Origin of the sequence: Mucilaginibacter roseus, from assembly GCF_021215455.1 — a bacterium.
Taxonomy (GTDB): Bacteria; Bacteroidota; Bacteroidia; order Sphingobacteriales; family Sphingobacteriaceae; genus Mucilaginibacter; species Mucilaginibacter roseus.
In genome coordinates this window covers 403700-445229 of record NZ_JAJPWV010000004.1, presented here as the reverse complement: position 1 = coordinate 445229, position 41530 = coordinate 403700, and the positions used below count along the sequence as shown (strand labels likewise).

Here is a 41530-nt window from a genome sequence, read left to right as displayed (position 1 = left end):
TTCGGAATCATCTAAATAAGGAGTAATTCTTTCGACCTTTTTACCATCTAGAATGATGTCTCTATTCCAAGAACCTTTGTGTATGGTAACGAGGGAAACTTCCACTGCGGCTTGTCCTGGCCAGCGCATTGAACGTACTGCATGGTTGATAACACCTTCGTTCGAACAGATAACATCAAGGCCCCCTTCACGAGCAGAACCTTGAGCTATGGTGTTCGTCGATATGAGCGACTGAAAGCCTCCTAGCTTTATTAAAGAAAAAATACGCCTAAAAAAGTAAGTAACTATATCAACTGCACCTATGGGGCGGTAAGCGTATTTTAAATACTCAAGGAAGTTTAATCCAAAAGTTCCACTCAACTTTTGTCCTCCCAAAAACGGCGGATTTCCTAACACACAATCAAATCCACCATTCTGAAAAACCTCTGGAAATTCTAAAAACCAATGAAAAAAACGCTTTCCCGCACCTATAGCCATGCTTTTACCCATATCTTGTATTTGCATTCCAGTATGGAGGTAAGTTTTGAACTTACTTTGCGTTGTAAGAATTTCTTTATTTGCGGTAATTTTTGGGATAAAAAATTGTGCTACTTGCAGATCTGCTAGCTGATTCAGTCTAAACCATTTTTTGCCGTTGGTAAGTTCGCTATAAGCTTTTGCCTTGGCAGATATTTCTTCCGGGGTTTGCTCCGGTAATTTGTTAAACTGCATAAAAGTACGTTGCACATCGACTAAATCGTCATCTGTTCCTTTAAGATCATATAGCTCACTGACTTGTAACATTCGTTCTGCTTCATTACGCTTTTTAAAAGCTAATGCAATGCTTTTGTCATCATCCGGCAAGGCTTTGAAAGCTTCGGAGGCAATGCCGCTTTGTAGCTCTTCATAATGCGCAATTCCAACTATTGCATTTCCGTTTTTTATATGATGGTCTAAGAAATTAAGTGGTTCTCCTGGGTCATGTGCTTCAAGCCATAGCGCTACTTTACAAAGTTCCACAGCTAACGGATTGAAGTCGACTCCGTAGATACACCTTCTAATCACATCTCTTACTGCCAATCTTAATACAGGTGGGGTTGGCTGATCTTCATTGCTGCGGACTTTAGCTAATTCGAAACCTATACGTCGAGCAGCAGATAATAAAATATGTCCGCTTCCACATGCTACATCACATACTGTAATACTCAACAGCGCAGCCTCTTGATTCACCTCTTTTAGCTTGTCGGCGATTATGTAATCTAATGAATGATTTATCAATGGTTTTACTAATTCTTCTGGTGTATAATGTGAACCAGAAGAAGAGCGATCACTACCCTGTTTAAAACGAAAATATCCGTTCTCCACAATGGGTTCAAATTCTAACAAACCCTCATATATGGAGCCAAATTCTTCAACATCTAGGTCGGCATAATTAACACGGACAATCTGCTTATTGTTATTTTCAAAGGTGACCAAGTATTTAAAAACCTCAAGCACGATTTTGTTATTCAATTGTGTAGTATCGATACTGCCAATTGCACCAGGATTGAATATCCCAGAACCTAAAGCATGAATGCCTAGTTTCCTGCCATATTTATCATCTTCAAAAAGCCGAAAGGTGGTTAATAATGATTGCCATAAATCGATTTTTTTAGGATCGACATAGACTACCTTATTTACCAAATGTGTGAGACGTTGGATGCTGTAAAAACGATAATATATATATTTTAACCTCTTGTCATTATCATCCAAATCTTGTTTATAAATAAGATTTCGTTCTTCAATAACTAACAGGAAAAGTATGCGATATACACAACGCAGTATATGTAAGTAATATTCTTTTGCAGATAAACTGCCATTGGATAGCCTTTCCTCAAGATCTTTATTTTCGTTTTGCTGTAAAATACCGTTAGCCAAGCATAAAATAGAATGTTCTACCGCAAAACTTAATCGCTCCCTGATCCGCGATCCCGAAGCAAGGGCTTCATTATGGTAAAATTCAAGGACCGAGTCTTTGCCGTCTTCCTTTTTATCATTTATGCGTGTAGCATGTAGCAAACGATAAAATAGAGCAAACTCTGCGTAATGGCCTTCTTCCATCATTTGCTCCAGGTTAAACTCCAGGTAGCTTAGCCTAGAAAGCCTGGTAGCATCTCGTAAAATTCTGATATGCAATCCGTTAGTCAGAAAGCCATATATATGATCGGTACTATTAATATACTCTTGAACTAAAGCATGTGGTGAAAGGCGTACTCCAAAATCTGCTTTTTTATCTAAAGATAATTCACTTCCGATAATGTGTATGGGAAATCCGTCTTTGTTATTTGCACGATGTGAAATAGCATAGGACTTATTATTGATTATCTCAGCAGTTGATGATTGTAGTTCATAGCCCAGTAATCCTAACAAGGGCAGCATCCAGTATTTTCTGGTTTCCGAAGTTCCTGTATCTGTGGTTGAAAAACCAGAACGTTTTTGCTTGAAAATTTGCCAATGAGTATTTAGCAAACTCCAGGCATTGTTTATTTCGTCCCTTACTAATTCGTTGGGTTTAAGATTAAAATCTCTTGATGCTTGGTAACGAATATCGTCTTGACGAATTCTCTCTAAAATTTCGCTTGTAAATATATTACCATGTATATTAACAGTAGTTAGCTTCATGAGGTCAAAATAAGTCTTGAGGTTTAGGCAATAAAATATACACTCCCATTACGTCTGGGGGAAGTACCGGCACCGATTTTTCATAGCTTCTACCCCCTATAAGTTCTTTAAACCGTCCGTGTGCTTCAACTAGTTTGTCAGCTCGTTCTGTGGCCAGTTTAATAAATATATCTTTCTTATCAGCAAAGGACTTCAGTTCTTCGCCGATTTGTGTTTGTTGCATTTCTAACGACAAGTTACTCATAGGTACAGCATTCATTAGAAGATTTTTGGCGTCTGTAAAGGAGATTGTTTTTAATGAATTTTCATCTTTTGTATAACCCCATAAATACATCTCTTCAGCCACAGATTCATTACTAGAACGTACTTCTCTTACGACGTTTCGAACTCGAAACATTACCAATACAGTACGTTGCGTAACATTTGCCGTACGAATTAAACTTGTTCTCGCTAAATGATAGCTGTTACCATCATGTTCAAAAGCGTTGCTTATGATATAATGACAAAGTAACTCTACGAAATGATGATTACGGCCAACATATTTAAACCCCTTTGGTGTTGGAGACTCGAATGAAATCCGGGCCTCTAATTTATTCTTTTTTTCTTCCTCACTACTTAGCAGTGAGACCTGTAAATGTTTGGGTAAATTGGTGATTTGTATCCTAAAGCCGTTATTTTCTTTCGTAATATTAGCACCTAAAAGTTTTAAGGCATATAATACAAAGCTCTCTACAGTTTGTATGTCTCCGATAGCTTCATCTACTTCTTCAAGGTCTTTACGAATTGTCTCGGCATCAACTGTCTCATGAGCGAAAATTGAGCGTATATTTTCTCCCTTCCGGCGAGCTTGTTCCAACTCACTTTCAATTTTAATTTTATCTTCTTTAAATAACGTTAATTGCTCTGCAGAAGGCTCGGAATGCAAAATCTTGTTAGTCAAATCTGCCATTAAGGACTTGTTATTCTCCCCAATCGGTATAGTCACGCCAGTGCTCTTTTTTATCTCTCGAACTTTTCGAATTAACACTTCGAGAATAAAATTGTCCATCGGATTATTGTCTCCATAGAGCATATATGTTTTAATAATCGGCGAAGTTTGACCATAACGATCAACACGTCCTTCCCGTTGCTCAATCCTGTTGGGATTCCATGGTAAATCATAATGAAGAACAGCATTGAAATAATCTTGCAAGTTAATACCCTCACTAAGGCAATCCGTTGCTACCAAAACCCTTTTTTCAAACTCTGCCATTCTTTCTATTTCTTCTTTTCGCTGTTCATCGGCGAGTTCTGAAGTTATTGCCTGAATCAGAATGCTTTTACCTAATGCAGCTTTGAGTTTTTCCTCCACATATTTTGCTGAAGCTATGTAATGGCAGAAAATTATAGGTTGAAATCCTTCTTTTAGCCATTTTCTGATTAACTCGATTGTATGTTTAATCTTAAAATCAGTCTCTGAGTTTTCCAGTAAAACTCGCGCGTGGACAAGTAGTTGACTTATCCCTGTTAACTCAGATTGTTTGTAATCAATAGCATTCAGAAGATCAGATCTGGAATAATCGACTCCAAAGTCGTTTTCTTCAAACAATGTATTTTCGACCGCATCATTACTTATTTGTACATCATCTTGATCTCCAGTTAGCTTGATCTGGCGTTTCAGAAGCATTTCTACTGCCATAGCAGGGCTTGACATTGCACCTTTAATCAAGGCAATTGCCGCCCAGGAACGAAGCAACCGTGTTGTTTCGCTGTCGGTTTCTACATCTGAAATACCACGAGCAAATGCTACTAGTTTATTATAGAATTCCTTTGCTTGTTCAGACAACGTAAATCCTATTTCTTTAGAATCTCTTTCTGGAAAAATAGTAGTTTCATTAAGCCACCTTTTAATGTTCTCTCGCTTTCGTTGAATAAAGTACTTTGCAATTGTCGCACGGTCACTTGGCTGTAACTTATCAAAATTTAAGTTTTCAAATTGAGACTTTAGTAAACCCAACAACGACGCAAACTCTTCATCCTTTCCACTGTGGGGAGTAGCAGTAAGTAAGACTATATGACGTTTATCGTTTTTTGCAATATCGCTAATAAGATTATAACGCTGTTGTTGATTTTTAGATGACGAACCTTTCGGTAAGGTACACGTATGCGCTTCGTCAACTATCACCATCTCTGGACAATCATTCAAAAATATTCCTCGTCTTTTATCGGTTTTGATATAATCAACGGAAATTACCTGATATGGGATGTGATAAAACACTGAACGATCATCAGCGACCATCCTGTCAAGTCGGGCGGCTGTACTAGATCGAATGATTTCTGCATCAATATCCAATTTATCTTTTAGTTCCTGCTGCCACTGTTCACATAAATGAGGTGGGCAAATGACCGCGAAACGCTTGATTTCACCTCGCTCGATTAATTCTTTTATTATAATTAACGCTTCGACAGTTTTACCAATTCCGACATCATCTGCAACCAATAGGCGAGTAATTTCCTGTTTTAAAGCCATTACTAATGGCACGATCTGATATGATCTAGGTCTAAATGATAATCTTGCCATGCAACGAAAAGGCCCTGCTGCATTTCTCAACGATAGTCGGGAAGCGTCATATAATAATTTCGCAGTTTCAAAATTTCCAATATTCTTAGTGGTAGGATCTTCAAAAGATGCTTTTGCTACCTTTTCCTCTTGCGTTGCTAATGGAAGAAAGATTCCCGTAGTTTCTTCATCAGAACCTCCTAAAGGTTTTATTAATAGAATATCTTCTTCCGTTGAAGGTAATACCATCCAGTCACGATTTCGGTATTTTACTAAATTACCAGGGGTAAACTGACTCATGCTCTTATTTTACTTTTCTAAAAATATCTTTTCTTCTCTGCACCAACTCCTCAATGGATTCGCTATAATGCCATACAATGCAGTCATGACCAGCATCAGTTAAAATTTGCCTTTTAAGCTTATCTGTATTTTGTTGTTCAATAGAATCGTGTACACTTCCATCGCAAAAAATCAAAGAATAATGGTCACCACGTTTATATACAAAGTCAGCGCTGATGTAATAATCTTTTAAATTCACTTGCGCTCGATCTGGTAAGGCGTAGCCATTATCATATAAGTATTTAATCAGTGAATATTCCGTACTACTGCTTTTGTCATAAGCATTTAGTAAATATTGGTATTGCTCTTCTCTGTCTCGGTCGCTTCCTTGTACTAGTTCAATATCGCATTTTATAAGATATTCCAATATTTCCTTGATGCCATAACGATCTAATTGGTTGTGATAAATCTGATTGTAATAGCTTAGTAGATCTTGATAACTCGCGTGAGGCAACGTTCTGCCTAATTCTGTTTCCTCAAACGTCTCAGGGTTAAAGTGAATAGCTTCATACGACGCTTTAAACCATTCCTTCATTTTGATAGGATCCGAAATGAGTTGTGATAAAATTCCTAAAGAGCCTTCGGAAGCTTCATGTATTAAAATATTAGGTTTTTCCGGATTACCCATTAAGCTAACCGCTATTTCGCTTTCTTCAACAAGGAACAATCTTTCAATCCCTCTTTTTAAAGCGTAACTTAAAGAAATGATTTCGTTAGGCTTTGTACCTACGTTGCTCAAAGGCTGTATGTATAGAGCATCGGCAGTGTCTTTTGTGTATAAAACTACCTCCTTGGTATTGTTTGCCAAGTCTTTATTATTTAACAGTTGATTATCTCTAATCCAAACACCGTTCGTTCTATTAATTTTAAAACAATTATTTATGGATCTACGCGCTTTGGTATTTATCTTAATTAGATTAGTTGTGCTATTGAAGTATAATTGTAATAGCTTAGTACCATCACGTTTTAATACAACTGATCGAGCATTTTCAATTCCCTCTGGAAAATTAAAGAAGGAAGCAATCTCGTAACCAGAACGTGTTCTTTCTTCCTCTATGCACGTAATTTTTTCAATCGGGGTGCCTTCACATTCAGAAAATTCTAACGCGTTATTCCAAAGCAAAAGATTATCGCCAGAAATTTGGGATTGTGTTATAGGATCAACGTTTGCGATTTTTGTTTGACTAGAAAGAAAGGCATATCCTGTATTTTTCGAAATGATAATTTTTTCTAGGGAATTATCTAGATCAGTAACCATTGTCCTACTGATGCGATATTTATTTCCTGAATGATAAATAGTATTGTTAGGACCGAATTCTGACAACGCGAGTGCTCTTGGACGTGATATTACTTCAACGTCGTCACGGTAGCTTTTACCCAACATTGCTCTTACAGGAAGTCTTGTAAAATTATATCCCGGTAAAAAGCCTTCGGCAGCAAGGTATCTAAAAATATAAAATTCCGAATTGCTAGAATTTTGCTGGCTTTCATTTTTAAGGAGTGCAATTTGTTTTCTAGCAAATCGTTCTTGACGTTCTGCCTCTTTCCGTTCATCACTCTCAGATTTATAAGTGTGATTATCTAAGACTGCCTGGGCTTTGTTTCGAAGTTGACAAGCGCTGGTGAACATTAAAATCCACCGATGAAATGAAGTTTTGAAGTTAGTGGAGAATTTTTCTATCTTTCCGGAAACCCATTCATCTGAAAACCAATGTATTGTCTTTATATCTGGTAAGCTATTTTCTATTATCTTTTTAAAGGCAGCTATGTAAATAGATTTATTAATGGCGATTAAATGATCAATACGTTCAATAATCTCCGTCCTTACAAAAACATCTTGCTCATTATTAAGATCCAATATATCGGCAGCTGAAGTCTTGAGTTCAGATATTTCTAAATTCATTAATAGGAACGCATTCAAGTGCGAGGTGATTAATTCCTCATTAACGAGATCAATTCTCGGTGGTTGAACTGCTCCTGCAACCATGTCCGAAGAATTCTTGAAGTAATTTACATCATGTGGCGACATCGTTGAACAGTAGGTAAATACTAGAGCTGTTTGGCCACTCCGTCCGGCACGGCCGCTTCGCTGCGCATAGTTTGCCGCATTAGGCGGAACATTACGCATATGTACAATGTTTAAGTTGGCAATATCTATTCCCAACTCCATAGTCGGCGAACAGTACAATGTGGATATTTCGCCTTTTCGAAAAGCATCTTCCCGCTGTATGCGATCACTAGAATTTAGCTGCCCAGTATGCTCCCGTGCGATTAACTCTTTTCTATATTTATTGAAGTCAGTTTTATATAATTTTTGAAAGTAAGGGTTAGGTTGTATTTCCAGCATTTGATTCTGAAAATTGAACCGTGTTTGATCCAAAGTTATGGACTGCTCGTCGCCCTTACTCCATAAAATTGAGTCTACCCTTAGTCTATAGCTTTTGAGTTCAGGGTATCGTTTATCTTCTTCGATAGTTATGAAGTTTGTCCTATGTAATAACGCACATATTTCTTCTATAAAATTAATATAGTCGTCTTTTTTTAAACTATTAAAGTCGTTCTCATTCATTAAGCGATTCAAGTACTTTCCTAGATTTGACCGTTCACCTATTGAAATAGAATAAAACCCTCTTGGGGTGGGTTTAAGGACTTTAATAACTATGTTGCTAGGCTTATCAATCTTTTCGTTATAATTGAGTGACCATAATTTATCGGGATTAAGACGATCTCTCATTAAGGCTTCTATGTTTCCAATTTCTTTGAAGAACTTGTGATCTAGGGCATAATTGGTTCTGAAATAATCAAGAATATTTTTTAACACGATGTACCGTTCATCGGGCGAAAGCTTCTTCAAAAGTTGAATTTTTTCAAAGCGTTCTTCTAGGATTGCTAGTTTATTTAGATTTTTGTAATCTATCTTCAGCAAAGCAACTTGCTCTAAATTGGGTAATGTGTACCGCCATCCCCGCTTTAAGTCTTGAAGTATTCTGTACTTCAAAAATTCCTTAAATGCTTCAATGTTGCGGTCATCCGGAAATTCTTCATCTACGGAGGGGTAAAAGGCAAATTCAGATTCTTTAAGTTTAAGCATTTGAAAAAGCTTTTCTGCTATTTCGTGTATCTCCAAAGGTTTCTCTGCTGTTTTAATAGCATTATATAGGGCTGATCTTAAACGAATTGTAGTATAAAAATCATTAAAGTGCCCCGCCTGTAAAGAAGCGTCTTGCCGATTATCGGTAAAGCTCAATAATTTTTGGTCTTGAAGTACCTCATTCTGATCCACTAAGGTACTTATAACTGAATAAGACAGAATTGAAGTTGCCGTACTTCTTCCTTCAGATCCCAACCGTGCTAATTTGGTAAAGTCGTTTGTCTTACTATCCTCATATACAATAGATGCTGTCGGGTCAATCCTCAGTTTTGCCGATATAAAGTAGCCTTTAGTTGCAAATTTTGGCTCAAAAGAAAAATCGCCTTCTCCATTAAAATAAATTGCTATCGGCATTACCATTTGGTAATAAGGCATAAGGTCGGAGCCAGTTTTATTCCACCATTCTGAAGGGACAAGATTTCTAAAATCAGTTTTCCAAAACTCCTCACCTTCATCAAGAACAATGTAACCAAACTTGAAGCCTTCTGGATTAGGGTTTTTGCTATCTAACTCTTCTTTTTTTTGATTCTTAAACTCTTTGCTTGGGCTAGCTGGTAGTATTTTACTTTCCGAAAATGATAGCTCTACACAAAGAAAGTCGTATCCAGAATATCTTGAAAACAGTAACGGATAAAGCTTCTTTTCTTTACCATGTAACTTAACAAAAGGTTCATTAGAGGATGTAACAAAGCGTGTTGCTCGTGGTTCTAACGTAACTGATATAGAACCTGTTTGAGAAATAAATTGATGAAAACGAAACGGTAAAAAAGTTTTCCGAGTTCTTCTTTTTCTATTATCCTCATTGATACGTTCTGCCCATTTTAGTAAATCTTTAAGAGCATTTTTTATATCATCAAAGTCTAAAGAGGTTATTCCTTTGATTTGTCGAGTTATTTCGTTTAAACTTTTCGGTTTAGCACGTTCTAAAATACCTTCATTTAGTTTTAGCGCAACATTTATTTCCAACCAATTAGCTAAACTATTTTGAACAAAAGTCTCCTCATTTGCATCTGGATCAATCCCTTGTTTAATAGCCAAAGCAAGTTCATAAGCATTTATTTGTTTAGCAGCTGTACACGGTTCAAGATACTCGCTAATGATTTGGTCTTTCTGATATTTTTTGCCAAATATTAATGAAGCAACATTAGCTACTATTCCCTTCTTTTCTTCTGGAGTACCTTTTGACGCCATCGTTGCAGATGTACCTATAAAGATAAGATTTGTACTAGCGAGCGATTGAATTCTTCTATTTAATATAGAGACATCAGATCCTTGCCTTCCACGATAAGTGTGCAACTCATCGTATACAACATACTTCAAGTTGTTACCTAGCGATTTTCTCAACCATGATTCCGATTGTCGAGTCATAATTAACTCTAACATCATATAATTAGTAAGAAGAATATCAGGTTCCAACGTTTTGATACGTTCTCGTTCTTCAAAACTTTCCTGGCCGGTATATTGTCCAAAAGTCACTGGAAAACCTTCACCAAAATTTTCGGCGTATTTTTTTATTTCTTCATATTGAGAATTAATTAATGCGTTCATAGGATATACCAATATGGCTTTTACACCTTTTGGTTTTTCCTTTTGATTAGTAAATATATCATTGAAGATAGTGGCTAAAAAAGTAAGTGACTTTCCTGAACCCGTGCCTGACGTTACTACGAAGCCTTTGCCTTGTACACCGGCTTTTATCGCCTCAATCTGGTGCTTATACAAGAGGTAAGAACCAAGAGCCTTTGGTAACTCTCGATGTATTAAACCCTCAGTAATGAGATCGTTTAGCGAAATGCCCTTTTCAAAGGATGGATTGAACTGAATAAGAGGCTCCGGTAAAATTTGATTAACTAAAGTATTGCTATTAACATATTCAAGAATCCTAGGGTCCTTAATGTTTATAAAAGATTGTAGATAAGCTTTATAATCTGAAATTACTTGCTCATGAGTTTTAAATGCATCCATGATAAGGGTCGAGTGTCTTAAAAGTTATAAAAATATGTTTTTTGAAGATATATTATATTGTGCTTCACTTTATATTTCGGAGGACGACGTATAATTTGTTTGAACGCAACAAGTAACGTATCGATTTTTAGACCATCAAAACAATTAATAACTAAAGCGTTATTTAAAATAAAATCTTTCCGATGCCTAACAATAGCCTTTACTTCAAATTCCGCAACCCATTTGATTTCTCTCCTCACCGCTATGAGATAGGCAATGCCATTATTCAAAACAAGGAATTAGCTGATAATTTCTTTTTGAAAAAGCTTTACGACCTGGAAGAAGAAGAATACGGCCCATATTACTACTTTCACTTGGATTACTTTTCAATAAACCTTCCTGACCAGGAAGAACGGTATTTTAACCATGCGTCGGATATTGTCATCAACCGCATTGATCACTATAAAAAGAAAGACCCGTTTTCATCCAGCTATCCTACTCACATGGCGAGTGTCAAGAAGCTGGAAGCATTCTTAAGCTTTCTGAAATCTATTGACCGCTGGCATAAGCTTGAACCAATTGAATCAGTTGTAGCCGAGAAAAATCGGGAGATCGACCGGTTAAATGCCAGGATCGAAATACTGGAAGTACAATTGAAGGAAGCGACTAAATATGATGTCAGCGAGAAGATTGTATTGAGCAAAGGCAGCATAGCTGCATTTATGGATGTGGTACATCAAATACAGGATTTGAAACTACCTAACGGTAATAAATTGGCGCGATCGCAGGGTCAAAGCCCATGGTACAAAATGATAGCCAAGTATTTCAAGCACGGCGACAAGGATATCTCTATTGATACTGCACATAATTACTTTCCTGCTAATAAGGACGACAAACCAGCCAAGTATATCAATATCGACGAGGATGATAAGCTTTTCAAGATAGTGCCTAACGACAAGAAATAGCGTTTTACCCTCCAGATCTGACCAAACGCCGCCATTGGTCATTCATTTCGCCCTTTTGCCCTTGACATTTGGACCATTGCGTTCAAGGGAATCCAAATGATCGTTCCTGCGAACCGGTTTAATTATTAATCCAAAACACGGAGGGCAGCATGAATTTAGAGATCATCACTAAGGAAGATTTAAGGGAGTTTGAAAGCAGGCTTTTGACTGAGATCAAAAAGCTTGTGCAGCTTGATGGGCAGGGCGCATCTAAGAAATGGCTGAAAAGCAACGAGGTCAGGAAGCTACTGAAGATATCGCCGGGCACCTTACAGAACCTGCGCATTAACGGCACGCTCAGCTTTACACGCATCGGTAGCATCATTTATTACAAGCTGGACGACATCAACAAGTTGCTGGAAGGAGGTGTAAAATGAGTGCCGCTATTTCAACACCGGCACTTGCCGGGTATGCCAGATTACTACGGTGTATGAGTAATGACGAGCGGCTGAATGCAACGCATGTTAGCCTGTTTACGGGGCTCTTCGTCCACTGGCAGCGGAGCGGTTTTGTCAGTCCATTTGCTATCACCCGCAAGACCCTGATGGCTTACAGTAAAATTGTATCGATAGCGACTTACCATAAGTGTATCAGGGAACTGGATGCTTATGGCTATATCAGCTACCAACCGTCTTACCACCCGAAGCTGGGCAGCCAGGTGTACTGGCCTGCTGACTGGCAGATCTTAAGATCATGATGAAAAGAGGTATCTCTATATCGACTGAGCTATGGATCTACTTATCGGGATATCCCATGTCCTTACGCGAAAGCGGGGGGAGCGAGCGGAAGTCGGGCAAGCCCGACTTTTCCGCTCGCCCTGCGGGGCCGAGACGGTTTTTAGTATACCGATGGTATACTTTGCCCCCCGCTTTATGCAATAGAAAAGAAATCAGTATACCTGTTGGTATACCGTACGATGAAAAATGTGTGAATGATGGCGACTATTGAAAATAACAAGACGATACGTTTCTCGGAGAAAACGGATAGTAAGCTGCAAGCAGTCGCTAATAAATGCGGCTTGTCAAAGCTAGATTTATTTACCTACATGGTTGATTATTTTTATAAGACCAAGAAAGATCCAAGAGACCTGAACGATGATCTGCTGAAGAATGCGATCAATCGTAAGACCGATAATATCGTGGCATTTATTAAAACGCAGGAACAAGACTTATTGATACCAATCAAGAAAGAGGGTGAAAGGTTGGGCGCATCGCAACGGCAGATCGTTGAATATTTCAACAAACAGATTATTGCTCATAATAAACAGCAAAAGGAATCTTACGATGGTCAGGTGATAGCCATTGGTAAAGTTGTTGATTACCTGAGTAAGCTGGATACCGCGCAGCTTGATAAGAACAAATTAAAGAAACGTTTCAGCGGTATCCTGGAACATTACATGACTGCGCGCGAAAAGATGACCATGCTCAGTAAGCAAGCCGATAAGGATGAATTGATGCGCTTTACTCGGGAACAGGTAAATAACTTGTAGATGATACCATAAGAAGCAACAGATTTAAACGTAACGAGTATGCATATCAACATCACCAAGAGCGAGACGGGTAATAACAAGGGCAGCAGCAGCCAATTGGTCGCCTATCTAGAAAAAGAGAACCGGCTGGCTGAAAAGCTGGATCAGTATCATCAGCTGGAATATTGGTTTAGCCATGACCGGCATAACATTCAGCCTTATGAGGTCCGACAAGGCATCGACAACAATCTGGCTAAGCTTTCCAAAGACGATGCTAAGTTCTTCCTAATCAATATCAGTCCGAGCGAAAAGGAATTGTTATATCTGAAAGAACGATATGGAACAGAAGGCGCAAAAATCTACCTAAAAAATTATGCTAATTTGGTTATGGACGCTTATGCCAGGAACTTTAAGCGTAATGGTATCGATGGCAACAAAGACCTGGTTTATTACGGCAAGTTGGAGGAGAACCGCTACTATACTTATAAAGACCTGGAGGTAAGAAAAGGCAAAGCAATCAAAGGAGGCATTAAGCCTGGAGAACAAATGCACGTTCAGATCATTGTTAGTCGTAAGGATGCGAGTAACAGCATCAAGCTGAGCCCGCTCAATAATTCCAAAGGAAAAATGCTGCCCATAGTAAAAAGGTCGGGCAATTTGACCGAGTTGCATTTAAGCAGCTATCCGAAGCTTTATTTGACCAGGTATTTAATTATGACCGGGAGGTCAAAGAATCTTTTAAGTACGCTAATACGCTAAAGCATGGCACTTATGAGCAGAAAGAAGAAGTCAAAGAACTGCACCGCGTTCAGCAGGCTAACAAGGTTGTTGTTGGGCAGGGCCACAGCCATGGTGACAGTCTGATCGATACCTTGTTGAGAGGGGGGCAATCTATAGGCGGTGCACCCGTGCAGGATGACAGCAGCCAGCGAAAAAGAAAAAGAGGCCGTGGCTACGGTTATGATAATGATCAAAGCCAAGGATATTCTATGTGATACATTTTACACCATGCGGCTGCGGCAGGTCGCTTCATTGCACCACGCGCTTCGCGCCGGGCTCAATTCCGCAGCCAGCCTTGCCGCCGCACACAGGCAAGTATTCGTTCCTCATACACGCCTGCTTTCCAACACACATATAATAAGCATACGGTCACCGCACCGCCGCCACAAAGATACCCGCGCAGGGAAATCGTCAAGGATACATAAACAACGGCTATCGCCGTTGCCCTTAACAATTTCCCTGCTTCCGGCTCCGGTTGTTTAAGCGGTGCAATGACCTCGAGTGTGCAGCAAACGGCATTAGACAGACGATTCCCAATAGCACCATATTTACAAGTCAAGTACAATGCGGTTTGATGCGTCCTTCTTTGCCTTATCCATTACGCGTGTATAGCGTTGCGTTGTTTTTAAATGCCGATGGCCTAATAACTTTGATATGGTATAGATATCGGTGCCAAGGTCAAGTTGTAAAGTGGCATAGGTATGCCGTAAGCAGCTAAAGGTAAGATGCTTATTTATGCCTGCCAGACGCGGCCATTCTTTTAAAAAATCCCTGGCTGTGTTGTAATTAAGCTTAGGGTAGACCAAAACATCGGGATTCATTCGTTCTCCCAATAAATCAAACGCCTGGTTCGAGATGTATATATGCTGAGGCTTATATGTTTTACGCTGCCGGAATTGCAGATAGTAATTATCAAGTTCGCCTCTTACCTGGTCCCAGGTAAGGTTTTGGATGTCACAAAATCTAAGGCCCGTCAATATGCCAAGCAGTACTGTACGTTTATAAAGTTCATTATCTATCGGAGTACGCAGAAGCTGCTGCAATTCATGCATAGTTAGAAATTCTATCTCGGCTTCAATTTCCTTTAAGCCGGGACATAGGTCATGCAAATCTTCACTGATCAGCTTTTCCCGCCAAGCTTGTTTGAGGACTGTCCGGAATTTATTGAAATAGCTGAGGGCGCTGTTATGTCCGATACCGCGTCTTGATTCCCGAAGTTTAGGCTCATCACGCAAGAACCATTTAAAATTTTCACAAAGTGCGTGATCAAGGTCGGCGAAGGTTATATCATTTTCAGCAAATAGTTGAAAGTACCGCACGCTGCTGTCCCAATTATGGCGGTTCATGCCGCGCTGACGGTCAGCAAGTTTTCTGAAATAGGCGACGAAGCTTTGCTGCTTTCTAAAGTTAGGTGTGAGGCCATGAAGCTGTGCTTGAAGATCCAGCTGTCGTGTGGCGCATATCGTATTGGATAGTTCAATCGTCTTGCGATTATGAGTTCTTTCAGCCGGGCATGATGGCTGATCATAAACGAAAAGCTTTAGATTTTCCTGCCTTGTCTTTTTGTTTGTAGTTGGATTTACTATTGGAGGATAATAATCAAGTACTAGGCGATGGCGGCCTTTGGTTAGCGGTTTTTTTCTGATGGTTACTTTCATGACATTAAAGATTTAATGACGTGAAAGTAGGCTTTGCTTATTAATTGCTATTCTACGAAATACCTGCTGAAAATGGCTATGATATCTTTCTTTAAATCGATTGGTAGGTCAAGTTGTGTTGTCCAGATCAATCTACCTGTAATGGCCTCGTTGGGCGCGGCCTGCACAATGTCATATAACTTGGAAATTTCTTCAAGATCATGCAAGTCTAAATAGGGTTCATACTTTTTTTCAAGTTGAGCAAGTTCAGGGTCTTTTACAAACCTGAACATCCTTTCACGATACGGCAGTTCAATTTCAGAGGTTTTCATATTCAACTACTACATTTAATTTTTTAATCACTTTGCCAACAACCTCTCATAGAGCTTTTTTATTTCCTCGTGCAACTGCTTAATTTCTTCTAAAGACTCAATCCATTTCTCCATTGGATTGATATTGCATTTATAATATTGAGCATACGCAACAGCCTCATCGTTGAATGTGTTAGCTATAATTTGTACAGCCTTGTCTTCATCCAAGTTCTTAATTGCTTCAACAGGAACTTTTAATATAGTTGCAACCTGAGCAAGAATGTCTTCCTCAATAACCTCTTTTCCTTCCATTAACGAAACCCGTTTTTGGCTCCAATCATCACCTAACGCCAAAGCAAGTGCTTCTTGCTTCAGGCCAAGCATCTCACGAAAGCATTTCACATTGCGGCCCTGATGAATGTTTTTTGGTGTATCGGTAGTTGTGCTCTTGATAAAAACGGTTATTTAAGCAAATGTATGAAAAATTGAAATCTGAAATTACCTGTTTGTCCTGGCTTTAACAAGCATACTTTATCCTGATATTATTCTTCGTTAGAAAGGGTAGGAATAGGTTAGAAATAACTGCCTGCTGTCCTTTGTCTTACTGTCAACAATGGCAGTTTAAACATCATGGGCACATATATTGGCAACATCGCACCCTGGGAGCAATATCCCAAACATCTCCGCTTCAGCGAGGTAATGAATCCTTTAAAGGTAGTTATAAATTTCTTTAGCTCAGGCCGGCCTAAAGATCACCGTGAAGATTTGAAGGAATGGCGCTATTATGTATTGACTGATAAATATTATAAAGACCAACATGGCGCCGGTCACATTTTGTTTATCTACGATCAGAACGTACAACTAATAGAAGCTTTACACTTATTACTGTTAAAGAATAAGGATAGATGGCCGCGCCTGGAAGATATTATCGAGGAGCAAATCACACAAGAGAAAAGCGACTGGATTTATTTTCCAAAGAACTTATCAGTAAAGGAGCTGGCCAACCCATACAAGGCCATACAGAAATGCTTTAAAAAGATCAGTCCGCAGGAATACCGCGATTATTTGCACGAATGGCTGCATACTGCCCTGTATAACAACGCCGCTGACGAGACGATGATGGCAGGTGAGATCATAGAAGTGTATGACAATATTCGAAAGCTTTATTCTGCTGCGTGGCTGATCCACCAGCGCGAAACGAATGAAACGATTACCCATAAGTCTTGGGGACGAGGCAAAGAAAGTAATCAACCTAAGGAAGCGATTGATAGAGAGTCTACCATAGCGTTGAGAGAAATAGACCCACAATTATCCAATAAACAACAGTCTATCGTCGAAAAAATAAAGAACCTCATCGTTGAGCGGATACCTGGCGTGAGTATGATCTACCTTATTGGAAAAAGTAGCAAGCCTTCCATTTATTATTTGTTAATATTAATCAATGACAGCGAAAAGGTAGCCGAACATGAAGCTGCTAATAAGATTGAAGATAACTGCCGCTTCCTGGGAACATTATTCGCTATGGTTCATAAGATGGCTACCGCTACAGAGGGATTAAAAACGGAAAAGCGTTTTTGGCATAATACGCTTTACAAAAGTATTAATCTGTACAAGGCTTCCGAGGCGGAATCGTTAAGCGCACATGCTATTGATGATCAAATTTGGTTAGACAAAGCTGAAAAAGATTGGAACCGATGGGGCATACAAGGCAAGGAGTTCATGAAAGGTGTGGTGAGGTATATTGAGGACAACAATTATACATTGGCGCTTTTCTCATTACATCAGGCTACCGAGAGTAGTTTGATAGGGATTATTCGCGCTGTATTGGGCTATCGCATAACCGTCCATAACCTTTCGAAGATGATCAAGATGACATTTGCTATTTACGGAAGAGATCAAAAAATCCCTGCAACTCAACACCACTGAAGGTGTGCACCTATTCAATCTGTTGCAATCAGGATATTCCGAAACCAGATATAAAAATGAGTTCAAGCCTGATGAAGAGTCAGTAAAGCTGTTAAAAGATAAAGTTGAAATGCTGATAGATAAGATTGAGCAAGTATATCTGCAATTCATTAAAGAAAAAACCGCTCCCTAAGCACCGCCAAGTAGCAGCGGCAGGCGGCACGAGTTTCTCAGGCCGCCTCGCTTGCTGCTATTAATAGTCAATAAAGGATATATTATTACCTGAACATCTCTAAGTATTCCTGAAATACGAATACCCTATAACGGGTTTGACCACTAACTTCTACCAAGATACCGCTGTCAATAAAACTACTTACCAAATCATTTGCGGCCTTGGTGCTTAAACCACAAACTTGCTCTACAGCTTTTACTCGAATTACAGGTTCTTGAAATAAATACTCCAGTAAAATTAACCCACTGGCGCTACGCCTTCCCCAACTGCTTTTAATTAGAGCTTCACGACGTTCCTTAATTTGAAGTATTTGAGATAAGGTTTGAACGGCTAACTCTGAAGTTTGAGCTATACCGACTAAAAAGTATTTTAACCAATGCAAAAGGTCATTTTTTTCTCGAACCCTGGTTAAATTATCGTAATAAAGTCCTTTATTTTTTTCAAAAAACATTGAAAGATATAACAACGGCTTTTCCAAAATCTTTTCACTCACTAAGTACAAAGGGATCAATAAACGACCGATACGACCGTTACCATCCAAAAATGGATGTATTGTTTCAAATTGGTAGTGAGCTATCGCTACCCGTATCAGGGCGGGGACATCTATATCTTTATTGTGGAGAAAATTTTCTAAATCTCCCATTAGTTCATCGACGTAATTGTGCGCTGGTGGAATGAATGCAGCGTCAGCAAGTGAATTTCCTCCAATCCAATTTTGACTTCTCCGAAACTCTCCCGGCATTTTGTGTTCACCTCTTACTCCTTGCAATAAGATATTATGTGTTTTTTTAAGTAGTCTTGAAGACAATGGTAGCTCTTTTAATTCTTTTATAGCATTATTTAGTGCTTGCGTATAATTATTAACTTCCACCCAGTCATTCCTTTTTTCAGGACTGATTTCCTCGATAGGTAGTAGCGCTTCGTCCATGTTTGTTTGAGTACCTTCTATTCGACTTGAAACTACTGCTTCTTTTGTTACATGCAGATGAATAAACAAATCGATATTGGGAACTAGCTTGGCAAATGAATTTAATTCGCCTAATTTAATAGAGGCTTTCTCCAATAATGTATTTAAAGATGCATCCGACCACTGCCATTGAAAATTGATTTTATGAGGAAGAAAGTATTTATATGCCATTCCTTTTTCTGAATTACCGGATAAAAATTTTTCGATTTGTATCTTTTCCATAATTTATAAAAGTAAACTTATTAAATTTTTAATTTACTTTCAATTGTAAAAGTAAACTTAACAAATTTTAAGTTTACTTAGAGAAGGGGGGTAAATGCTAAAATATACTCTGAAGAGAGGGGGGTATATGCATTCTTAAAGCTCTTCTAGATTGATATTGTTATTATATTTCAAAGGCCACAAATTGTGACCTTTAAAATATAATCTATTCCCCAAAATTAACCGTAGCCTACTGGAATTGACCAACTGTAAACTTTTCTCTTAACCGTTGCATGTCAGAACTTATCTTATGATCCATTACTTTGGCATATATCTGCGTGGTTTTAATACTCGTATGTCCCATCATTTTAGCGACACTTTCTATAGGAACGCCGTTGTTTAATGTGACAGTAGTTGCGAATGTGTGCCGTGCGATATGAAATGTGAGATTTTTTGTAATACCGCACAGACCGCTAATCTCTTTTAAATAAGCATTCATCTTTTGATTGCTCATTACAGGAAGCAGGAAATCGTCAGCTAAACATTGGGGATGCTCCTGATAAGCTTGTATAATCGCCAACGCGGGCGGAAGTAAAGGGATTCGTGATAATGTATCTGTTTTTTGGCGGTTAGTGTATATCCAATTTTCACCATCGATTCCTTTTATAATTTCGGATCTTTTTAGCTTTCTGACATCTACATAGGCAAGGCCGGTGTAACAACTAAAAAGAAAAATATCTTTGACTAATTTTAAACGTTCTATAGTTATTTGTTTTTCAGCCAAAGCATTAACTTCTTCTTTGGTTAGGGCAACGCGATGGACATTTTGCGTTTTCGGTTTATAGTTGATATAGGGATCGACAGTCAACCAGCCGTTACCTATGCAAATGCGAACTATTTTTCCAAAATTCTTGATATACTTGATAGCGGAGTTGTTACCACATTTACGCACGCTTCGCAGGTAATATTCAAAATCGTTAAGAAATGCAAAGTTGATTTTAATAATGGGTAAATCCGATATATTAAACTGCCATTCCATGAAATCTTTTACGTGCATCAGACAAGTAACATATCGTTGCAATGTACTTTTTTCAAATTCCTGCCCAACCAGACTTTTCATTTTTTGATTATGATCTTCAAATACGGTAACTATCGTTCTGGCTTTTTCTACTTTTCCTGTGAACCTGTTACGTAAAGATTCTGCGGTAATCATTTCGTCATGAATCGTCATCAAGCGATGATATTCTAATGCACGTGCTTGAAGCGTATCCAAATAATTGTTTAACGCACGGGTATCTTCCTTAGTGCCAATAGAGCGGCCTGATTTAGAATTCCAGCGCGCGGGATCGTATTCCCTACCGGTTGCGACTTCTGAACGTTGTCCGTCAACTGTAAAGCGTAAATAAATTGGCATTATGCCGGTTTTGTAATTCTTTGGCTTTTTTAAGTAAAAAAGCAGATTGACATTTGTTCTCATAACAATGAGGATTAATAGTGAAACAAAATTGATTATTCCATCATTTGCAATCAAGATGTTCACTCGCTGAACATCTTCTATATCAGTTACTATGGTGTTTCTGGTGAGCGCCGTTTTAGCTTTAAATATGCTCACCGAATTGCTCACCTTTTTTATGCTAAAACATGCATATTTTGGTGTTTTCGGGCAAACAAAAAAGCCTGTAAATCGATGATTTACAGGCTTTTAGTCAATTTTGACATTGTTTTCTGCGGAATGGACGGGACTCGAACCCGCGACCCCATGCGTGACAGGCATGTATTCTAACCAGCTGAACTACCACTCCGTTGTTCGTTTTGGTGGTGCAAATATACGCACAGTTTGATATTCTGCAAGAGGTTTTTTTAAAAAATCTTGAAGCATTTGTCTGTTTTAGCTCTCTATTTAATGTAAGTATTTCATTATCCATTTGTTAAGAGAATAAAAAAAGTTAAAAAAATTATCGTAACAGCAATTTGCTTACTGAATGGCTTGTGATGTTAAAACTTAGCATGCAAGTGAGCTTACTTGCATTATATTTTTCATAAGGGTTATTTAAACGCTTGCAAATAGCATTAAAAACAGCGTTATTTGAGATCAATGGGCCAGGGTTGTGCAGCGCGCCTAATTTGCTGAATTCCATGAAAAAAAATATTCTTTGCTTTGGCGAATTGCTGCTCCGTATAACGCCCGACGCCGCGGGAGTGTGGTTAACTAATAACAGCTTGCCTTTTTTTGTAGGTGGTGCCGAGCTTAATGTAGCTACTGCGCTCGCTTTATGGCAATTGCCGGTTGAGTATTGTACAGCTTTGCCTGATAACTATCTTTCGAAACAATTACTTAGTTATTTACAGCATAAACACATTAAAACGGATGCTGTATCGTTAAGCGGCAATCGAATTGGTTTGTATTACCTTGCCCAAGGGCAGGATCTTAAGCACGATGCGTTGATCTATGATCGTGCGCACTCTTCATTTGCAGAGTTGCAGCCTGGGATGATTAATTGGGATGATGTATTCAGCGACGTCAGCTGGTTTCATTTCAGTGCTATATCACCGGCGGTAAGTCAGCATGCGGCCGACGTTTGCCTGGAGGCTGTAAAGGCAGCATCTGAGAAAGGCATCACCGTGTCGGTTGATTTAAATTATAGGGCTAAGCTATGGAAGTACGGCAAAACCGCGCGCGAAGTTATGGAGCAGTTGCTGCCTTATTGTAATGTAGTTATGGGCAACATCTGGGCTGCCGAAGCCATGCTGGGTATCGAAGTACTGCCTGACATTCACGAGAGCGGACAGAAAAGCATTTACCTGAAAGAAGCGCTAAAAACTTCGGAAGAAATAGTTAAACGTTATTCCAAATGCCACACAGTAGCCAATACATTCAGATTTGGTAGTGATAAGCAGATCGAATATTACACGGCTCTTTATACCGGTTCGCAGTTCATTAGTTCAAAACAATACGCGTCAAACCAGATTGTTGATAAGGTGGGCAGTGGTGATTGCTATATGGCCGGTTTAATTTACGGGTTATATAATGATTGGACACCCGAACAGGTAATAGAATTCGCCACCGCCGCCGCTTTTACCAAACTTTTTGTAGCAAGCGATACTACCAACAAAACTGTTAACGATATACAAAATGCCATAAGTAATGAATAAAAAAGAACAGGTGCTCGACAGTATTATAGCGCAGGGCATGCTGCCGCTGTTTTTTTATGAAGATGCACAGGTAAGTATTGATATTACCCGAACACTTTATAAAGCCGGAGTGCGTGTGTTTGAATACACTAACCGCGGGCCTAAGGCGCTTGATAACTATATCGAACTCAAAAAGGCACAGAAGAAGGAATGGCCTGATCTTCATTTGGGTATAGGTACCATTAAATCTGTTGATGAGGCAGAGGCGTTCATTAGTGCAGGTGCCGATTTTATTGTATCGCCCATCGTTAACCCGGAAGTTAGCAAAGTTGCCAGTAAGCACAAGTTATTGTGGATACCCGGTTGTATGACGCCTACCGAAATATATACCGCCCAGCAGCATGGTGCCGCATTGATCAAACTTTTTCCGGCGGGTACGCTAAAACCTGATTTTTTGAGCGCCATTCGCGAGCTATTTCCCGGGCAGTTGTTTATACCTACCGGCGGCGTTGATACCACTAAGGAAAGCATACTGGCCTGGTTCAGGGCAGGGGTATGCGCAGTAGGCATGGGCAGCAAGCTCATCAGCAAAAAAGTGCTGGATGAAAATCTGTACGATCAATTGTATCATGACACGCTGCTTGTAAGCGAGATCATTCAAAGTTGTAAATAACACTGTCATTTTTGCGTAAATGTCGTCGGTTGGTGTTTCCGTAACTGATAATAGCTTTATATTTGTACTGTAATAAAAAATATTACAGTAATGAACAACGTAAGGTTTGCAACAGCGCTACACATTTTAACCCTTCATTATTATGTAAAGGATGAGATGCTTACGTCTGAATTTATTGCAGGTAGTATGAATGTTAATGCGGCTGTTGTTCGTAAGGAAATAAGCAACTTACGTAAAGTGGGATTGATTACGACTAAAGAAGGTAAGGGCGGCGGTACTTTGCTGGCTAAACCGGCAAAGGATATCCGACTGTCTGACGTTTATAATGCCGTGCGCCAAACATCGCCATTAGGTAAAAAAAACGTACCAAACCCTGATTGCCCCGTAGGTAAACAAATCAACGTAGAGCTGGATGTTTTATATAACAAGGCCGAAGATGCGATGGTGAGCCGTTTGGCCGCAGTTACGCTTGAAGCTTTTTGTAAACCGATAAAATAATTTTTTTAATCAATACTGTAATAAAATAAATTACAGTTATGTAGATAGCAACTTAAATAAAAATCAAAAACATGAAAGTAGCACTAATTGGCGCCACAGGTTTTGTAGGTACCGCCGTATTGAACGAACTGGAAAAAAGGGGACACGAAGTAATTGCCATTGCCCGTAATACCGACAAGGTAAACCAAAGTGCACAGGTTACAGCCGTTAAAGCCGATGTTTACAATGAAGAGGAAGTGACTGCCGCAGTAAAAGGTGCTGATGCCGTGGTAAATACCTTCAATTCAGGCTGGACTAACCCTAACATATATGATGATTTTTTGCGCGGATCGAAAGCTATACAGGAAGGTACTAAAAAAGCTGGCGTAAAAAGATTTTTCACTGTTGGCGGTGGTGGCAGTTTATATGTAGCGCCCGGCGTACAACTGGTGGATACTCCTCACTTCCCGGCGGAGTACAAGGCAGGAGCAACCGCCGCGCGTGATTACCTTAACCACATTAAAAATGAAACTGAACTTGATTGGACGTTTTTAAGCCCGGCTATTGAAATGCACCAAGGCACGGCCGGCATTATTAAAGGCACCTACCGCACAGGTTTGGATGAACCGGTTTATGATGAGAACCACCGCAGCATTATTTCAGTAGAAGATATGGCCACCGCTATTGTTGACGAGCTTGAAAATCCTAAACACATCCACCAGCGCTTTACGGTAGCCTATTAAGTCGCCGTGCCGAAATTGGACTAAATAAAACGGGCGTTACATCCATATGTAACGCCCGTTTTGATTATTTCTTAGGATCGCAAATGGTGGTAAGTTTTTTGGTGTAGTCAGGGTCTAACGGCTCGTTGGTTTGAGCCAGGCGTTGAGCGCCGACGTTCGCTGGGCAAGCTATGCCATACGGGGCATCGTAAATTATAGGGTCTTTACCCGCCTTTTCTATCACTTCTTTCGGGACAAATATCTGTACTTTAGTTATAGAATATCCCTGCGGAATGTAGCGGATATAATAACCATCCGGGTGTAATGACCATGTGCCCGATGGGTACTCGCTGTTGTTATTAGGGGCTATGCCTGCCAGCACCGCATATTTTTCCATTTCCTCATAACTCGCATTGCCTGAAGCAGCTAACCGCCTGATGTTATTCTCAGCCTCAAAAACAGCCTGTACCGGTTTGGGCAGTTTGCTTTTGGCGCTTTCCATAACGTTATTGGGTAAAATACCCAGCGCGCCGCCCTCAAGAGTTAACAATTGTTCAGGTGTGAGCAGTACGGCGGCAGTAGCTTTGATTTCGGTACTAAAGTCGGCCAGTTTTGTACGGGCAATTATAGCCCATAGCAAAACCTGTATACTGCGTTGTTTAACCTCCGGATGTTTTTCGGCGCTTTTTAAAATATTGATCACCACGTTTTTCTTGGGGCCTTCAACCGGGGCAAGCATGTAACCATCGCCGCTGCTTGGGCCGCGGGTGCCTGCGTGCAGGCAATAGCTTTTGTTGGTCATTTCGTACAGTCCGGCGCATAAAACATAACCGCCGCCAGTGGCTTTTGGCAGCAGGTACAAGGGCTGCGCTGTAACCCCTTCCTGAAAGGTTGGTGGTTGCGAGCCCTTGGTAATAGCATCATCCTTAAAATTGGTGGTTATAGCGGCCGGTTGTTTAACAATCTTGTTCAGGTTAAGGCCTGTACTGCTGAGCATGTCGCTACCTTTTTTTAGTAAACCGCCTAATTGCGCATAGCCGGGTTGGATAATGGCAATACAGGTAATTATTGCCAAAAATATTTTTTTCATGGTAAGGGTGTGTTTAGTGTTCCGAAAGATATTAATAGCTTTTTATAGCCGCAATAAAAAGTTTCCTGTAAATTAAATAATAGCAGGCGAAATGTACTTAACCGACTGTGAAGCTGCTATAGCAACCAAATATTCAACATCATTTAAATGTTAGATTGTAAAAAAACAATGCCTTTAATTGCTTATGGTACCTTAGTTAATAAAATAATTTTAGCTTTGCGTTGAATAAAAAATAAGCCAATGAGTGTTCTTGTAAATAAAGATTCCAAAGTAATAGTTCAGGGTTTTACCGGTAACGAGGGCACCTACCATGCCTCGCAAATGATTGAGTACGGTACGCAGGTTGTTGGTGGCGTAACACCGGGCAAAGGCGGCCAAACACATCTTGATCGTCCGGTTTTTAACACCGTTAAAGACGCGGTTGTAAGCACAGGTGCTGATGTATCTATCATATTTGTACCTCCGGCTTTTGCTGCTGACGCTATTATGGAAGCTGCCGAGGCAGGCATTAAAGTTATTGTTTGTATCACCGAGGGTATCCCTACAAAGGATATGATCCAGGTAAAAGAATATTTGACAGACAAGGATTCTCGTTTGATCGGTCCTAACTGTCCGGGTATCATCACTGCCGATGAGGCTAAAATTGGTATCATGCCGGGCTTCATCTTCAAAAAAGGTAATGTAGGGGTGGTTTCAAAATCAGGTACGTTAACTTACGAGGCGGTTGACCAGGTGGTTAAGGCTGGCTTAGGTATCACTACGGCTATCGGTATCGGTGGCGACCCGATTATTGGTACACCAACCAAAGAAGCGGTTGAACTGTTAATGAACGACCCGGAAACGCACGGTATCATCATGATTGGTGAAATTGGTGGTGGTATGGAAGCTGAAGCCGCCCGCTGGATAAAAGAGCATGGTACTAAACCTGTAGTGGGCTTTATTGCAGGCCAAACAGCGCCTCCGGGCCGCCGTATGGGCCACGCCGGCGCTATTGTTGGCGGTGCTGACGATACTGCTGCCGCTAAAATGAAGATCATGGCCGAGTGCGGTATCCGCGTGGTAGAGTCACCTGCCGAAATTGGTGCTGCTATGGCCGAAGAACTGGCTAAATTAGCGTAAGGCTGAAAGCATAAAGGCGAAAGCTAAAAGCTATATAATATTGAAAATCCCGGTTGAAAGACCGGGATTTTCTCGTTTTGAGCTGATGTCAGCGTCATGTAAACAACATGTCGGTTAAAACTATTCCATCTTAAATTAAGTATATTTATGTATAAATGAAATCGCCTAATTGATCGGTGGAATCATAACATAATTAGTGTAATCCTAATCAGAAAATGAAATACAATGAACTGACGCCCGAAGAAGAAAGGGTAATATTATACAAAGGAACCGAGCGCCCGTTTACTGGCGAACTACTGAATAACAAGGCTAAAGGCTTGTACGTTTGCAAACGCTGCGACGCGCCGCTCTACCGGTCTGACGATAAGTTTGAAAGCTTTTGCGGCTGGCCAAGTTTTGATGATGAAATACCAGGTGCTGTACATCGAGAAACGGATGCCGACGGCCGCCGTACCGAGATACTTTGTGCCAATTGCGGCGCGCACTTAGGCCACGTGTTTTTAGGCGAAGGCTTTACTGCCAAAAACACACGCCATTGTGTAAATTCCGTATCAATGAAGTTTGTTCCGCTGGAAGATTAATCAACGCGTTCTTCACGCAGGGCTTCCTTGATCTTTTCGGCGGTAGCCGCAAGCTGGTCCTGCGTAAAGCTTAATTTTGGGCGCGAAAAATTAATATCATCCACATGGTTGATCGGGATGAGGTGGATGTGGGCATGTGGCACCTCTAAACCAATAACCGCTACTCCTACACGCTGGCAGGGTACTGCCTTTTCAAGGCCCTTAGCCACTATCTTGGCAAAAATTTGCAGGCCGGTATAGGTTTCGTCGTCAAGGTCAAACAAGTAATCAACTTCTTTTTTCGGTATAACCAGCACGTGGCCTTCGGCCAGTGGAGATATATCTAAAAAAGCAAGAAACTCATTGCTTTCAGCTACAACGTGAGCCGGTATTTCGCCCGCTACTATTTTTGAGAATATGCTTGACATGAGTAGGGTATTTGTTGAGTTATTGAATTAGTGATTTGATTGTCGAACTATTGAAGGATTGAATTAGTGATTTGTTTTTAATCAATAATTCAATGCTTCAATAAATCAATAATTACTTATCTGCTTATCTCTAATATCTCAAATTCAATTTTACCTGCAGGAACAGTGATTTCGGTTTTGTCGCCAACTTTTTTACCCAGTAAACCCTGAGCAATAGGCGAGCTTACAGATATTTTACCGGCTTTCAAATCGGCCTCAGTTTCTGACACCAGCTGATAGCTCATCGTAGCGCCGTTTTTCAGGTTTTTTATTTTAACGACGGATAGGGCCAATACCTTTGATGTATCCAGTTTTGATTCATCCAGCAAACGTGCATTAGCTAACACCTCTTCAAGCTTTGCTATTTTGGTTTCGTGTAAGCCCTGTGCCTCTTTAGCGGCATCATATTCAGCATTCTCTGAAAGATCGCCTTTATCGCGTGCTTCAGCAATTGCCTTGGCAATATTAGCACGGCCTGTAGTTTTTAAATACTGTAATTCTTCCTTTAATTTTTCTAAACCTTCTTTGGTATAGTATGATACCTCTGCCATAACGCACTAATTAAATTTAAACTGTTAATGTTTTAGGTTAATGTAAAAAAAAACCGCCCTTCCTTTTCATCACAAAAGAAGGACGCGACTCTTTTAAAAAACAAACAAGACTATGAGTGGCCGTAGCCCGCATAGTCTTGCTTTGATATAAAACGAAGATAATGGAATTAAATTTTAATATCCAAATTTTTTATCAAGTAAAAACTTGATAGTCCATAGACCATTGTCGATAGTCCATAGCCAGCTTCGTTATTAAAACTTTAGTCCATCGTCTGTCGACTATGGCCTATGGTCTATTGACCATCGACCACCCTCGGCAGCTTTCCCGCCAGCACTTCGCTTATTTTGCGGTACGACTCAAAGGTCCAGCCGGCAACGTGTGGGGTAAGTATCACCTTGTTGGTTTTGCATAAATCAGCATACCATTCCTGTTCGCCCAGCGCTGGAAATTTCTCCACTTCCAATACATCAAGCGCGGCGCCTATTATTTTGCCCTGTTCAATAGCATTCAGTACCGAGCGAACTTTAGCCGTTTTACCGCGAGAAGTATTGATAAAAAATATCGGCTTTTTAAAGTGAAAGAAATATTCATCATTGGCCAGGTATTGCGTTTCGGCAGTAAGTGGCACATGCAGGCTCAGTATATCGCTGTGTTTAACAATTTCTTCCATACTTACTTCTCGGGCGTACTGGTCGCTAAAGCCGGTTTTGTATTTATCATAAGCAATCACATCAACCTCAAAGCCGGACAGCTTGCGGGCGAAGCTCTGCCCCATGTGGCCGTAACCAATAATGCCTACGGTACGGCCTTTTAGCTCGTAGCCGCGGTTTTCCTCACGCAGCCATTTGCCATCGCGTACCTCCAGGTTGCCAATGTTAAACTTGTTCATAAGCGCCAGCAGCATACCCACGGCATGTTCACCTACGGCATCTGAGTTGCCTTCCGGGGCATTATATATTTCGATACCTTTTTGGGCGGCGTAATCACCGTTAATATTATCAATGCCGGCACCAGCACGGGTAATAAAACGCAGGTTAGGGGCGGCATCCATAAAGGCCTTATCAACCTCGAATTTTGAGCGGATAGCCAAACCCTCGTAATCAGCGATAACGGCAAGTGCATCGGCCAGTTTAAAATCGGGGTGATAATCGCAGGTGTAGCCCTTTGCCGTAGCTATCTCGATGTACGACGGATGCAGGTCGTCAACTATTAAAATATTATTTTTCAAAGTCAAACTGTTATATTCGGCCGCCAAATTACAAATTATTATCGCTCATAAATCCGCACCGGTTACAGTTATGACAATCAATCAACCAGTGCCCGCCACTGATGCTCCCAAAACTAAGCTTAGCTACATCAACAATGTAAAAGTATTGCTTACTGCCCTTGTTATTATACACCACGTGCTGGTTACTTATGGCGCGCCGGGCGGCTGGTATTACTCCGAAAAAACAAGCCTCGCGGGCGCTGTCATACCCATGACGATAGTGGTAGCCATAAATCAATCGTTTTTTATGGGATATTTTTTCTTCCTGTCGGCTCTGTTTGTGCCATCATCTTATAACATTAAAAGTGCTGGCCGTTTTATTACCGATAGATTGCTGCGCCTGGGTATTCCGTTATTGTTTTACTCATTGATACTATCACCTTTTATGAATTACCTGGTATATTACTATGCGGGTGAACATCATATTCCCCTTGGCCAATATTTAAGCGGGTATGATGATTGGGTGAATTTTGGCGTAATGTGGTTTGTAGTAGCCTTGTTGTTGTTTACAATTGGCTACGCAGTTATCAGGCTTTTATTAAAAAGTGGCATAAATGTCAGAATGAATCTTCCATCTAATAAACGTATTTTGCTTTTAGCAGCAGGCGTGGGGCTAATAAGTTTTGCCGTACGGATAGTTTTTCCGGTTGGCTGGGTGCTTAAACCTTTGGGTTTTCAGTTGGGGCATTTTACGCATTACATAGCTTTATTTACGTTATAATAGCATCTAATAATAACTTGCTCGGTCAAATAAGTTTTGAGCAGGCATTGCGTATGCGGCGCGTAGCCGTCGCCGTCGGCGGTTTGGGGTTATTATCTATTTATGTCATTAAAGTTATATTTAATGTACCGATTGGATGGTTTAGCGGTGGTTTTAATTATATCTCCCTTTTATATTCTGTTTGGGAGCAGCTTACTGGTTTTGCTATATGTGTAGCTATAACAGGTGTAGCGAAATATCGTTGGGATAACAGTTCGGCCATGCTTAGTGCTTTGTCGCGGGCGGCATTTGCTACCTATATTTTCCATCCGCTGGTGCTTATAATATTATCTATACTTTTTAGATCTGTGGACATTGATCCGGCTGTAAAAGCGGTGCTGGTAGCTCCTCTTGGCGTTGTATTTAGTTTTGCTTTGGCACTGCTTTTGGTGCGTATACCATTGGTGAACAAGGTTGTTTAAAGCCTGCTTGCCGATAACACTCAATGAGATCATTCAAAGAAATTACGACCGGCCTTAAACAACAGGCTGATATGCTGGCACAACGCGGTTTCAGGCAAATATTTGACCGTATAGATCAGCTCAATATAAAAAAAGGCGTTGATAAACTTGGCCTGGAAGGATTTATTAATCAATGCGCATATCTGGCCGCCGGGACGGGCGCTCTGTCCGGCACGGGCGGTGTGTTTACCATGGCGCTGGGCATTCCTGTTGATGTAGTTAATTTAATTACCCAGCAGTTCCGCGTTACTATGGCCGTGAATTACGCCAGGCGGGGTACATACAAAATCAGCTTTGATGAATTTATCAAAATAGTGGCAGCATCCTTAAAGGTGGAAGCCAGCATTGCCTTATCTAAAAACGTATTAGAGGCCGTAGCCGAAAAACTGATGCTGAAGCTTGGTGCTCGGGCCGCTCAGCGTTTAGTGCCTGTGGTAGGTGCGGTTATAGGCGGCACAGCCAATTATTTATTTATAAAACGAATGGGCGAGTCGGTTAAGGAACTGCACGGTAAAGATGAGGTGATCAAGCTATGATTACCTCGTTTCGCTTATCCTGTTTGTCAACGACACGAAGTCGCTAACCGTTAGCCGTTCGGCGCGTAGTTCAAGCATAGGCTCATCAGTTAGTTTTTCTTTGTTAATAAGTGATGATAGTGCATTGCGCAATGTTTTTCGGCGCTGGTTAAACCCGGCTTTTACTACCTGCCAAAACAGTTTTTCGTCACAACTTAATTCCTGCACCTCGTTGCGCGTCAATCGTATTACGGCCGATAGTACTTTTGGTGGCGGATTGAATACTCCTGCTTTTACAGTAAACAAATATTCTACCTTATAATACGCTTGTAAAAACACACTGAGTATACCATATTCTTTGCTTCCTGCTTTGGCATTGCAGCGTTCGGCAACCTCCTTCTGAAACATGCCCACTACCTCAGGTACCTGTTGGCGGTTGTCCAGTATCTTAAAAAGTATTTGCGATGATATATTGTATGGAAAATTGCCGATAACAGCCAACGGACCGTTAAAAGTGGCGGCAAAATCCAGCTCCAAAAAATCGGCATTGATCAGCCTGTCGCCCAGCTGCGGATATTTTTTTCCTAAAAACTCGTACGATTCTGTGTCAATGTCGATCAGGTAAGTTTCGTAATCTGTTTTTTGTAACAAAAAATCAGACAGGATACCCATGCCTGGGCCAACCTCCAGCACTTGCTTGTAGCCTAACTGCGGCCTTAATGCTTCCACAATTTTTGAGGCGATATTTTTATCGGTAAGGAAATGCTGGCCGAGGTGTTTTTTAGCCCTGACTATTGACATGCTGAACAAATATTTGGCAAATTAAGGCATATTTGTGCTTTTATCAGGCAGCGTAATCCTAAAAATATTTAATTTGCGTGATTATTGCCTCATCCCGCAATAACTGTTTCGGCAGATATATCAGGTTTTGGCAATTAAAAAATCGGTGAAATCAATAATTATCACCGGTTAAAATCATAAACAGTATGAGCGGTAAAATAAAAGTTGGTATCAGCATAGGCGACGTAAATGGCATTGGTTTGGAGATCATTATCAAAACCTTATCAGAAAGCAAGGTTTATGATTATTGCACGCCTATTGTTTACGGGCACACTAAAGTAGCCTCATTCTACCGCCGCTTAAGCAATACCAGTGAATTTGTATTTAATGTGATTAGCGATGCATCGCAAGCGCAGCACCGCAAACCCAATATGATCAATTGCTGGGATGACGATGTAAAGCTGGAGCCGGGCGTTATCAACGCCACCGGCGGCAAATACGCGCTTATCTCGTTAGAGCGTGCAACAAATGATTTGTTAGCCGGGCATATCGATGCCCTGGTTACCGCACCAATAAATAAGGACAATATTCAAAGCGAAAGCTTTAATTTCCCGGGGCATACTGAGTACCTGCAGCAACGTGGCAATGCTGCCGATTCGCTGATGTTTCTGGTAAGCGAAAACATAAGAGTAGGGGTGGTAACGGGGCATATCCCTATTTCACAGGTGTCGAAAAACATTACGGCCGAAAAAATATTAGCCAAGCTAAAGTTAATGGACGGTAGCCTGCGCCACGACTTTTGGGTACGCAAACCCAAGATAGCCGTGCTGGGCCTTAACCCTCATGCAAGTGATAATGGTTTAATAGGCGATGAAGAGCAGCACATTATAAGCCCTGCTATTGAGGATGCACGCAACAACGGTATACTGGCTTTTGGGCCTTATTCGGCTGATGGTTTTTTTGCCAGCGGCGCTTATAAGCAGTTTGATGCCGTACTGGCCATGTATCATGATCAGGGTTTAATACCGTTTAAGCAGATAGCCTTTGAGGACGGAGTTAACTTTACCGCGGGTTTAAGTTTTGTACGCACCTCTCCGGATCATGGCACCGCTTATGACATTGCCGGCAAAAACCAGGCATCAGAACGTTCGTTCCGCGAGGCATTATTTACCGCGTTACACATCGTTCGTAACCGTAGGGAAAACGCCGAGCTTACCGAAAATCCGTTAACACATCATAAGCTGACAAGGGATAGGGATTGATTTGGTCATTGGTCAGTAGCCGTTGGTCATTATACATCTCATTTGGCAATTGTCATTTGTCATTGAGTTTTGTTGTTAGGTAATATTGATCAGTTAATAATTATCAGCCATAATTATTAATGCCTAATGTCCAATGACTAATTCCCAATGACTTTAAATAAAAAAACACTTTTCAGATTTAGGAAAAAACCCTACATTTGCGGGCTAATTGTTGCTCATTGAAATCACTAAGGAAATATACGATACCATTTTCCGGCTTAAAGCTGGGTAAGCATCGTTTTGACTTTGATGTTGATGACTCTTTTTTTGAAGAGTTTGAGTATTCATTGGTAAAAAAAGCGAAGTTGGTATGTAACGTCGAGCTTGATAAGCAGGAAACAATGCTAATCCTGAACTTCGAGATTGACGGATGGATCGGGCTTACCTGCGACAGGTGTTTGACTGATTACGAGCATCCTATCCATATTCGCGAGCAGCAGATAGCCAAGTTCAGCGCTGAGGAGGTTGATGAGGATGATGAGATCATTACCCTGGGAAAAAACGATCATGAGATTGATATTGCCGGGCTGATATATGAATATGTAACAGTTGCTGTGCCGTTCATTGCATCGTGCAGTGGTGACGGAAGCGCTGATAAGTGTAATAAAGAAATGCTTGATAAGCTGAACGCGCTATCGGGTAGTGATGATGATAAGAACGAGGCGACCGACCCGCGTTGGGACGCGCTCAAAAACATTAAGTAAATAATTATTTAGGAAGTTATGCCAAATCCAAAAAGAAAGTTCTCCAAATCAAGAAGAGATAAACGCAGAACGCATTACAAAGCTGAAGCACCTACTTTAACAACCTGCAAAACTACAGGTGCTGTTCACCTGCCACACAGAGCTTATACTGTTGATGGTAACGTTTACTATAACGGTAAATTACTGATCGAGAAAACAGCGGTAGCTTAAGTTTAATTTTCACATCTGATGAAGATTGGCTTAGATATTATGGGCGGCGACTACGCCCCTAAAGCAACTGTTTTAGGAGCTATTGAAGCCCGTAAATCCTTATCGCCCGACCAAACGCTGGTGCTTATCGGCGATGAAGGCGTGGCGAAGGAGATTTTGCAGCAAAGCAACGTCAGTGCCGACCTGTTTGAGTTTGTGCACACCACCGAGGTGATCGGTATGGGTGAGCATCCTACCAAAGCCATTGTACAAAAGCCTAACGCCAGTATAAGCGTTGGTTTTAAAATGCTTAAGGAAGGGCAAATAGCAGCTTTTGCATCAGCAGGTAATACTGGTGCCATGCTGGTAGGCGGTATGTTCAGCGTAAAAACTATTCCGGGTGTTGTACGCCCGGCCATGACAACCATTGTACCCAAACTGAAAGGCGGTTTGGGTATTTTGTTGGATGTAGGTGCCAATGCTGATTGCAAGCCCGATAACCTGCTGCAATTTGGCGTGCTGGGTAGTTTACTTGCCGAAAGTGTTTACGGTATCGAAAACCCGCGCGTTGCATTGATGAACATTGGTGAGGAAGAGGAAAAAGGTAACATGCTTTACCAGGCCACTTACCCGGTAATGAAGGACACCAACATGTTTAACTTTGTGGGTAACATTGAGGGGCGCGACCTGTTCGGCGATCAGTTTGACATTGCCGTATGCGATGGCTTTACCGGTAACGTAATTCTTAAACTGGCCGAATCCTTTTATGTTATCACCCTGAAAAAAGGACTTAAAGACGAATTTTTCGACCGCTTTAACTACGAGCAATATGGCGGCAGCCCGATATTAGGACTGAACGCGCCGGTTGTTGTAGGGCACGGCATCTCAAGCCCTGAGGCCATAAAAAATATGGTACTCCTTTCTAAAAATATGGTTGAGAGCAACCTGATTGATAAAATTAAGCAAGCATTTCATTAAATTTCCCAATAAAATGACCAAAATCCGTGCTGCGATCACTGCTGTTGGTGGATATGTGCCCGATTATGTGTTAACCAATAAGGAGCTTGAAACCATGGTTGATACTAATGACGAGTGGATAACCTCACGTACCGGTATCAAAGAGCGCAGAATACTAAAAGGCGAGGGCCTGGCTACGTCTGACCTTGCCGTGCCGGCCGTAAAGCAACTGCTCGAAAAACGCGGTATCGGCGCCGAAGAAATTGACCTGATTATATTTTGTACCACTACACCTGACTATCCTTTCCCGGCAACAGCTAACCTGTTTGCTGATAAAATCGGCGCTAAAAACGCCTGGGGCTGGGATTTACAGGCGGCCTGTTCAGGCTTTGTGTTTGGTTTAACCACCGGCGCTCAGTTCATTGAATCGGGCAAGCATACCAAAGTACTGGTTGTAGGTGCCGATAAAATGTCGGCCATGGTTGATTATACCGATCGCGCTACCTGTATTTTATTTGGCGATGGCTGCGGCGCTGCCCTGCTTGAGCCTGATTATGAAGGTTACGGGGTTATCGATTCGATATTAAAAAGCGACGGTGCCGGTATACCTTACCTGCATCAAAAAGCGGGCGGCTCATTACGCCCTGCTACACACGCAACCATTGATGCTCGCCAGCATTACGCTTACCAGGAAGGCCAGGCCGTATTTAAATTTGCGGTTACCAACATGGCTAACGTTGCTGCCGAGGTAATGGAGCGTAACAACCTAACGGCTGATGATATAGCATGGCTGGTACCTCACCAGGCCAACAAACGTATTATTGATGCTACTGCTAACCGTACCGGAGTACCTGCGGAAAAAGTAGTAATTAACATTGACCGTTACGGAAATACCACTAACGCCACCATCCCGCTATGTTTGTGGGAGTGGGAAAACAAGTTCAAAAAAGGCGACAATATTATATTGGCAGCCTTTGGCGGCGGCTTTACCTGGGGCTCGGCTTATTTAAAGTGGGCTTACTAAAATCAGTTTAAAATATACAGCGTTATTAACAACCGCAATGGTTGTTAATAACGCTGAACATTATTTTATATGATTTGTTAAAGAATAATTGCCTGCATATCTGCATATTTGCAAGTACGCAGCTATCGCGAAAAGATTTTAGATAATATAATTTTATTTAAAGAAAACCTATTAACACCCCGATATGGATATTAAACAAATACAGGATCTGATCCGCTTTGTTTCAAAAGCAGGCGTAAATGAAGTTGCAATTGAGCAGGAAAATTTCAAGATTACAATTAAAACTAACCAGGCGCCAACCATAGTTAACGCAACCATTCCAACCGCCCAGCCGGTTATTTCAGCTGCTCCGGCACCAGTACAGGTTGCTGCTGCCAACGTTGCCGAGCCTGTTGCTGCCGCAGCCGCAGCTGTTAGTGCCGCTGATACTTCAAACTACATCACTATCAAATCGCCAATGATCGGTACTTTCTACCGTTCAGCAGGACCGGATAAACCATTGTTTGTTAACGTGGGCGATGAGGTAAAAGCCGGAACAACGGTATGTATTATCGAAGCTATGAAATTATTTAACGAGATCGAGTCTGAAGTTTCAGGCCGCATTGTTAAAGTATTGGTTGATAATGCATCACCTGTAGAGTACGATCAGCCATTATTTTTGGTTGAACCTGCTTAGTGATTTTTGATTTCACAGATTCCAATTTGATTTCACTGACATCTGGCCGGTTTTTTTCGGGAGGTATTAGCTGTCAATAACAATTGATGAAATCATGATAGAATTAATCGGTGTCATCCTAAAAAAAAGATTATGTTTAAAAAAATATTGATAGCTAACCGTGGCGAAATCGCCCTGCGCATTATCCGCACTTGTAAGGAGATGGGTATAAAAACGGTAGCTGTATATTCAACTGCAGATCGTGAGAGCCTGCACGTACGTTTTGCCGATGAGGCAGTATGTATAGGTCCGCCTCCAAGCAGAGATTCATACTTAAATATACCAAACATCATTTCGGCTGCTGAATTAACCAACGCTGATGCTATTCACCCTGGTTACGGCTTTTTGTCAGAGAACGCTAAGTTCTCTGCTATCTGCGCCGAATATGGTATAAAATTCATTGGCGCTACGGCCGATCAGATCAACGCCATGGGCGATAAAGCGTCTGCCAAGGAAACCATGAAAAAAGCCGGTGTGCCAACTATACCCGGTTCAGATGGTTTGCTGAATAGCGTAAAGGATGGTATCGCCATTGCACGCAAAATAGGTTACCCTGTGATATTGAAAGCTACCGCCGGTGGTGGTGGCCGTGGTATGCGCTTGGTATGGAATGACGAGGAGTTTGAACCGGCCTGGGATTCAGCCCGTGCCGAGTCAGGTGCCGCTTTTGGTAATGATGGTATCTACCTCGAAAAATTTGTTGAAGATCCGCGCCACATCGAAATTCAAATAGTTGGTGATCAGTACGGCAAGGTATCTCACCTATCTGAACGTGACTGCTCAATACAGCGCCGTCACCAAAAGCTGGTTGAAGAATCGCCTTCGCCCTTCATGACCGACAAACTCCGTAAAAAAATGGGCGATGCTGCCGTTAAAGGTGCAAAGGCCGTTAAATATGAAGGTGCGGGTACCATAGAGTTTTTGGTTGACAAAAACCGCAACTTCTACTTTATGGAGATGAATACCCGTATACAGGTAGAACACCCGGTAACTGAAGAGGTTATCAACTTTGATTTAATTAAAGAACAAATTAAGGTTGCTGCCGGGATACCTATCTCAGGTAAAAACTACGAGCCAACTATGCATGCCATTGAGTGCCGTATCAATGCCGAGGATCCGTTTAACGGTTTCAGGCCGTCTCCGGGTCGTATTACCAATTTCCACTCTCCGGGTGGCCATGGTGTAAGGGTTGATACGCATGTATACTCAGGCTATACTATCCCGCCAAATTATGATTCCATGATTGCCAAGGTGATCTGCGTGGCGCAAACCCGCGATGAGGCCTTAAGCACCATGGAGCGCGCCCTGAGCGAATTTGTAATAGAGGGTATCAAGACAACTATACCATTCCATCTTAAATTAATGAAAGATCCAAACTTCCGGGCCGGTAACTTTACCACCAAGTTTATGGAGACTTTTGAAATAAACGAGAATTAAAACTATTCCGGTAAAATAAAACGTAAATACCCTTGTTAGTAACAGCAGGGGTATTTTATTTACATAGATGAGCGATAATAAACTTATAAAGGCTATTAAGGATAAAGGCAAGAATATTGAAGCCGAGATGTCATTTTTTGACCATTTGGAAGCGCTGCGCTGGCATTTGATCAGGGCATCAATAGCTATAGTTTTATTTACCATACTGGCTTTTGTATTTTACGACTTTGTGTTTGATAAGGTAATTATGGGGCCTATGGATCCGCAATTCTTTACCTATCGCATGCTATGTAAACTGGGCGACTATCTTAACCGCCCCGGCTTTTGTATAGATAAGATACCCGGCAAGATCATCAACACCGAAATGGCCGGGCAGTTCACCCTGCAAATCAATTCAGCGCTTATTATAGGTATCACGCTGGGTTTCCCTTACCTGCTGTTTGAAATATGGCGCTTTGTTAAGCCAGCGCTGCACGAGAACGAGCGTAAAGCTGCCAGCGGTTTTGTGTTCTATGCGTCAATGCTGTTTATCTTGGGTATATTATTCGGTTATTATGTGGTTACGCCTGAATCAATTTCCTTTTTGGCAGGTTACCAGGTAAGTAAGGTTATTGAAAATACTTTCACTATTGATTCCTATCTCTCATCCGTATCAACCCTTACCTTAGCCACGGGTATTGTATTTGAGTTGCCTATACTGGTTTACGTGCTATCTAACATCGGCATCCTGTCGGCTAAAACAATGCGCCAGGGGCGCAGATACGCCATTGTAGGCATATTGATAGTAGCGGCGGTAATTACTCCTACGCCTGATGTACTTACCATGATGGTAGTTACTATACCACTATTCTTGTTATATGAGGTTGGTATCGTAGTATCGGGTACTGTTGAAAAACGCCGGGCTAAACGTGAGCGCGAAGAGGCTGCAAAAGCATAACAACGTTACTTTCCTTTTAAAATATTATTGATATTTTAGAGCCCATGAAACAAGGGCTTAAAATAGCTATAGGCGCAGATCATGCCGGCTTTGAATTAAAAGAATTTTTATTGGAAGGTGTTGAAGGCATCGAGGTTAAAGACTTTGGTACCTACACTCCCGGATCTGTTGATTATCCCGACTTTGCCCACCTGGTGGCATCGGCAGTTGAAAAAGGCGAGGCCGATTACGGCATTCTTATTTGCGGATCAGCAAATGGCGTGGCCATGACAGCCAATAAACATCAGGGCATTCGCGCTGCACTGTGCTGGAAACCCGAAGTTGCTGAGCCTGCCCGCAGCCACAATAACGCTAACGTATTATGCATACCTGCAAGGCATGTAACCGTTGAGGAAGCACGCGAAATTGTAAACGTATTCTTCACTGTTGAGTTTGAAGGCGGCCGCCACGCTACACGTGTAGATAAGATATCCTGCTAAGCGAAATATATTATAAGTCCTGGCGATGCAGCCGGGATTTTTCTTATACGTTTTTTTAACTGACCATTTTTAATGAAAAGAGTTCCATTATTATTTCTGGCGATAGCGGCAGCCTCATGCAGCTACGCCCAAAAAGATCCGAACGCGGTAAAGTTCGCGAAATACATTACGGTTGAGGATGCTACAAAACACCTTTCTATACTTGCGTCTGACGAGTATGAAGGCCGTGAAACCGGCAAGCCGGGCGCTGATAAGGCTGCAAATTACATCGCCAACGAGTTTAAAAAATTAGGTTTGCAAGGCCCGGTTAAGGGTTCATACTTTTTAGATGTGCCGCTTACCGAAAGTTCATTCAAAGTAAATCCTATAGCGATAGGCGGCAGCACTTTTACCAATGGTAAAGATTTTTACTCGCTAACGGCCGCGCCTGCAAACACTGTTAAAGCCGCTGATATTGTATTTGTTGGTTATGGTATAACAGATGAAAAATATGACGACCTGAAAGGCGTTGATATTGCCGGTAAGGTAATATTGGTAGTAAATGATGGTGAGCCGATGAAAAGCGGGGTATCATTAATTACCGGTACGGCTACCCGTTCACAGTGGAGTATTAGTCGTGGTAAACGTATTCAAGCACTACAGGCTAAAAAACCTGCCTTAATTTTTGCCGTTAACCCGATTGTGGCAAGTAACCTGCAACGTTTTGGCTCAAGCATTTTAGCGCCACGTATGGGTATTAAAAAAGAAGGTGCTGCCCAGGCAGCCAATGGTTCTGTCGTAATTAATATTACGGCTGATATGGCCAACGCCCTGTTAAAAAGCACAGGAAAAACCTATACCCAATTAAAGGAGGAGATAGATGCAACCGGCGCACCTAAAACCCAGGTGGTAAAAACTCCTGTTGAGGTTAGCTATAGCACTGAAGAAAAAGCGGTGAAGGCGGTTGACGTATTAGGTTACCTGCCGGGTTCTGACGCTAAATTAAAAAATGAGGTATTGGTGATCTCAGCGCACTATGACCACATCGGTATTGAGCCCGAAGGCAGCACCAAAACTGACAAGATAAATAACGGTGCTGATGATGATGGTTCAGGAACTACCGGTATGCTTGAACTGGCGCGTGCGTTCAGCATGGCTAAAAAAGCCGGTAAGGGCCCTAAACGCAGTATCCTTTTCTTGGGTAACGTTGGCGAAGAAAAAGGTTTGTTAGGTTCTGAATATTATTCAGACCATCCTGTATTCCCGTTGGCGAATACCATTGCCGATTTGAACATTGATATGATTGGCCGCGTAGGTGAGGAGTATATCGGTAAGCCTGATTCTGCTAACTATGTATATTCAATCGGCTCAAACATGCTAAGCACTACCCTACACAAAATTGGGGAAGAGGCTAACAATACTTACACGCAGATGAAACTGGATTACAAGTATGACGATCCGAACGATCCTAATCGTTTCTACTACCGTTCAGATCATTATAACTTCGCGCGTTATAACGTGCCGATCATATTCTACTTTAATGGTGTACATGCCGATTACCACCAGCCTGGCGATGAAGTAAGCAAAATCAACTTCCCGCTGTTGGTTAAACGCAGTCATTTGGTGTACTACACCGCATGGGAGTTAGCCAACCGTGCCGAACGCCCTGCGGTTGATGTTAAAACAGAACAAGGCGTAAAATAGTTAATAGGGCTAAATCAGCCATTGTTAATAAATTGAAAAGGGATGATTAAAACTCATCCCTTTTCGTTTTTATAAAAAACACTACTTTAGCTTTTATGGGTAACACTGCCGATGAATTTTTGATTGCTGCTGAGGATAAGGCGTTTGATGCAGCCCATCGTAATATAATCAATTACAATATTGGTAAGTATGATGCCGCGGTTGACCGGGGTTTGTCGCGCTTAATAAATCTGGACACCGCGAAGAAGAAAGGCCATCTGATTAAATGGAAGGCTATGGAGAACCTGGACAAGTTATTGCCCGAGTTTGAGGCCAACTTTCAGCGCAGGGGTGGCAAAGTAATATGGGCTAATGATGCTGAAGAAGCTAACCGCGAGATATTGAACATACTGCGAAAGGCAGGTGCCAAAA

41 protein-coding genes, 1 tRNA gene and 1 pseudogene (1 of these 43 only partly in view) are annotated in these 41530 nt (G+C 41.1%); 29 read left to right on the top strand and 14 right to left on the bottom strand.

The window, feature by feature from the left end; all coding sequences use genetic code 11:
- The 3 genes from LT679_RS15305 to LT679_RS15295 form a co-directional block, all read right to left on the bottom strand.
- On the bottom strand, positions 1-2640 hold a 2640-nt coding region (locus tag LT679_RS15305), incomplete at its 3' end, for an Eco57I restriction-modification methylase domain-containing protein (RefSeq protein WP_232178474.1).
- A gap of 4 nt (positions 2641-2644) precedes the next feature.
- The gene (locus LT679_RS15300; RefSeq protein ID WP_232178473.1) at positions 2645-5479 is read right to left on the bottom strand and encodes a helicase-related protein; all 2835 of its coding nucleotides are present in this window, start codon (positions 5477-5479) and stop codon (positions 2645-2647) included.
- Positions 5480-5483: 4 nt separating this feature from the next.
- Positions 5484-10634 (bottom strand): DEAD/DEAH box helicase, encoded by a 5151-nt coding sequence (locus LT679_RS15295; RefSeq protein WP_232178472.1) that lies wholly within the window; start codon positions 10632-10634, stop codon positions 5484-5486.
- Between the two features lie 182 nt (positions 10635-10816).
- On the opposite strand from LT679_RS15295, the gene LT679_RS15290 reads away from it, so the two are divergent.
- The 7 genes and pseudogenes from LT679_RS15290 to LT679_RS15260 form a co-directional block, all read left to right on the top strand.
- Positions 10817-11578: a hypothetical protein gene (locus LT679_RS15290; RefSeq protein ID WP_232178471.1), complete on the top strand. Its 762-nt coding sequence runs from the start codon at positions 10817-10819 to the stop codon at positions 11576-11578.
- Positions 11579-11727: 149 nt separating this feature from the next.
- On the top strand, positions 11728-11994 hold the full coding sequence (locus LT679_RS15285) for a helix-turn-helix domain-containing protein (protein WP_232178470.1): 267 nt from the start codon (positions 11728-11730) through the stop codon (positions 11992-11994).
- 167 nt (positions 11995-12161) lie between these two features.
- Complete coding sequence (locus tag LT679_RS15280) at positions 12162-12314, top strand: hypothetical protein (RefSeq protein WP_232178469.1); 153 nt, start codon at positions 12162-12164, stop codon at positions 12312-12314.
- Positions 12311-12565 carry a hypothetical protein gene (locus LT679_RS15275; protein ID WP_232178468.1) on the top strand — a complete coding sequence of 85 codons (255 nt, stop codon included), beginning with the start codon at positions 12311-12313 and terminating at the stop codon, positions 12563-12565. Before LT679_RS15280 ends, LT679_RS15275 begins: the two co-directional genes overlap by 4 nt.
- A complete protein-coding gene (locus LT679_RS15270) occupies positions 12549-13106 on the top strand; it encodes a BfmA/BtgA family mobilization protein (protein WP_317206550.1) in 558 nt (185 codons plus the stop codon). Before LT679_RS15275 ends, LT679_RS15270 begins: the two co-directional genes overlap by 17 nt.
- A gap of 39 nt (positions 13107-13145) precedes the next feature.
- Complete coding sequence (locus LT679_RS15265; RefSeq protein WP_232178466.1) at positions 13146-13844, top strand: DUF5712 family protein; 699 nt, start codon at positions 13146-13148, stop codon at positions 13842-13844.
- Positions 13796-14080: pseudogene (locus tag LT679_RS15260) on the top strand (hypothetical protein); the annotation flags it as partial. The gene LT679_RS15265 and the pseudogene LT679_RS15260, both read left to right, overlap by 49 nt.
- A gap of 333 nt (positions 14081-14413) precedes the next feature.
- On the opposite strand, the gene LT679_RS15255 reads toward LT679_RS15260, so the two are convergent.
- From LT679_RS15255 to LT679_RS15245, 3 genes are read right to left on the bottom strand one after another with little or no spacing between them, the layout of a single operon-like run.
- Entirely contained in the window at positions 14414-15523 is a 1110-nt protein-coding gene (locus LT679_RS15255; protein ID WP_232178465.1) for a tyrosine-type recombinase/integrase, read from the bottom strand.
- A 47-nt stretch (positions 15524-15570) separates the two neighbouring features.
- Complete coding sequence (locus LT679_RS15250) at positions 15571-15834, bottom strand: hypothetical protein (protein WP_232178464.1); 264 nt, start codon at positions 15832-15834, stop codon at positions 15571-15573.
- Between the two features lie 27 nt (positions 15835-15861).
- Entirely contained in the window at positions 15862-16197 is a 336-nt protein-coding gene (locus tag LT679_RS15245) for an XRE family transcriptional regulator (RefSeq protein WP_232178463.1), read from the bottom strand.
- 246 nt (positions 16198-16443) lie between these two features.
- Between LT679_RS15245 and LT679_RS15240 the strand changes: the two genes are divergently transcribed.
- Positions 16444-17739: a HEPN domain-containing protein gene (locus tag LT679_RS15240; RefSeq protein WP_232178462.1), complete on the top strand. Its 1296-nt coding sequence runs from the start codon at positions 16444-16446 to the stop codon at positions 17737-17739.
- A 4-nt stretch (positions 17740-17743) separates the two neighbouring features.
- Positions 17744-17911 carry a hypothetical protein gene (locus LT679_RS15235; protein WP_232178461.1) on the top strand — a complete coding sequence of 56 codons (168 nt, stop codon included), beginning with the start codon at positions 17744-17746 and terminating at the stop codon, positions 17909-17911.
- An 85-nt stretch (positions 17912-17996) separates the two neighbouring features.
- Here LT679_RS15235 and LT679_RS15230 read toward each other — a convergent pair whose 3' ends face one another.
- The 3 genes from LT679_RS15230 to LT679_RS15220 form a co-directional block, all read right to left on the bottom strand.
- Entirely contained in the window at positions 17997-19139 is a 1143-nt protein-coding gene (locus LT679_RS15230; RefSeq protein WP_232178460.1) for a Fic family protein, read from the bottom strand.
- Positions 19140-19368: 229 nt separating this feature from the next.
- On the bottom strand, positions 19369-20742 hold the full coding sequence (locus LT679_RS15225) for a site-specific integrase (RefSeq protein WP_317206549.1): 1374 nt from the start codon (positions 20740-20742) through the stop codon (positions 19369-19371).
- Positions 20743-20846: 104 nt separating this feature from the next.
- A tRNA-Asp gene (locus LT679_RS15220) sits at positions 20847-20920 on the bottom strand.
- A gap of 334 nt (positions 20921-21254) precedes the next feature.
- Here LT679_RS15220 and LT679_RS15215 point away from each other — a divergent pair.
- From LT679_RS15215 to LT679_RS15200, 4 genes are all read left to right on the top strand, one after another.
- Positions 21255-22271: a sugar kinase gene (locus tag LT679_RS15215; RefSeq protein WP_232178459.1), complete on the top strand. Its 1017-nt coding sequence runs from the start codon at positions 21255-21257 to the stop codon at positions 22269-22271.
- Positions 22264-22923 carry a beta/alpha barrel domain-containing protein gene (locus LT679_RS15210; RefSeq protein ID WP_232178458.1) on the top strand — a complete coding sequence of 220 codons (660 nt, stop codon included), beginning with the start codon at positions 22264-22266 and terminating at the stop codon, positions 22921-22923. Before LT679_RS15215 ends, LT679_RS15210 begins: the two co-directional genes overlap by 8 nt.
- Positions 22924-23013: 90 nt before the next feature.
- A complete protein-coding gene (locus LT679_RS15205) occupies positions 23014-23421 on the top strand; it encodes an RrF2 family transcriptional regulator (protein WP_232178457.1) in 408 nt (135 codons plus the stop codon).
- A gap of 71 nt (positions 23422-23492) precedes the next feature.
- Complete coding sequence (locus LT679_RS15200) at positions 23493-24143, top strand: NAD(P)-dependent oxidoreductase (protein WP_232178456.1); 651 nt, start codon at positions 23493-23495, stop codon at positions 24141-24143.
- A gap of 64 nt (positions 24144-24207) precedes the next feature.
- Here LT679_RS15200 and LT679_RS15195 read toward each other — a convergent pair whose 3' ends face one another.
- Positions 24208-25212: a hypothetical protein gene (locus LT679_RS15195; protein WP_232178455.1), complete on the bottom strand. Its 1005-nt coding sequence runs from the start codon at positions 25210-25212 to the stop codon at positions 24208-24210.
- 240 nt (positions 25213-25452) lie between these two features.
- Between LT679_RS15195 and sucD the strand changes: the two genes are divergently transcribed.
- A complete protein-coding gene (sucD, locus tag LT679_RS15190) occupies positions 25453-26331 on the top strand; it encodes a succinate--CoA ligase subunit alpha (protein ID WP_232178454.1) in 879 nt (292 codons plus the stop codon).
- Between the two features lie 215 nt (positions 26332-26546).
- A complete protein-coding gene (locus tag LT679_RS15185; protein ID WP_232178453.1) occupies positions 26547-26912 on the top strand; it encodes a methionine-R-sulfoxide reductase in 366 nt (121 codons plus the stop codon).
- Here LT679_RS15185 and LT679_RS15180 read toward each other — a convergent pair.
- The 3 genes from LT679_RS15180 to LT679_RS15170 form a co-directional block, all read right to left on the bottom strand.
- Complete coding sequence (locus tag LT679_RS15180; protein WP_232178452.1) at positions 26909-27319, bottom strand: HIT family protein; 411 nt, start codon at positions 27317-27319, stop codon at positions 26909-26911. The two genes, LT679_RS15185 and LT679_RS15180, sit on opposite strands and share 4 nt — an antisense overlap.
- Before the next feature lie 116 nt (positions 27320-27435).
- Positions 27436-27909, bottom strand: a complete 474-nt coding sequence (gene greA, locus LT679_RS15175; protein ID WP_232178451.1) for a transcription elongation factor GreA — start codon at positions 27907-27909, stop codon at positions 27436-27438.
- Positions 27910-28202: 293 nt separating this feature from the next.
- Positions 28203-29138: an NAD(P)-dependent oxidoreductase gene (locus LT679_RS15170; RefSeq protein WP_232178450.1), complete on the bottom strand. Its 936-nt coding sequence runs from the start codon at positions 29136-29138 to the stop codon at positions 28203-28205.
- Between the two features lie 70 nt (positions 29139-29208).
- On the opposite strand from LT679_RS15170, the gene LT679_RS15165 reads away from it, so the two are divergent.
- The 3 genes from LT679_RS15165 to LT679_RS15155 are packed head-to-tail and all read left to right on the top strand — an operon-like array spanning position 29209 to position 30934.
- The gene (locus tag LT679_RS15165) at positions 29209-29898 is read left to right on the top strand and encodes an acyltransferase family protein (protein ID WP_232178449.1); all 690 of its coding nucleotides are present in this window, start codon (positions 29209-29211) and stop codon (positions 29896-29898) included.
- Positions 29899-29915: 17 nt separating this feature from the next.
- A complete protein-coding gene (locus LT679_RS15160) occupies positions 29916-30359 on the top strand; it encodes a hypothetical protein (RefSeq protein ID WP_232178448.1) in 444 nt (147 codons plus the stop codon).
- A 23-nt stretch (positions 30360-30382) separates the two neighbouring features.
- Complete coding sequence (locus LT679_RS15155; RefSeq protein ID WP_232178447.1) at positions 30383-30934, top strand: EcsC family protein; 552 nt, start codon at positions 30383-30385, stop codon at positions 30932-30934.
- Here the strand turns inward: LT679_RS15155 and rsmA are convergent, their stop codons facing one another.
- Positions 30935-31714: a 16S rRNA (adenine(1518)-N(6)/adenine(1519)-N(6))-dimethyltransferase RsmA gene (gene rsmA, locus LT679_RS15150; protein ID WP_232178446.1), complete on the bottom strand. Its 780-nt coding sequence runs from the start codon at positions 31712-31714 to the stop codon at positions 30935-30937.
- A 185-nt stretch (positions 31715-31899) separates the two neighbouring features.
- On the opposite strand from rsmA, the gene pdxA reads away from it, so the two are divergent.
- The 11 genes from pdxA to LT679_RS15095 form a co-directional block, all read left to right on the top strand.
- On the top strand, positions 31900-32955 hold the full coding sequence (gene pdxA / locus LT679_RS15145) for a 4-hydroxythreonine-4-phosphate dehydrogenase PdxA (protein ID WP_232178445.1): 1056 nt from the start codon (positions 31900-31902) through the stop codon (positions 32953-32955).
- Between the two features lie 218 nt (positions 32956-33173).
- Positions 33174-33698, top strand: a complete 525-nt coding sequence (locus LT679_RS15140; RefSeq protein ID WP_232178444.1) for a YceD family protein — start codon at positions 33174-33176, stop codon at positions 33696-33698.
- Positions 33699-33716: 18 nt separating this feature from the next.
- The gene (gene rpmF, locus LT679_RS15135) at positions 33717-33908 is read left to right on the top strand and encodes a 50S ribosomal protein L32 (RefSeq protein WP_232178443.1); all 192 of its coding nucleotides are present in this window, start codon (positions 33717-33719) and stop codon (positions 33906-33908) included.
- A gap of 18 nt (positions 33909-33926) precedes the next feature.
- Positions 33927-34865 (top strand): phosphate acyltransferase PlsX, encoded by a 939-nt coding sequence (gene plsX, locus LT679_RS15130; protein ID WP_232178442.1) that lies wholly within the window; start codon positions 33927-33929, stop codon positions 34863-34865.
- 13 nt (positions 34866-34878) lie between these two features.
- The gene (locus LT679_RS15125) at positions 34879-35868 is read left to right on the top strand and encodes a beta-ketoacyl-ACP synthase III (protein WP_232178441.1); all 990 of its coding nucleotides are present in this window, start codon (positions 34879-34881) and stop codon (positions 35866-35868) included.
- Positions 35869-36052: 184 nt separating this feature from the next.
- Complete coding sequence (accB, locus tag LT679_RS15120; protein WP_232178440.1) at positions 36053-36544, top strand: acetyl-CoA carboxylase biotin carboxyl carrier protein; 492 nt, start codon at positions 36053-36055, stop codon at positions 36542-36544.
- Between the two features lie 132 nt (positions 36545-36676).
- Positions 36677-38020, top strand: coding sequence for an acetyl-CoA carboxylase biotin carboxylase subunit (gene accC, locus LT679_RS15115; RefSeq protein WP_232178439.1), 1344 nt, complete (start codon positions 36677-36679; stop codon positions 38018-38020).
- 67 nt (positions 38021-38087) lie between these two features.
- A complete protein-coding gene (gene tatC, locus LT679_RS15110; protein WP_232178438.1) occupies positions 38088-38957 on the top strand; it encodes a twin-arginine translocase subunit TatC in 870 nt (289 codons plus the stop codon).
- A gap of 44 nt (positions 38958-39001) precedes the next feature.
- On the top strand, positions 39002-39436 hold the full coding sequence (rpiB, locus tag LT679_RS15105; protein ID WP_232178437.1) for a ribose 5-phosphate isomerase B: 435 nt from the start codon (positions 39002-39004) through the stop codon (positions 39434-39436).
- A gap of 72 nt (positions 39437-39508) precedes the next feature.
- On the top strand, positions 39509-41119 hold the full coding sequence (locus LT679_RS15100; protein WP_232178436.1) for a M28 family peptidase: 1611 nt from the start codon (positions 39509-39511) through the stop codon (positions 41117-41119).
- A 95-nt stretch (positions 41120-41214) separates the two neighbouring features.
- Positions 41215-41530, top strand: partial view of a LutB/LldF family L-lactate oxidation iron-sulfur protein gene (locus LT679_RS15095; RefSeq protein ID WP_232178435.1) — the 5' portion only. The gene runs 1073 nt beyond the window's last position; the window shows 316 of its 1389 coding nt (coding positions 1-316); the start codon lies at positions 41215-41217; its stop codon lies off the right edge, out of view.

Coding starts and splice junctions, on each gene's coding strand:
- LT679_RS15300 (WP_232178473.1), bottom strand. CDS start 5,479: ATGAGTCAGTTTACCCCTGGTAATTTAGTAAAATACCGAAATCGTGAC.
- LT679_RS15295 (WP_232178472.1), bottom strand. CDS start 10,634: ATGGATGCATTTAAAACTCATGAGCAAGTAATTTCAGATTATAAAGCT.
- LT679_RS15290 (WP_232178471.1), top strand. CDS start 10,817: ATGCCTAACAATAGCCTTTACTTCAAATTCCGCAACCCATTTGATTTC.
- LT679_RS15285 (WP_232178470.1), top strand. CDS start 11,728: ATGAATTTAGAGATCATCACTAAGGAAGATTTAAGGGAGTTTGAAAGC.
- LT679_RS15280 (WP_232178469.1), top strand. CDS start 12,162: ATGGCTTACAGTAAAATTGTATCGATAGCGACTTACCATAAGTGTATC.
- LT679_RS15275 (WP_232178468.1), top strand. CDS start 12,311: ATGATGAAAAGAGGTATCTCTATATCGACTGAGCTATGGATCTACTTA.
- LT679_RS15270 (WP_317206550.1), top strand. CDS start 12,549: ATGATGGCGACTATTGAAAATAACAAGACGATACGTTTCTCGGAGAAA.
- LT679_RS15265 (WP_232178466.1), top strand. CDS start 13,146: ATGCATATCAACATCACCAAGAGCGAGACGGGTAATAACAAGGGCAGC.
- LT679_RS15255 (WP_232178465.1), bottom strand. CDS start 15,523: ATGAAAGTAACCATCAGAAAAAAACCGCTAACCAAAGGCCGCCATCGC.
- LT679_RS15250 (WP_232178464.1), bottom strand. CDS start 15,834: ATGAAAACCTCTGAAATTGAACTGCCGTATCGTGAAAGGATGTTCAGG.
- LT679_RS15245 (WP_232178463.1), bottom strand. CDS start 16,197: ATGCTTGGCCTGAAGCAAGAAGCACTTGCTTTGGCGTTAGGTGATGAT.
- LT679_RS15240 (WP_232178462.1), top strand. CDS start 16,444: ATGGGCACATATATTGGCAACATCGCACCCTGGGAGCAATATCCCAAA.
- LT679_RS15230 (WP_232178460.1), bottom strand. CDS start 19,139: ATGGAAAAGATACAAATCGAAAAATTTTTATCCGGTAATTCAGAAAAA.
- LT679_RS15215 (WP_232178459.1), top strand. CDS start 21,255: ATGAAAAAAAATATTCTTTGCTTTGGCGAATTGCTGCTCCGTATAACG.
- LT679_RS15210 (WP_232178458.1), top strand. CDS start 22,264: ATGAATAAAAAAGAACAGGTGCTCGACAGTATTATAGCGCAGGGCATG.
- LT679_RS15205 (WP_232178457.1), top strand. CDS start 23,014: ATGAACAACGTAAGGTTTGCAACAGCGCTACACATTTTAACCCTTCAT.
- LT679_RS15200 (WP_232178456.1), top strand. CDS start 23,493: ATGAAAGTAGCACTAATTGGCGCCACAGGTTTTGTAGGTACCGCCGTA.
- LT679_RS15195 (WP_232178455.1), bottom strand. CDS start 25,212: ATGAAAAAAATATTTTTGGCAATAATTACCTGTATTGCCATTATCCAA.
- sucD (WP_232178454.1), top strand. CDS start 25,453: ATGAGTGTTCTTGTAAATAAAGATTCCAAAGTAATAGTTCAGGGTTTT.
- LT679_RS15185 (WP_232178453.1), top strand. CDS start 26,547: ATGAAATACAATGAACTGACGCCCGAAGAAGAAAGGGTAATATTATAC.
- LT679_RS15180 (WP_232178452.1), bottom strand. CDS start 27,319: ATGTCAAGCATATTCTCAAAAATAGTAGCGGGCGAAATACCGGCTCAC.
- greA (WP_232178451.1), bottom strand. CDS start 27,909: ATGGCAGAGGTATCATACTATACCAAAGAAGGTTTAGAAAAATTAAAG.
- LT679_RS15165 (WP_232178449.1), top strand. CDS start 29,209: ATGACAATCAATCAACCAGTGCCCGCCACTGATGCTCCCAAAACTAAG.
- LT679_RS15155 (WP_232178447.1), top strand. CDS start 30,383: ATGAGATCATTCAAAGAAATTACGACCGGCCTTAAACAACAGGCTGAT.
- rsmA (WP_232178446.1), bottom strand. CDS start 31,714: ATGTCAATAGTCAGGGCTAAAAAACACCTCGGCCAGCATTTCCTTACC.
- pdxA (WP_232178445.1), top strand. CDS start 31,900: ATGAGCGGTAAAATAAAAGTTGGTATCAGCATAGGCGACGTAAATGGC.
- rpmF (WP_232178443.1), top strand. CDS start 33,717: ATGCCAAATCCAAAAAGAAAGTTCTCCAAATCAAGAAGAGATAAACGC.
- plsX (WP_232178442.1), top strand. CDS start 33,927: ATGAAGATTGGCTTAGATATTATGGGCGGCGACTACGCCCCTAAAGCA.
- LT679_RS15125 (WP_232178441.1), top strand. CDS start 34,879: ATGACCAAAATCCGTGCTGCGATCACTGCTGTTGGTGGATATGTGCCC.
- accB (WP_232178440.1), top strand. CDS start 36,053: ATGGATATTAAACAAATACAGGATCTGATCCGCTTTGTTTCAAAAGCA.
- accC (WP_232178439.1), top strand. CDS start 36,677: ATGTTTAAAAAAATATTGATAGCTAACCGTGGCGAAATCGCCCTGCGC.
- tatC (WP_232178438.1), top strand. CDS start 38,088: ATGAGCGATAATAAACTTATAAAGGCTATTAAGGATAAAGGCAAGAAT.
- rpiB (WP_232178437.1), top strand. CDS start 39,002: ATGAAACAAGGGCTTAAAATAGCTATAGGCGCAGATCATGCCGGCTTT.
- LT679_RS15100 (WP_232178436.1), top strand. CDS start 39,509: ATGAAAAGAGTTCCATTATTATTTCTGGCGATAGCGGCAGCCTCATGC.